Source organism: Pseudomonas sp. Ga0074129, from assembly GCA_001465025.1.
Lineage (GTDB): Bacteria > Pseudomonadota > Gammaproteobacteria > Pseudomonadales > Pseudomonadaceae > Aquipseudomonas.
Map to the genome: position 1 here is coordinate 1 of LNDO01000040.1, position 41,840 is coordinate 41,840.

At 59.4% G+C, this 41,840-nt stretch carries 39 protein-coding genes and 1 pseudogene; 16 read left to right on the forward strand and 24 right to left on the reverse strand.

Annotation, left to right across the window (positions count from 1 at the left end; genetic code table 11):
- Positions 1–15: 15 nt before the first annotated feature.
- Both AUK77_RS02370 and aceK read right to left on the reverse strand, forming a co-directional pair.
- The gene (locus AUK77_RS02370; RefSeq protein WP_296125713.1) at positions 16–1,092 is read right to left on the reverse strand and encodes a TonB-dependent receptor plug domain-containing protein; all 1,077 of its coding nucleotides are present in this window, start codon (positions 1,090–1,092) and stop codon (positions 16–18) included.
- Between the two features lie 5 nt (positions 1,093–1,097).
- Positions 1,098–2,828, reverse strand: a complete 1,731-nt coding sequence (gene aceK, locus AUK77_RS02375) for a bifunctional isocitrate dehydrogenase kinase/phosphatase (protein ID WP_296125715.1) — start codon at positions 2,826–2,828, stop codon at positions 1,098–1,100.
- Positions 2,829–3,029: 201 nt separating this feature from the next.
- Between aceK and AUK77_RS02380 the strand changes: the two genes are divergently transcribed.
- On the forward strand, positions 3,030–3,926 hold the full coding sequence (locus AUK77_RS02380; protein WP_296125716.1) for a DMT family transporter: 897 nt from the start codon (positions 3,030–3,032) through the stop codon (positions 3,924–3,926).
- Here the strand turns inward: AUK77_RS02380 and AUK77_RS02385 are convergent.
- From AUK77_RS02385 to AUK77_RS02395, 3 genes are all read right to left on the reverse strand, one after another.
- Positions 3,923–5,797 carry an MFS transporter gene (locus AUK77_RS02385; protein WP_296125718.1) on the reverse strand — a complete coding sequence of 625 codons (1,875 nt, stop codon included), beginning with the start codon at positions 5,795–5,797 and terminating at the stop codon, positions 3,923–3,925. The genes AUK77_RS02380 and AUK77_RS02385 overlap by 4 nt on opposite strands.
- Before the next feature lie 102 nt (positions 5,798–5,899).
- Positions 5,900–6,229 carry an AzlD domain-containing protein gene (locus tag AUK77_RS02390; protein ID WP_296125719.1) on the reverse strand — a complete coding sequence of 110 codons (330 nt, stop codon included), beginning with the start codon at positions 6,227–6,229 and terminating at the stop codon, positions 5,900–5,902.
- A complete protein-coding gene (locus AUK77_RS02395) occupies positions 6,229–6,942 on the reverse strand; it encodes an AzlC family ABC transporter permease (protein ID WP_296125721.1) in 714 nt (237 codons plus the stop codon). The genes AUK77_RS02390 and AUK77_RS02395 overlap by 1 nt, the downstream gene beginning before the upstream one ends.
- Before the next feature lie 149 nt (positions 6,943–7,091).
- On the opposite strand from AUK77_RS02395, the gene AUK77_RS02400 reads away from it, so the two are divergent.
- Together AUK77_RS02400 and AUK77_RS02405 are read left to right on the forward strand one after the other, a co-directional pair.
- On the forward strand, positions 7,092–8,348 hold the full coding sequence (locus AUK77_RS02400; protein ID WP_296125722.1) for an MgtC/SapB family protein: 1,257 nt from the start codon (positions 7,092–7,094) through the stop codon (positions 8,346–8,348).
- Between the two features lie 298 nt (positions 8,349–8,646).
- Positions 8,647–9,582, forward strand: coding sequence for an alpha/beta fold hydrolase (locus tag AUK77_RS02405; RefSeq protein ID WP_296125724.1), 936 nt, complete (start codon positions 8,647–8,649; stop codon positions 9,580–9,582).
- Positions 9,583–9,608: 26 nt separating this feature from the next.
- Here AUK77_RS02405 and rmuC read toward each other — a convergent pair whose 3' ends face one another.
- From rmuC to AUK77_RS02420, 3 genes are all read right to left on the reverse strand, one after another.
- Complete coding sequence (gene rmuC / locus AUK77_RS02410; RefSeq protein ID WP_296125774.1) at positions 9,609–10,970, reverse strand: DNA recombination protein RmuC; 1,362 nt, start codon at positions 10,968–10,970, stop codon at positions 9,609–9,611.
- A gap of 180 nt (positions 10,971–11,150) precedes the next feature.
- Complete coding sequence (locus tag AUK77_RS02415) at positions 11,151–11,555, reverse strand: sel1 repeat family protein (protein ID WP_296125726.1); 405 nt, start codon at positions 11,553–11,555, stop codon at positions 11,151–11,153.
- A 130-nt stretch (positions 11,556–11,685) separates the two neighbouring features.
- Complete coding sequence (locus AUK77_RS02420) at positions 11,686–12,159, reverse strand: MFS transporter (RefSeq protein WP_296125727.1); 474 nt, start codon at positions 12,157–12,159, stop codon at positions 11,686–11,688.
- Between the two features lie 266 nt (positions 12,160–12,425).
- Between AUK77_RS02420 and AUK77_RS02425 the strand changes: the two genes are divergently transcribed.
- Positions 12,426–14,471 (forward strand): S9 family peptidase, encoded by a 2,046-nt coding sequence (locus AUK77_RS02425; protein ID WP_296125728.1) that lies wholly within the window; start codon positions 12,426–12,428, stop codon positions 14,469–14,471.
- Positions 14,472–14,530: 59 nt separating this feature from the next.
- Here AUK77_RS02425 and AUK77_RS02430 read toward each other — a convergent pair whose 3' ends face one another.
- Complete coding sequence (locus AUK77_RS02430) at positions 14,531–14,815, reverse strand: hypothetical protein (protein ID WP_296125730.1); 285 nt, start codon at positions 14,813–14,815, stop codon at positions 14,531–14,533.
- A gap of 163 nt (positions 14,816–14,978) precedes the next feature.
- Here AUK77_RS02430 and AUK77_RS02435 point away from each other — a divergent pair, with 163 nt between their 5' ends.
- Complete coding sequence (locus AUK77_RS02435; RefSeq protein WP_296125732.1) at positions 14,979–15,347, forward strand: YajD family HNH nuclease; 369 nt, start codon at positions 14,979–14,981, stop codon at positions 15,345–15,347.
- A 76-nt stretch (positions 15,348–15,423) separates the two neighbouring features.
- On the opposite strand, the gene AUK77_RS02440 is transcribed toward AUK77_RS02435, so the two are convergent.
- Positions 15,424–16,434: an AraC family transcriptional regulator gene (locus tag AUK77_RS02440; protein WP_296125734.1), complete on the reverse strand. Its 1,011-nt coding sequence runs from the start codon at positions 16,432–16,434 to the stop codon at positions 15,424–15,426.
- A 148-nt stretch (positions 16,435–16,582) separates the two neighbouring features.
- Between AUK77_RS02440 and AUK77_RS02445 the strand changes: the two genes are divergently transcribed.
- The 3 genes from AUK77_RS02445 to AUK77_RS02455 all read left to right on the forward strand — a co-directional run bounded on the left by AUK77_RS02445 (position 16,583) and on the right by AUK77_RS02455 (position 19,352).
- The gene (locus AUK77_RS02445; protein WP_296125736.1) at positions 16,583–17,617 is read left to right on the forward strand and encodes a 2Fe-2S iron-sulfur cluster binding domain-containing protein; all 1,035 of its coding nucleotides are present in this window, start codon (positions 16,583–16,585) and stop codon (positions 17,615–17,617) included.
- A gap of 31 nt (positions 17,618–17,648) precedes the next feature.
- Positions 17,649–18,812 carry an alkane 1-monooxygenase gene (locus AUK77_RS02450; RefSeq protein WP_296125737.1) on the forward strand — a complete coding sequence of 388 codons (1,164 nt, stop codon included), beginning with the start codon at positions 17,649–17,651 and terminating at the stop codon, positions 18,810–18,812.
- Positions 18,813–18,881: 69 nt separating this feature from the next.
- Positions 18,882–19,352 carry an RNA methyltransferase gene (locus tag AUK77_RS02455; RefSeq protein ID WP_296125739.1) on the forward strand — a complete coding sequence of 157 codons (471 nt, stop codon included), beginning with the start codon at positions 18,882–18,884 and terminating at the stop codon, positions 19,350–19,352.
- A gap of 15 nt (positions 19,353–19,367) precedes the next feature.
- On the opposite strand, the gene AUK77_RS02460 is transcribed toward AUK77_RS02455, so the two are convergent.
- The 8 genes from AUK77_RS02460 to rnd all read right to left on the reverse strand — a co-directional run bounded on the left by AUK77_RS02460 (position 19,368) and on the right by rnd (position 26,818).
- Complete coding sequence (locus tag AUK77_RS02460) at positions 19,368–20,459, reverse strand: extracellular solute-binding protein (RefSeq protein ID WP_296125741.1); 1,092 nt, start codon at positions 20,457–20,459, stop codon at positions 19,368–19,370.
- Between the two features lie 9 nt (positions 20,460–20,468).
- A complete protein-coding gene (aguA, locus tag AUK77_RS02465) occupies positions 20,469–21,581 on the reverse strand; it encodes an agmatine deiminase (RefSeq protein ID WP_296125743.1) in 1,113 nt (370 codons plus the stop codon).
- 100 nt (positions 21,582–21,681) lie between these two features.
- Positions 21,682–22,566 carry a LysR substrate-binding domain-containing protein gene (locus AUK77_RS02470; RefSeq protein WP_296125744.1) on the reverse strand — a complete coding sequence of 295 codons (885 nt, stop codon included), beginning with the start codon at positions 22,564–22,566 and terminating at the stop codon, positions 21,682–21,684.
- A gap of 49 nt (positions 22,567–22,615) precedes the next feature.
- Positions 22,616–23,842, reverse strand: coding sequence for a hypothetical protein (locus AUK77_RS02475; protein ID WP_296125746.1), 1,227 nt, complete (start codon positions 23,840–23,842; stop codon positions 22,616–22,618).
- A 49-nt stretch (positions 23,843–23,891) separates the two neighbouring features.
- Positions 23,892–24,341: a YcgN family cysteine cluster protein gene (locus AUK77_RS02480; RefSeq protein ID WP_296125748.1), complete on the reverse strand. Its 450-nt coding sequence runs from the start codon at positions 24,339–24,341 to the stop codon at positions 23,892–23,894.
- 91 nt (positions 24,342–24,432) lie between these two features.
- Entirely contained in the window at positions 24,433–25,365 is a 933-nt protein-coding gene (locus tag AUK77_RS02485) for a D-2-hydroxyacid dehydrogenase (RefSeq protein ID WP_296125775.1), read from the reverse strand.
- Positions 25,366–25,394: 29 nt separating this feature from the next.
- The gene (locus tag AUK77_RS02490; protein WP_296125749.1) at positions 25,395–25,688 is read right to left on the reverse strand and encodes a YcgL domain-containing protein; all 294 of its coding nucleotides are present in this window, start codon (positions 25,686–25,688) and stop codon (positions 25,395–25,397) included.
- A complete protein-coding gene (gene rnd, locus AUK77_RS02495) occupies positions 25,685–26,818 on the reverse strand; it encodes a ribonuclease D (protein ID WP_296125750.1) in 1,134 nt (377 codons plus the stop codon). The genes AUK77_RS02490 and rnd overlap by 4 nt, the downstream gene beginning before the upstream one ends.
- Before the next feature lie 157 nt (positions 26,819–26,975).
- Here rnd and AUK77_RS02500 point away from each other — a divergent pair, with 157 nt between their 5' ends.
- Entirely contained in the window at positions 26,976–28,037 is a 1,062-nt protein-coding gene (locus AUK77_RS02500; protein ID WP_296125752.1) for an SMP-30/gluconolactonase/LRE family protein, read from the forward strand.
- A gap of 181 nt (positions 28,038–28,218) precedes the next feature.
- Positions 28,219–29,046: an HDOD domain-containing protein gene (locus AUK77_RS02505; protein ID WP_296125754.1), complete on the forward strand. Its 828-nt coding sequence runs from the start codon at positions 28,219–28,221 to the stop codon at positions 29,044–29,046.
- 40 nt (positions 29,047–29,086) lie between these two features.
- Here AUK77_RS02505 and AUK77_RS02510 read toward each other — a convergent pair whose 3' ends face one another.
- A complete protein-coding gene (locus AUK77_RS02510) occupies positions 29,087–29,764 on the reverse strand; it encodes an MnmC family methyltransferase (RefSeq protein WP_296125756.1) in 678 nt (225 codons plus the stop codon).
- Between the two features lie 162 nt (positions 29,765–29,926).
- On the opposite strand from AUK77_RS02510, the gene AUK77_RS02515 reads away from it, so the two are divergent.
- From AUK77_RS02515 to ppk2, 3 genes are all read left to right on the forward strand, one after another.
- The gene (locus AUK77_RS02515; RefSeq protein WP_296125757.1) at positions 29,927–30,781 is read left to right on the forward strand and encodes a sulfurtransferase; all 855 of its coding nucleotides are present in this window, start codon (positions 29,927–29,929) and stop codon (positions 30,779–30,781) included.
- Between the two features lie 195 nt (positions 30,782–30,976).
- Positions 30,977–31,456 carry a hypothetical protein gene (locus tag AUK77_RS02520; RefSeq protein WP_296125758.1) on the forward strand — a complete coding sequence of 160 codons (480 nt, stop codon included), beginning with the start codon at positions 30,977–30,979 and terminating at the stop codon, positions 31,454–31,456.
- Between the two features lie 178 nt (positions 31,457–31,634).
- Positions 31,635–32,825, forward strand: a complete 1,191-nt coding sequence (gene ppk2 / locus AUK77_RS02525) for a polyphosphate kinase 2 (RefSeq protein ID WP_296125759.1) — start codon at positions 31,635–31,637, stop codon at positions 32,823–32,825.
- A gap of 206 nt (positions 32,826–33,031) precedes the next feature.
- Here the strand turns inward: ppk2 and AUK77_RS02530 are convergent, their stop codons facing one another.
- The 4 genes from AUK77_RS02530 to AUK77_RS02545 form a co-directional block, all read right to left on the reverse strand.
- Positions 33,032–34,219, reverse strand: a complete 1,188-nt coding sequence (locus tag AUK77_RS02530) for a GGDEF domain-containing protein (RefSeq protein WP_296125761.1) — start codon at positions 34,217–34,219, stop codon at positions 33,032–33,034.
- A gap of 98 nt (positions 34,220–34,317) precedes the next feature.
- Positions 34,318–35,691: an ATP-binding protein gene (locus AUK77_RS02535; protein WP_296125763.1), complete on the reverse strand. Its 1,374-nt coding sequence runs from the start codon at positions 35,689–35,691 to the stop codon at positions 34,318–34,320.
- The gene (locus AUK77_RS02540; RefSeq protein WP_296125765.1) at positions 35,688–36,365 is read right to left on the reverse strand and encodes a response regulator; all 678 of its coding nucleotides are present in this window, start codon (positions 36,363–36,365) and stop codon (positions 35,688–35,690) included. The genes AUK77_RS02535 and AUK77_RS02540 overlap by 4 nt, the downstream gene beginning before the upstream one ends.
- 90 nt (positions 36,366–36,455) lie before the next feature.
- Positions 36,456–37,010 (reverse strand): hypothetical protein, encoded by a 555-nt coding sequence (locus AUK77_RS02545; protein ID WP_296125767.1) that lies wholly within the window; start codon positions 37,008–37,010, stop codon positions 36,456–36,458.
- A 494-nt stretch (positions 37,011–37,504) separates the two neighbouring features.
- On the opposite strand from AUK77_RS02545, the gene AUK77_RS02550 reads away from it, so the two are divergent.
- Both AUK77_RS02550 and AUK77_RS02555 read left to right on the forward strand, forming a co-directional pair.
- On the forward strand, positions 37,505–38,230 hold the full coding sequence (locus tag AUK77_RS02550; RefSeq protein ID WP_296125768.1) for a 4'-phosphopantetheinyl transferase superfamily protein: 726 nt from the start codon (positions 37,505–37,507) through the stop codon (positions 38,228–38,230).
- A 180-nt stretch (positions 38,231–38,410) separates the two neighbouring features.
- Complete coding sequence (locus AUK77_RS02555) at positions 38,411–39,700, forward strand: M18 family aminopeptidase (RefSeq protein WP_296125770.1); 1,290 nt, start codon at positions 38,411–38,413, stop codon at positions 39,698–39,700.
- A 173-nt stretch (positions 39,701–39,873) separates the two neighbouring features.
- Here AUK77_RS02555 and AUK77_RS02560 read toward each other — a convergent pair whose 3' ends face one another.
- Positions 39,874–40,590 carry a UTRA domain-containing protein gene (locus tag AUK77_RS02560; RefSeq protein ID WP_296125772.1) on the reverse strand — a complete coding sequence of 239 codons (717 nt, stop codon included), beginning with the start codon at positions 40,588–40,590 and terminating at the stop codon, positions 39,874–39,876.
- 337 nt (positions 40,591–40,927) lie between these two features.
- On the opposite strand from AUK77_RS02560, the pseudogene AUK77_RS02565 reads away from it, so the two are divergent.
- Positions 40,928–41,743 (forward strand): annotated as a pseudogene (locus tag AUK77_RS02565) (ABC transporter substrate-binding protein); the annotation flags it as partial.
- Positions 41,744–41,840 lie beyond the last annotated feature (97 nt).

The following is a 41,840-nucleotide window of genomic DNA, read 5'->3' on the forward strand; positions in this document are numbered from 1 at the left end:
AGTGCCCGATTGAAGTCATGACAGAGGTGGTAGGAATGCATCATGCTGCGCCTGCTTCAATTCAATAACCGTGTTGCACTCAGCCCCTGCAACCGCCCTGTATTGCGCGCCCACCCCACTGAAATAGCGGCTGAATGTGGTTTGCCCACTGCGCTCAAAGCCCAGCCGATTACCAAACTCACGATGCCCCGCATAACTGCGCAGTTGGTACTCATCAGCACCCGCCGCGTAACCATCCCAGACCAAGCCCAGACGCTGCTGACGAATATATTCATCCGCATCAAACCGTAGATTATTCGCTGCCACCTGCCGACGATCCGCCTTGACCTGAGCGGCCGTAAGCCCGCCCGGATCTTCAGCACGGTTGTCGATGGCATTGAAATTAAGACGCAACTGGCCGCTGTCGCTGATCCACTGCGCCTTGCCGGTCAGGCTATTGGTGTGGGCCTGGCTTTGTGGCCGATAGCCCTCCAGCGTGGTACTGGTAAACGCCAGCAGGCCGCCCACATTCGCCTCGCTGCCGCCTACTTCGGCGCGCGCGCGTTGATAGCCCAAACCGGCTGCACTAACGTCCAACTGCATGGAGGGCGTAGCGGGCGGCTGGCGGGTTTCGATGGCCAACACGCCGCCAGCAGCATTGCCGTACAGCACCGAGGCCGGGCCGCGTAACACTTCAATGCGTTCGACCAGGCCCAGGTCCAGCCCATCAAGTTCGGTTTGCCCATCCGGCATGGTCAGCGGCACACCGTCTACCAGTACGCGGATGCCGCGCACACCAAAATTGCCACGTGCGCCAAAACCGCGAATGGCTGGGCGCAGGCCTTGCGCCAGATTGTACCGATTGAGGCTAAACACCCCTGGCACGCGGGCCAGCCAAGTGTCGAGTGCGAGCGCCTGTTCACCGGGCGTCGAGGCGGCATCCAGCACACTGACGGCGGCTGGGCTGCTTAACCAGCGCGCGTCAGTGCGCGGGCTGGTAATCAGCAATGGCGCCAATTCGAGCGCCGACTCTGGGTCTGCTTGTGCCTGAGCTACCGGGGTTTGCGCCAGCGCTACAACCCCGACGGCCAGCAGGCTGATCGCCTGGCGCATCGACTCTAGTACTCCCTATCGGCCTGATCTTTGCGCCGATAGGGGAATACATCGATCACCTTGCCGGCGCGAATCGCCTCTTGCAGGCTCTTCCAGTAGTCCGCGTCATAGATGTCGCCGTGCAACTCCTTGAACAGCCGGCGCTGCTTCATGTCAGCAAACAAAAACGGCGGAAACTCCTCGGGGAAAACATCCATGGGTGCCACGGAATACCAAGGCTCGGAGGACATTTCATCTTCCGGGTAGCGCGGTGGCGGAATCCGCCGAAAGTTGGCCTCGGTGAGGAAGCAGATCTCGTCGTAGTCGTAAAACACCACACGGCCATGGCGGGTGACGCCAAAGTTCTTCAGCAGCATATCGCCAGGGAAGATATTCGCCGCCGCCAGCTGTTTGATCGCCAGCCCATAGTCATCCAGGGCTTCTCGCACCTGGGCTTCGCTGGCACTTTCTACATACAGATTGAGCGGAATCATGCGCCGCTCGGTCCAGCAATGGCGCACCAGCACCGTGTCGCCTTTGACTTCGACGGTCGATGGCGCAACGTCTAACAGCTCCGCCAGGCATTCAGGATCAAATTTACTCAGCGGAAAGCGGAAGTCGGAAAACTCCTGGGTATCGGCCATCCGCCCTACCCGGTCGACGGTTTTGACCAGGCGGTATTTCTCGATCACCGTGCCGCGGTCGACGTTCTTGGACGGAGAGAAGCGGTCTTTGATGATCTTGAACACCGTGTTGAAGCCCGGCAGGGTGAACACACTCATCACCATGCCGCGCACACCGGGAGCCATCACGAACTTGTCATCGGTGGTGGCCAGGTGGTTGATCAACGAGCGGTAAAACTCCGACTTACCATGCTTATAAAAGCCAATGGAGGTGTACAGCTCGGCAATGTGCTTGCCGGGCAGAATGCGCTTGAGGAAGCCTACAAATTCCGCCGGGTAACCGACACGCACCATAAAATAGGAGCGTGTGAAGGAGAAGATAATCGACACCTCAGCCTCATCAGTGATCAGCGCATCAATCTGAATACCCTGCCCTTCGCGGTGCAGAACGGGGATCACCAGCGGCCATTGCTCGTCGCAGGTAAAGATGCGCCCAACCAGATACGCCCCCTTGTTGCGATACAAGCGTGAGGCGAACAGCTCAATGCGCAGGGCGGGGTCTTTGCACACCCAATCAGGCAGGTTGTCGCGTAATTGCTTGAGCAACCGCGACAGGTCGCGCTCCAGGTCTTCGTAGCCCACTTCAAAGCTGAAATCGGTGAAAATCTGCCGCAGCGCTTGTTCCACATCCCCTTTGGGTTCATACACACGGGTTTGCGGTGCGCGCTCATTAACCCGCAGCGCGGGGCGCGTGGTGTGGATAAACATGCAACCGTCGTTGATCTGGTCATGGCTGAACAAGCCGCAGAAGATCGAGTTGAACCAGGTTTCCGCCAGTTCATCGTCGTAGCGCAGATCGATCAGGGCGATATACGCCGACTTCACCAGCGGCCAACTCTCCACATCCAACAGCACCTGTGCGGCATAGGCAGCACGTAAACGCTCACTGACGGTGCTGACAAACGCTTCATAGAGGGCAATACGCTCAGCGGAAGCCTGCTGAATTTCCTGCCACTGGGCTTGTTCAAAACGCACTCGCGCGCCATTGGTGATCTGTCGGAACTGCTCGCGATAATCGTCGAAGCCTTGGAGGATAAGCGTGGCAATCGCGCTGGCCGGCCATTGCTGTGGCATAAGAAACCCCTGCGGATGAGATGCGGACATTTCCCCGAGCTTATCCAGTGACCGAGCCAAGTTAAAGCCGGCAATACCCGGATACGCGCTTATCTACGACGAAATATTGCCAAGTCACGACGCTGAAAGCGCATTTCGAATTGCCTTGGCGCAACAGCCCGGCAACACTGCTCGGCCTTTTTCTGCGTTGCGGAGTTTGTTGTGCGCCCTGCCGACCTGGCCCGACTGCTAGTGCTTGCCGCCATCTGGGGCGCAAGCTTTTTATTTATGCGCATTGTCGCGCCCGTGCTCGGCAGCATGCCTACGGCATTTTTTCGCGCCAGCATCGGGCTGCTCGGTTTACTGGCGATTGTCTGGCTGATGCGCGTGCGTTGGCAGTTCAACGGCAAACTCAAGCACTGCCTGATGCTGGGGGTGATCAATGCTGGCATTCCATCGGCCATGTACTGCCTCGCGGCGCTGGTACTGCCCGCCGGCTACTCGGCCATCTTCAACGCCACTACACCGATGATGGGTGTACTGATCGGCATGCTTTTTTTTGCCGAAGCCCTGACCCTGAGCAAAGCTGCCGGGGTGGCCATTGGATTGTTTGGCGTGGCCGTTCTGACCCGCACCGGCCCTGTCGCGTTCGACCTTGATCTACTGTTGGGCGCGGCAGCCTGCCTGGTTGCAACCGCCTGTTATGGCGTGGCGGGCTTTCTCACCCGGCGCTGGATCGGCCAGCAAGGCGGCTTGGATAACCGCCTCACCGCGCTGGCCAGCCTGGCCGGTGCCAGCCTGTTTCTGCTGCCGTTGTTCGGCGGTTCGCTGTGGCTGCAACCGCCGGCCAGTTGGGGTGGGCTTGAGGTGTGGCTGTCATTAGCGGGGCTGGGTTTGCTCTGCACGGCGCTGGCGTACGTGCTGTATTTCCGTTTACTCAGTGACATCGGCCCGATTAAGGCCAGCACCACTACCTTTTTGATCCCGCCTTTCGGCGTGCTCTGGGGTGCACTGTTGCTCGACGAGCCGCTATCGTGGGCCTACCTCTACGGCGGTGTACTGATCGCCCTGGCCTTGTGGCTGGTGGTGCGCACCAGCCCTGCGGCTAAAAACGCTTAACGCCGGTCACCGCGCAGCGTCGCCACCTGCGCCTGTAACAGGTCACATTTAACGGCTTCTGCAGCCACCGGCTCGCCAGCGACCAAGGTGATGCGCGACCACAGGCGTTTGAAGAAACCCTTGTGTGGGTCACGACTGAAAAAGCTGCCCCACAAACCCTGCAAGGCCATGGGAATCACCGGCACGGGGTTTTCCTGAATGATCCGCTCGACGCCGTTCTTGAACTCATTGACCTCACCATCGCTGGTCAACTTGCCTTCCGGGAAAATGCACACCACTTCGCCGTTGCGCAGGTACTCGGCGATTTTCTTGAACGCGGCGTCGTAAATCAGCAGGTCTTCATGGCGGCCAGCAATCGGCACGGTGCCCGCGGTGCGGAAGATAAAGTTGAGCACCGGCAGGTTGTAGATTTTGTAGTACATGACAAAGCGCACAGGCCGGCGCACCGCCCCGCCGATCAGCAGCGCATCGACGAATGACACGTGGTTGCACACCAGCACCGCCGCGCCTTCGTCCGGGATGGCATCCAGCCCCTTGTGTTCAACGCGGTACATGGAATGGCTGAGCAGCCAGATCATAAAGCGCATGGTGAATTCAGGGACGATCTTGAAGATGTAGCTGTTGACCGCGATGTTCATCAGCGAAATGGTCAAAAACAGCTGTGGGATCGAAAGCTCAGCGACGCTGAGGAACAGAATCGAAACAACCGCCGATATCACCATAAACAGCGCATTGAGGATGTTGTTGGCAGCGATCACCCGCGCCCGCTCATGCTCAACCGTGCGCGACTGGATCAAGGCATACAGCGGCACAATGTAAAAACCGCCGAACAAGCCAATGCCCAGGATCGACCCCAAAATCCACCAGGCCTGCTGATAACTCAGCACGGTGAGCCAATCGTGTGCTTCGGCTGCTTCTGGAAAGCCACCGGAAAACCACCACAGGGCAATACCAAACACTGTCAAACCGATGGAGCCAAAGGGCACCAGGCCGATTTCCACCTTACGCCCGCTCATGCGTTCACAGAGCATCGAGCCCAAGGCAATACCGACCGAAAACACCGTGAGAATCAGCGTGACCACGCTTTCATCACCGTATAGCCACTCTTTGGCGTAGGCCGGGATCTGCGTCAGGTACACCGCGCCGAGAAACCAAAACCACGAATTGCCTACCAGCGAGCGCGACACCGCCGGGCGCTGGCCCAGGCCGAGCTTCATGATCAACCAAGACTGACGCAGGATGTTCCAGTCCAGCTTGAGTTGCGGCATGGCCGCCGAGGCCGCCGGAATGGCGCGACTGGCCAGATAACCCAACACCGAAACAATCACCACGCTGGCAGCGACAATCTCGGCATAGCCGCTACTGGCCATGATGATGCCCGCGCCGATGGTGCCCGCGAGGATGGCGAGAAAGGTGCCCATTTCCACCAGGGCATTGCCGCCGACCAACTCCTGCTCACTGAGGTGCTGCGGCAGGATGGAATATTTCACCGGGCCAAACAGGGCCGATTGCGTGCCCATGGCAAACAGCACCGCCAGCATCAGCGGCAGGTTGCCGAGCAACACACCCAGCGCGCCCAGCAGCATGATGACGATCTCAGCCAACTTGACGGCGCGAATCAGCGAGTCCTTGGGGAACTTCTCACCAAGCTGTCCGCCCAGGGCCGAAAACAGGAAGAACGGCAGGATAAACAGCAATGCACATAGGTTAACCAGCAAGTCCTTGTCGGCACTGGCGCTGATCTTGAATAAGATCACCAGAATCAGCGATTGCTTGAAAATGTTGTCATTGAACGCCCCCAATAACTGGGTCACGAAAAATGGCAAAAAACGCTTTTTACCCAGCAATGCGAATTGAGATTGTTCGCTCATCGTCCGTGTTCCTGCCTGCGGTGGTGAAGAGAGTAATGACTCATTTGACTGCATTGAGCGTGGGCAAAGCCACAGCCGCGCGTATTTTTTGCGGCCTGATCGCTACACCGGCAGCTGGCCGAGCAGCGCGCGCAGCGCAAAAAACACCAGCAAACCGCCGCCAATCGTGGCCAGTAAGTGCCGTGTCACCGCAGCGATGGCAATCGTCACCACACCCGCCAGCAGGTAGGCATTCTCACTATTGAAGGCCCACTGCTGGCCGTCCGGGATCAACATGCCGGGTAGCACAATCGCGCTCAACACCGCCGTCGGCACGTAATGCAGCCCCTGGCGCACCAAGGGTGGAAAGCGCAACTCAGGAAAGGCGAACAGGCTGTAACGAATCGCAAAGGTGATCAGCGCCATGCCCAGAATCAGTAACCAGACCTCCATTACACAGCCTCCCCTATGCTCACAGGCGTTTGCAGGCGCTCCAACCACACACCAATGGCAATACCGCTGAGCGCAGCCGCCATCAGCCCCAATTTGTAGGGCCAGGCATGACACAGCAGCGCCACGGCACTGGCCACCAGCGCGGCGGCGATCTGCGGTTGGTTACGCAGCGCCGGCACCACGATGCCAATAAAGGTCGCCAACATGGCGAAATCCAATCCCCAACCCGCCAGGTTCGGCACCGACTGGCCAAACAACGCGCCCACCAGCGAGCTGCTAACCCAAGACAGATAAAGCGCCAAGGCCACCCCCGCGTGATACCACTGGCCATAATCAGCCATGCCGCGCGCTAGGTAGCGGCGCTGCACCACGGCAAAGGTTTCATCAGTCAGGCCAAAGGCCAACGGCAACCGCCAGCGCTGCGGCAAGCCGCCGACATAAGGCTGCAACGCCGCGCTGTAGAGCACATGACGCAGATTAACGACAAATGTCGTGAGCAAAATGACCAGCGCACCGCTGCCTAACGTCAGCAGGCTAATGGCAATAAACTGCGCCGAACCGGCATACACCAGCAGCGACATACCCAGCGCCTGCCACAGCGTCAGCCCGGCCAAGCTGGCCAGCGCCCCGTAGATCAGGCCGAACGGCACAATGCCGACAATCATCGCGAGGCTGTCGCGACACCCATAACCAAACTGCTGCAAACGGCTCATGTGCCCTCCTTGAATGGCATAGCCTGCCGCATCACGCGCACAGCGTCTTGGATAATCTTGCGCAATCACCCAGCAGCCAGCTGATTTACCTCAACACCGCCTGCGCGGCGCTGACTATACTGCGGGCATTCGTCACTCAGGATCAGACCATGCCAGAAGCCCTCGATACCCTGCTGAATTTTGCCAGCGCACTGGCGGCGGGCCTGCTGATTGGTGCCGAGCGCGGTTGGCAAGGACGCAATACTGAAGATTCGCAGTTGGTGGCCGGCATACGCACCTTTGCCCTGAGCAGCCTGCTGGGCGCATTTGCCATGCTCTTGGGTAACCACTTTGGTGTCGCGGCTTGGGCTGCCGTATTCGCCGGCTTCGCCATTTTGGTCGTGGCCTCCTACTTTGGCGAACTGAAACGCCTGGGCGACATAGGCCTGACCAGTGAAGTGGCGCTGCTGATCACCTTTATCCTCGGCAGCCTGTCCATGGCGGGTTACGCCGGGCTGGCGGCGGCCGGTGCAGTGGCGGTGGCCTTGCTGCTGAGCCTGAAACAATCCCTGCATGGCGCCTTGCAGCAACTGAGCGAGGCCGAGTTATCCGGCGCGTTGAAGCTGTTGTTTATCTCGCTGGTGCTGCTGCCCGCACTGCCCAACCAAGGTTACGGCCCTTGGCAGACATTCAACCCCTACGCCATCTGGTGGATGGTGGTGCTGATCGCCAGCATCGGTTTTGCCGCCTATGTGGCCATTCGCTTGGTGGGCATGCGCCAGGGGCTGTTGATTACCGCATTGCTCGGCGGTGTGGTGTCATCCACCGCGATGACCATCACCCTGGCGCGCCTGGCCCAAGGGCGCAATCTGAATGCCATTCTGGCCTGTGGTCTGCTCGCCACTTCGGCGCTGATGTTTCCCCGCGTACTGTTGGAAGTAGGTCTTATCAACGCCAGCCTTCTGCCAGCACTGCTGTGGCCATTGGCAACCGCCACGCTGGTGTATGCAGTGGGCGCACTGCTGTACTTTCGCCGCGCCGGGATGGAGACCGAGGAACAGGCCGAGCCACCGCTGAAAAACCCATTTGAGATCGGTCCGGCACTGCGTTTTGCCGCACTGTTGGCGCTGATTCTGCTGCTGGTTGAAGGCGCACAACGCTGGCTCGGTGATGTGGGCGTGTACCTGGTCGCGCTGGTGTCCGGCCTGGCCGATGTGGATGCCATCACCCTGTCGCTGGCGCGCAGCGCACACAGCGACTTGCACGCTCAGGTGGCGGTCAACGGCATCTTTCTCGCGGCGCTGAGCAACAGCCTGGTCAAAGGCTTTCTGGTGGCGCTGATCGGCGGTCGCCAGCTGGCATTGCTGACGCTGCCGGTGATGGCCTGCGGCTTGTTGGCAGGCGCGGCGGTATTGCTGTTGCAATAAAACAGGCTGCTTACGCATCGGAACGCCCCAACCAAGGGCTGGACTTGCCTGGCTGGCACACAGCGCAACAGCGCTAAAAACCCCTCAGACACTCGATTTAGAGCGGTTCTTGGCTGAATCAGCAGCAGCCTGCACGGGACGCCGGACATAACGTTTGAGGCTAGGCACAGGCACGCCGTAGCCCCAACAATGGGGCATCCCCCCCAAGGTTATTGCCGGCCATGACACTTAAAACAAGATGCCTGCTGATCCGTATCATCCAGCGTCAACTCATTGCGCAACACGCGCAGGTGAACCCATGAACGCGCCCGCCGTGCTGCCGCCTGGCGCTCTGCAAGCAGAACATGTCACGGTAAAAGGCGATGGTGTGTACCTGGCTGCCTACCGCTGGGGCAACCCGCAAGGCCCCACTGTTTTGCTGGTACACGGCTACCCGGACAGCCACGAAGTCTGGTTACCGCTGGTGGCTGAATTAGCCGCTGACTATCAGATCATTGCCTACGATGTACGCGGTTTCGGCGCATCGGACATTCCCACGCAGCGCTCGGACTACCACCTCAGCAAGCTGGCCAATGACCTTGAGGCGGTGATCAACACCCTAAGCCCCGGCCATCCCGTACATTTGCTGGCGCACGACTGGGGGTCGATTCAGGCCTGGGAAGCGGTCACCGAACCGCGCATTCAACCCCTGCTGGCTTCCTACACCAGCATTTCCGGGCCATGCCTGGACCACGTCGGCTATTGGATGCGTGACAAACTCAACGAGAAAAGTCCCAAGGCCTTACTACAGGTGTTCGGCCAATTGCTCAGCTCGTGGTATATCGCCCTCTTCCACTTACCCTGGCTGCCCGAACTCACCTGGCGACTGGGCTTGGATCGTGCCTGGCCGGGGCTTTTGCGCAAGCTGGAGGGGCTGGATCACGTCAGCATCAACCCCACTCAGCTCAGTGACGGTGTGCACGGGGTCAAACTCTATCGGGCCAATTTTATCCGCAGCCTGTTTCGCCCTCGCCAGCGCCATACCGAAGTGCCCGTGCAGTTGATCGTGGCCAGCGCTGACCGTTTTGTGCGCCCGCAGTTGTTCGAACATCTGCAGCGCTGGGCCGCGAATCTTAAACGCCGTGAAGTGCTGGCCAGTCATTGGCAACTGCTGGCCGAACCGCAACAACTGGCCGCTTGGTTGCGCGAATTCACAGCAGCGGTGGATTCTGGAAACACCGACGGGCGTAACTAGCGTGCTGCCACAACCCGCGTGCAGCGCTATGGTGCGAGTTGCTCATCCAGCTCGCGCATGCCCGCGGCCTGCTCAAGCAAATCGGCAGGCAGACTCTTGCTGGCACGCGCGCCCAGCAACTTGAGGTTTTCCACCCGGCTGATCAGGTTGCCACGGCCATCACTGAGCTTGTTGCGCGCCCCGGCATAGGCTTTATCAAGCTGCTGCAGGCGCGCGCCCACCTCGTCCAAATCCTGAATAAAGGCGACAAACTTGTCGTACAGCGCCCCGGCCCGCTCGGCAATTTCACGGGCATTCTGGCTCTGCCGCTCCTGACGCCACAGGCTGTCGATCACGCGCAGCGTGGCCAGCAAGGTGGTGGGGCTGACGATGACAATGTGCTGATCAAAGGCCTCCTGGAATAACCCCGGATCTGCCTGCAAGGCCGCCGAAAATGCCGCTTCGATGGGTACAAACAGCAGCACAAAATCCAGGCTATGCAAGCCTTCAAGGCGCTGATAGTCCTTGTGCGAAAGCCCCTTAAGGTGACTGCGCAGCGACAGTACATGCTGTTTCAACGCCTGTTGCCGGCTGGGTTCATCATCAGCAGCAATAAACTGTTGATAGGCCGTCAGGCTGACTTTGGCGTCTACCACCACCTGCTTATCACCAGGCAGTTGAATCAGCACATCGGGCTGGAAGCGCTCGCCATCGGCGCTTTTCAGGCTGACTTGCGTCTGGTATTCGCGGCCCTTCTCCAGGCCCGCATGCTCCAGCACCCGCTCCAGCACCAACTCACCCCAATTGCCTTGGGTTTTCTGACCTTTGAGGGCGCGTGTCAGGTTGGTCGCTTCGTCCCCCAGACGCTGATTGAGTTGCTGCAAACGCTCCAGCTCCTTGCCCAGGGAAAAGCGCTCGCGTGCCTCTTGCTGATAACTCTCTTCGACACGTTTTTCGAAGGATTGAATGCGCTCCTTGAGCGGGTCGAGCAACTGACCAAGTTGCTGCTGGCTGGTTTCGCTGAAACGCTGCTCGCGCTCATCGAAAATCTTGCCCGCCAACTCGGCAAACTGGGCGCGCAACTCTTCACGCGAGCCCTGCAGGTCGCTCAAGCGCTGTTGATGGCTGTCTTGTTGTTCTTTGAGTTCGGCACTGAGGGCGGCGCGCTGGGCATCCAGGCGGCGGATTTCTGCTTCCTGCTGCTCACGTTGTGCCTGCCAGGCCTGGGCGGCTTGGCGGGCAATCTGCCGCTCTTGTTGCAGCAAATCGGCTTCACGGCGCAAGGCGGCAAGCTCGGCTTGTTGATCGGCCTTGATCTCGCTGAGCGCGCCGATTTCTTCACGACTGTCGTCCAGTTGCGCGGCAAGACCGGTCTGCGCCAACTGCGCATTACTCAGGCGCTCTTGCATGAGACTGAAGGTTAACTGCTGGTTGGCCAGACGGCGTTGCAGCGTCCACGCCAGATAAACCAGCGGCAAGGCCGCCATGGCGAAACCCAGCAGCGCAGGGGTCAGCGCGGTGGACAGATCAAATGGCATACGCAGCTCCGCAAAAAGTACTGGCAGTATAACCAGTACCTTCCGTCAGCGTCAGAGCTGTTTAAGCAGTTGCTTGGCTTCTGCCGAGCCTTGCCCAGCGGCCAGTTCAAGCCAGTGGCGCGCTTGCAGCGGCTCAAGGGTGCGCGGCTGGTTGTAGAGCTGGCCAAGGGTCAATTGAGCATCCAGATGCCCCGCACGCGCCGCCTGACGCAAGAGCTCAACGCCCATGCGGCGATCACGCGGGTTGCCACAATCACGGCAGAGCATCTGCCCCAGACGGGTTTGCGCATGCACCTCGCCTTGCAAGGCCGGCTGCTTGAGCAAACGTCCGGCAAAGCGCTTCACGCTGGGGGCATGGCCGAGGTGTGAATTATCCAGCAGCCAGAGCGCTAAACGCGTTGGCAGGCGGGGCGTGGCGTGTGTTGCAGCGGACAGTCGAGTGATTGCGCGAGGCATAAGAAGCAGCGGTGGCCGGAAAGGCGCGCAACTCTACTCCTTTTTCCGCCAAGGTAAAGCCTTGCATTTTGTATTGATTTAGGCGGGGTAAAACCAACGCCCTGGCTCTAAAACAGGCCAGGGCGCAGCACTACAAACGCGGCTCAACCTTCAGGCGGCGGTCACCGTGCGCATCAAAGCGGGTGTCTCCAGCATCGAACTGGTCGCGGGCGGTGAGTTCGCGCAGGGTGGGTTCGTTGCCGCTGGTCGGCGCTGCGTCTTTTCGCGCCAGACGCCAACGCTCTAGCGGCCAACGAATCGCGACAAACAGCAGGTACAGGGCAAACGCAATTAACCCGTACATGCTCAGGTCAGCTACGGCACGCCACGCGTTATTACCCACATCCAGTAGCAGGTCCATGGCGGTAATGGCCACCGCCGGGGCAAAGAGCTCTTGGCCGGGGTCAACGATGGTGGGCGTGAACAACAGCACCAGCACCAGCACGCGCAGGGGCTCACGCAGGTAACGCCACATCCAACTGGTGAGCTTCAACCACACCAACAGACAGCCAACCGCTGCAATCAGGTAGGCACTCCAGGCGAGTTGGTAGTCATTTTCGTTCATAAAACGCACGTTCTCAGACATTAACGCCCATCGGGGGCGGACAGCACGGGGCTGCGCAGATTTCAGCAGCCGACCAGCGAAACGGCGCTTATCATAGCGGCTTTTGCCTGCTTTGAACCCGATCAAACGCGCGCGCACGAGAGGCATATACGGCAAAAACGGGCGCGGCTGCGGCGTTTACCGCTGGTAAACGCACCGACACGTAGCCGGTTTTGCACAGGCCCTTCGACGCCCCACTGTCGGCCTACATCCACAGGAGTTGCTGCATGCACCACGCCCCCATCGCCCGCCTCGACGCAAGCGCCGACCCCTACCGCTGGCTGGAAAACCGCGACAGCACTGAAGTGCTCGACCATCTCAAGGCTGAAAATGCCTACCTAGAGGCGCAGCTGAGTGAGCAATTGCCCCTGCGTGAAAGATTGTTTCAAGAGATCAAAGGACGCATCCGCGAAACCGACTTGAGCCTGCCATCGACGTGGGGGCCGTATCTGTATTACCAGCGCACCACGGCGGGTGACGAATACCCACGGCATTACCGCTGCCGCAAACCTGCCGATGGCTCGCTGAGCGTGGATGAAGGCAGCGAACAGTTACTGCTCGATCCCAACGCGTTGGCCGAAGGCGGTTTTATCTCGCTCGGGGCGTTCAGCATCAGCCCCGATCATCAGCGCCTGGCCTACAGCCTGGACACCAGCGGCGAAGAAACCTACCGCCTGTTCGTCAAGGAACTGGCTGACGACAGCCTGATCGAGCTGCCCTTTGACGACTGCGACGGCAGCATGACCTGGGCCAACGACAGCCAGACGCTGTTCTTTGGTGAGCTGGATGACACGCACCGGCCGCACAAGCTCTATCGCCATCATCTCGGCGACGACTCGGCTGAACTGGTGTTCCACGAAGCGGATGGGCGCTTTTTCCTCAGCTGCTACCGCAGCAGTTCCGAACGCCAACTGATTCTGTTGTTGGGTAGCAAAACCACCAGCGAAGCCTGGATCCTTGATGCCGCCACGCCGCAGGGCGCATTCAGTTGTGTGGCCCCGCGTGAAGAGGGTCATGAATACGACCTCGATCACGGCCTGCTGGACGGCCAGTGGCGCTGGCTGATCCGCAGCAACCAACACGGCATCAACTTCGCCCTGTTCAGCGCCAGCGAATCCGCGCCCAGCCGCACGCACTGGCAACTGCTGCGCGAGCATGATCCGCAGGTGATGCTGGAAGGTATGGGCCTTAATCACCAAGCGCTGATACTCAGCCTGCGTGAAAACGGTCTGCCGATTATTGAGGTGCAGCCCCAAGGCCAGGCAGCCTACCGCGTGCAACTGCCGGATGCCGCCTACAGCCTGTATGTGCAGGACAGCCTAGAATTCGACAGCGATGTGATTCGTTTGCGTTATGAAGCACTCAATCGCCCCGCCCAAGTGCGTCAACTGACGTTGGCCACAGGCGCGCAAGCGGTGCTCAAGCAAACCCCGGTGCTGGGCGACTTTGATGCCGACCACTATGTCAGCCAACGTCTATGGGCCACGGCTCCGGATGGCACCCAGGTGCCGATCAGCCTGGTGGCCAAGCGAGAGGTTCTCGGCAAGAGCGCCCCGCTCTACCTCTATGGCTATGGTGCGTATGGCGAAAGCCTCGACCCCTGGTTCTCCCATGCTCGCCTCAGCCTGCTTGATCGCGGCTTTGTCTTCGCCATCGCCCATGTGCGCGGTGGCGGCGAGTTGGGTGAAGCCTGGTATCGCGCGGGCAAACTTGAGCATAAGCACAACTCGTTCAGCGACTTTATTGCCTGCGCCGAACACCTGATCGACAGCGGTTACACCCAGCCCAGCCAATTGGTGATCAGTGGCGGCAGTGCCGGTGGCTTGTTGATGGGCGCGGTGCTAAACAAGCGCCCGGAACTGTTCGCCGCCGCCATCGCCGAAGTGCCCTTTGTTGATGTGCTCAACACCATGCAAAACCCCGATCTGCCGCTAACCGTTACCGAGTACGACGAATGGGGCGACCCGAACCAACCGGACGTCTTCGAGCGAATCAAGGGCTACGCCCCCTATGAAAACGTTCAGGCCCAGGCCTACCCGGCGATTCTCGCGGTGGCCGGCTACAACGACAGCCGCGTGCAGTATTGGGAAGCCGCGAAATGGGTGGCCAAGCTGCGCGCCCATAAAACTGACAACAACCTGCTGTTGCTTAAAACCGAATTGGAGGCCGGGCATGGCGGCATGAGCGGCCGCTACCAGGCGCTCAAAGATGCCGCGCTGGAGTACGCCTTTATCCTGAAGATTCTGGGTATGGACGCCGAGCAGAACGGGTAAGGGCTGCGGAAAGTCCACGTTTAGAGCATGCCTACGCGTCGGCACGTCGCAGAATGGCATCAATACTGCGGCGCAGGCACCGGTGCTATGGGCCGCTGCCGCTGCTCACGCAGCAATGGCAGCTCTTCATCGCGGCGCGGCGGATTGACCGCTGGCGCTGCTGGTACGGTTAACAGGGGTGGGTTGCCGTCTCTCGGCGCCGGCAGATGAGTCGGCGCAACCGGCGCATAGGGCTGCGGCGTCGCACGCCCAGGGGCGTCGGGTGCAGGAGCAGTCGACGGCTGAGCCAAGGCCGCTGGCAGGCTGACGATCGCCACAACGGCAAGCACAAGGTTGATTCGCATTGCCTAACTCCTGATTAGTCTGAGGGCTATAAGTGCGCGGCGATGAAGCCATCCGTAAGCACTCAGATTTTGAACAGCCAAGAGTCGCAAAGTGCCGCGTTGACGATTCTAAGTGATCGCCGGTCAGGCTAGACTGCTGCAAAGCCAACCTGTGAGACACCCGATGAGCACCAATACCCCCCCTTCCGCCACCAGCAAACTTGATCGCATCCTCGCCGACAACCAGCGTTCGCGTGAAGAAGGCTATCGCGACAAGGCGCTCAAAATGTACCCCCACGTGTGTGGCCGCTGCGCTCGGGAATTCTCTGGCAAGCGCCTGAGTGAGTTGACTGTGCATCACCGCGATCACAACCACGACAACAACCCGCAAGACGGCTCAAACTGGGAGCTGCTCTGCCTGTTCTGCCATGACAATGAACACTCGCGCTACACCGACCAGCAGTACTTCAGCGAAGGCTCGCTGAGCTCACCCAAAACCAACCAGGCGACCCACAACCCCTTCGCCGACTTGGCTGCCCTGTTGAAAAAATAAAGCCACGTCAGCATTGGCTGGCGCGTCCTGTTTTGTCAGCCACGCGAACGCCCAGCCTCGAACCAGTCCAGCGGCGTTAGGGATTGTTTTGCAGGGCACGAAACTGCGACGGCGGCACGGCCTCCCAGCGTTTGAAGGCACGGCGGAAATTAGCCATGTCGGTATAACCCAGCGTGTAGGCAATCTCCTCGATGCTGAGCTGTCCGGTTTTCAGGTGTTCAACAGCGAGGGTGTGCCGGACCTGCTCAAGGATGTCCTTGAAGCTCGTGCCTTCATCCTGCAGACGCCGGTGAAGCGTTCGTGGGGTCATGTGAAAGAGACGGGCCGTGACGTTTAGGCTGGGAAAACCGTTTTGCTTCTCCAGCATCACCCGGCGTACCCGCGCACTCATGCTGACATTGCGTTCGAGCTTTTCCAATTCACGCTGACAGATCTGTTCGGCGTCGCGAAATGAGACCGGATCCGCCATCTTCAACGGCAAATCAAGAATCCCTGACGGCAGGGAAAACCCGGCCCAGGGCGCGGCGTAAATCACCTCGCAACGAAACATCTCTTCTGCCAGCGCCGCGTATGAAGGCCGAGCAAAAGGCAAGCAAACACGCGTCAGCGAATAGGCCCCCAAAGTGATCGCCTCAAACATGTTTTTGATGGCCAGAATCACTGCTTCCAACACCACGCGCTGTAAATCGCCTTGGGCATAAAGCGAGGTGAACAGGATATTTTCGAACTCGCCATCGCCCCTCAGGCTGATCGTCACCAGGTTCGTGCGCACACCCAAATAGCGCTCCAGCAACTGCAACGCTTGACGCAGCGAACTGCTCTGCAACAGGGCATAGCCGAGAATGCCGTGGCTATTAACCTGCAACCGCTCACCAACCAACAGGCCAAGCGCCGCTTCCTGGGTCGTTGCCAGCGCATCCTCCAGCAAGTGGCCGAAGGTGGTTGCGTCCACTTTCAGATCCGCCTCACTCAACTGAGCGTCGCTCAACTGACTGCGCTCTAACCAAGCCGACACATCCACATCCATAGCCGCGAGCTGCCCGCTGATCTGCCGAATGTATTGGGACGGGAGAATGAGATCCTGCATGGAAGAGGCCTTATTCGAAGGAAGTTCGCTGCGCCAAATTGTCAATAAATGACCCATAAAGTGTCAACGGCGAACCTACGGAGAACCGCACGCCACGCCTAACATTGCCCTCACTGAGCTTAACCTTGCCCATGCATCCGGAGGAGCAATGCTTTCATTCTTTAGCAAGCCAAAACCCACCAGCGCACGGATCAATGACCGGCCAATCACTGTCAACCCCAAAGAAACCTTGCTGCAAGCGGCGCTGCGCCAAGGCATCGACTTCCCGCACAGCTGCAGGGTCGGTGGTTGTGCCGCATGCAAGTGCAAGCTGATTTCAGGCAGCGTCAAGGAGCTGACCGAGACGGCCTACCTGCTCTCCGATGAAGAGCTTGATCAAGGTTACATCCTCGCCTGTCAGAGCGTGCCCAAAGGCGCTGTTCAGATAGAGGTTGACCTTTCAGCACAGCAGGCAAAACGCACTGTTGCTGGGCGTGTCATCGTCCAAGAACGCCTCACCCACGACATCATGCGCGTGGTCGTGCAGCTTGATGAAGACCTGCCATACAAACCTGGCCAGTATGCACAGATTAGCCTCAGCACCGCCCCTGACGTGCGTCGCAGCTACTCCTTTGCCAGCGCCCCGCAAGCCGATGCACAGGTTAGTTTTTATGTGCGCCAAGTACCCAAAGGCGAATTCTCATCCACTGTCCATAAACAGAACCTGCTGGGCCAAGGTATTCAATTGCAGGGGCCGCTGGGCGACTTTTACCTGCGCCCGGCCGAGGCTCCATTGATGCTGATTGCCGGCGGCAGTGGGCTGGCGCCAATCATCGCCATGCTGCAAGACGCTCTCGCCAAGGGCTGCACGCGCTCCACCACGCTGCTGTTCGGCGCGCGCGAAGAACGTGACCTCTATGCCTTGGCCGAAATCAGCGCGATTGCTGCCCAGTGGCGCGGCCCATTCCGTTTTACCCCGGTGCTCTCAGGCTTGTCAGCAGAGTCCGATTGGCGAGGTGCACGGGGCGTGGTCAGCAGCCAGATTACCGCGCAACTCGAAGCAGGCAGTCACGCCTACCTGTGCGGCCCGCCCGCGATGATCGACAGCGCTGTGCTGCAGCTCCTCCAGCACAACGTTGCCCGTGAACACATTTATACCGACCGCTTTACCACCCAGCATGACGCCCTGGCGGCCTCAGCCTGAAACGCATCCACCCCGAATAAGAGAGACGCACATGAACGCTCTGCACTACCTCAAATACTTTTTGTTCCACGGAGTTGGCCTGCTATCAGCCGCGGCCATTCTCGCCGGCGGCGCATGGATGACGGCAGGTTTGATCGGCATATTGATGTTTTACCTGGTGGGCGACGCCCTCTGCGGTGATGACACCAGTACCCCAGACTTCAAACACCCTGCCATTCTCACCGTGCAGTTGTGGCTGGCCTTGCCGCTGCTTTCATTCATTGTTTTCTGTGCGCTGTGGAGTTTCAGCAGCGGCGATTTTCTCGGCTTTGGGGCAGCGCTGACTCAGCTCAGCGGTTATGACGTGATCGCGGCACGCGAAGCAACCTCGGCCTGGCATTACGTGTCCTGTGCACTGCTGACCGGCCTGATGATTGGCATGGTCGGCACCATTCCGGCGCACGAACTGACGCATCGCACATGGGACCCGATTTCCATGCTGGTCGGCCGCTGGTTACTGGCATTCAGCTTCGACACTATTTTTTCCATTGAACACGTCTACGGTCACCACCGTTATGTCTCAACGCGCGAAGACCCCGCCACCGCACCACGCGGCCGCAATGTCTACTTCCATGTGCTGGCATCAACCATCAAAGGCAATATCAGCGCCTGGAATATTGAGAAGAAACGCCTGAAGCGCAAAGGTCACAGCCTGTTCGGTTGGCATAACGCAGTTATTCGCGGCCACCTGATGAGTGTATTGCTGGTCGCCTTTGCCTTCTTTGTCGGCGGCTGGGAAACGGCGTTGTTCTTCACCCTGATCGCACTGGCAGGCAAGTCCTTACTGGAGATCGTGAACTACATGGAGCACTACGGCATGGTTCGCGACCCGGCCACGCCGGTGCAACCGCGCCACTCGTGGAATACCAACAAACGCATCAGCTCTTGGAGCATGTTTAACCTGACCCGTCATTCACACCACCATGCCCAGGGTGAAGTTCCCTACCAAGACCTCAAGCCCTTCCCGGATGCACCGATGATGATCAATGGTTACCTGACCACCCTCATCGTGGCGCTGATTCCACCGCTCTGGCACAAGCTGATGACACCGAAAGTGCTGGAGTGGGATCGTCACTACGCCACCCCTCAGGAACGTCAAATGGCCTCCGAAGCCAATGCCCGCAGCGGTATCAAAGGATTCATGGCAAACCGATAGAAGCCCCGCAGCGCGCGAGTAGACGGCCAAGCCGGTATACTCGCGCGCTTTGTTCAAGAGCATTCACCCGTGGCCAACAAACGATACGCCTGCATCGGCCTGTTCAACCCCAAATCTCCGGAAAACGTCGGCGCGGTGATGCGCGCAGCAGGCTGCTACAGCGCCGCCTCGGTGTTTTACAGCGGCAAGCGTTATGCCCGCGCCCGCGACTTTATTACCGACACCCAGCGCATCTACATGGACATTCCGCTGATCGGCGTGGAAGACCTGAAACAGATCATCCCCCTGGGATGCACCCCGGTCGCAGTAGAGCTGGTCGAGGGCGCGCGGCCCCTGCCGCAATACACCCACCCCGACCGCGCCATCTACATCTTCGGCCCCGAAGACGGCTCGCTAAGCCAGGAAGTGCTCGACTGGTGTGAGGACGTGATCTACATCCCCACCCAGGGCTGCATGAACCTCGCCGCCACCGTTAACGTCGTGCTCTACGACCGCATGGCCAAAGGCTTGCACACCAAGTCCGGCCTGGGTCTCAAGTAAGCCATAACCCAGCCGCTACAACCCCGATTTGAGCCGACTGAATGCCCGCGTCAGGGCGCGGTTAAAGGTTTGGCTGTTGTCATTTTTGGTGCACAGCTGCGCACGCACATCGGCGGCCGGGTAGGTGCCAGGGTCGGCGAGGATCGCTGGATCGACCGTGGCATTGGCCGCTGGCACCGCGTTGGCGTAGTAGATGGTGTTGGTGATCGCACCGATCACCTCAGGCGTCATCAGATGATCCATCAATGCCAGGCCTGCCTCGGGATGCGGCGCGTCCTTAGGGATCACCATGGCATCAAACCAGATCAGCGTGCCTTCGCGCGGGATGCTGTAGTGCAGGCTAAACGGCTTGCCCGCCTGCACAGCCTGACCGGCCGCCATCGACACGTTGCCGTTCCACGACATGGCCAGGCAGGTATCGCCGTTGGCCAGATCGGAGATATTGCGGTCGTTGTCGAAGTAGCGGATTGACGGGCGTACCTTGGCCAGATGGGCTTCGGCTCGCTTCAGGTCATCCAGGCTTTGCTTGTTGATATCCAGGCCTAGGTAACGGAAGGTGGCCGCGAACACCTCATTGGGGTCATTGAGAAAACTCACGCCGCAGTCGGCAAACTTCGCCACTACCACCGGATCAAGCAGCATGGCCCAGCTGTCGGTGGGCGCATCGGCCATGCGCTTGGCGATGGCCTGCTGCTGATACCCGATGCCCGTGGTGCCCCAGACGTACAAGCCTGCGTAGCGGTTGTCGGGGTCGAACGCGGCCATGTGCCCGGTAAACTCGCTGTCCAACCCGGCGAAGTGCGGCAGCGCAGTCTTATCCAGCGGCTGCAGTGCGCCACTCTTAATCGCCCGCTGCAGATGCTGACCCGCTGTCAGTACCAGGTCATAGCCGCTGCGCCCGGTGAGCAGCTTGGTTTCCACCGTTTCCAGCGAGTCAAAGTGATCGACCACCACCTTGATGCCGGTCTTCTGTTCAAAACTACTGAGGGTGTCCGGGGCCAGGTATTCGCCCCAGATAAATAGATTGACCTGCTTCGGCGCTTCGGCCGCCAGCGCTTGAACACTGGCGGCCAGCCCTAGGGCTAACAAGCTGACATGTCGTTTCATCAGAGCCTCCTAAGCGCGCGTGGGCGCGGCGTATTGCGGCATGGTGATGCAGGCGACATTGCCGCCGCCAAGGAGAATCTCCCGCGAATTGTCGATGCCGATAATCCGCTGTTTGGGGAACAGTTCGGCCAGCGTGGCTTGGGCAATACGGTCGCAGGGGTCGTTGAACAGCGGCACGACGATGGCCGAGTTGCCGGCGTAATAGTTGATGTAAGAAGCGCAGATCTGCGTGCCGGCCTGACGGGTGTGGGTCGATTCATCTTGATCCAGGCCTTCAGCCTCTTCAGCCGTCCACTCCAGCACGCGCGGCTGCGGCAGTTTGTGCACCTCCAGTGCACGGCCTTGGGCGTCGCGGGTGCTGCGCAGGATGTCGTAGGCCTCTTGATAGATTTCCCACTGCGGATCATTACGGTCATCGGTCCACTGCATCACCACCACGCCGGGGCGGACGAAGCAGGCCAAGTCATCGATATGGCCGTCGGTTTCATCAAACTTGCAACCGCGTGGCAGCCAGATCACCTGCTCGGCGCCAAGGTAGTCGCTGAGCCGGCGAGTCATCTCCTCCTTGCCCAGGTGGGCGTTGCGGTTGCGGTTGAGCAAGCACTGCTCGGTGGTCAGCAGGGTACGCTGACCGTCGGTTTGGATACCGCCCATTTCGGCAATAAAGGGCGCGCGGTAGCGGTCATAACCTTCGATCTCGAGGATCTTCTGCGCGATCTGATCGTCCTTGTCCCACGGGTAGTAAAGGCCGCCGTCGAGACCACCGTAAGCGTTGAACTCGAAGTCCACACCGCGCACTTCGCCGCTGTCGTCATTGACCAAAAAGGCCGGGCCGCTGTCGCGGAACCAGGTGTCGTTGCAGGTCATTTCCACCACGCGCACATGGGCCGGCAGTTGGCGACGGGCGTTGGCGTACTGGCTGGCCGAGGCGCACACGGTGACCGGCTCGCTGCTGGCAATGGCCGTGACGATATCGACCCAAACCTTCTGCGCCGGCTTGGCACCGTTACGCCACACGTCAGTGCGCTCGGGCCAGCCCAGCCAGCAACCGGCCTTGGGTTCAAATTCGCCGGGCAGACGGAAGCCGTCAGTTTTTGGGAGAGAAGTCAGTGAACGTGCCATCGGATACACCCTGTATCTGTGAGGAAGATGACCACACAGTACGCGGCGCTCCGGCACGGATTCCAACGACGAAAATTGCGGGATAGCTGAATTTAATTCATCACTCAGCCAAGTGATCACTCAGCCAATCTAAGAAATCAGCCACTGCGGGTTTTTCCAGGCGGATGCGTTCACAGACCAACGCATATTGCCCAAGCGCTGCCACGCTGGCATTGAAGGGGCGCATCAAGCGGCCACTGGCCAGGTCTTCAGCCGCCGTGAGGTTGTCGCCCATGGCCACGCCCTGCCCTTGCGCGGCGGCTTCCAGCGCTAGACCGGCATGCCCTAGGTACAAATGTCGCGCCGGCTGGATGTCGCCGGCATGGGTGGTCAGCCAGGCGGTCCAGGTTTTACCGTCCTGATCGTCATGCAGCAGGCCATGCCGGGCCAGATCACGCGGGTGTTTAAGGCCGCCCTGGTTAAACAGGCTGGGGCTGCACACGGGGAAGAACTGCAAGGTCGGCAACGGCCGCACAAAGTAAGCGCTGGCATCCTCGGGCCCGGTGCCATAAGTGATGGCCAGGTCGATATCCGGACTCGGCAGGCTGGCGTCCAGCGGCTGCTCGTGCAGATGCAAGGTGATGTATGGATAGCGGTCGCTGAAGTCGGCCAGACGACTGACCAGCCACTTTTGCGCCAGCTCAGGCGTGACCGCGATGCGCAGCACCGCCTGGGAACCGGGATCACGCAGCTCGTCACACGCCTCGCCGATCAACTCAAACGCCTGCTGCAAACGCTGCAGCAAACGCCGTGCGGCGGACGTTGGTACAACCTGTCGGCCCTCGCGTGTAAACAACACGGTGCCGAGCTGCTCTTCCAATTGACGAATCTGGTGACTGACGGCGCTGTCGGTCACACACAGCTCAGCGGCCGCGCGGCCAAAATGAGCATGCCGCGCAGCGCACTCAAAGGTGCGCAAGGCGGTGAGAGACGGTAGGCGGCGCATGCGGTGCTCCAGATTGGCCAGTGCGCCGCATGCTTACCCAAGGTGGGGCTTAGCGCAACAGCTTGTTATCCAGCACGTCAGAGGCTCCGCCCATGACGTTTTCGCTGATCTCGATAAAGTCTTGGGTGGTGGCTTTGTCCAGACGCATCAGGCCGCGGGTCACGTCATCCAGCGAGCGCGGTTGTGTGGTGCTTTTGGTGGCCTGACGAATTTCCCGGTCAAGCTCCTGCAGCAGCAACACCGCTCGGGCCGTTACCGGGCCGGTGGAGCGGTCAGTGCGCAGGCTGTCGACGGGTTTGCTCCAGCGAATCAGGTCTTCACGGATTTTCTGGTAGCGCTCCTCACTCAGGCCACCAGCGCGGCGCATCAGCTCGATGGCGTAGTACTCGGCCAAGCCTTCAGTAATCCAATCGCTGCGATCACGGGCACGAATGCGGCTGAACACATGCACCAGTTCATGCACCAGCGAGCTGGTGCCGTTTTCGCTGACCAGCGGGCGATCGGTGTGCATGTAGTAGGAGTTGGTGGCAGAAAGGCCGCCGCGCCACATCGGGTCGCCCGCCCCGACAATCAGCAGCTTGGCCGGGTCACGCGGGAACACCTCCTGAGCATGCGGCCAGATAAAGGTCAGCAGGGTCATGACATCCATGCGCCGCATGCCCTCCCCCACAGGCGCGGCGATAGCCACATCGGTTTCACCCAATTTGGCACGGCGCGTGCCGATCTTACCCGCCACCATCCAGCCGGTTGGACGGTCGAACTTGCGCTGTGGGTTGTCAATGCGGAATTTGTTTTTGCCGATGCGCGGCCAGCCGGTTTCGACGGCCTTCCAACCTTTGGGCAAAGTGAAATGCAGGCGCGAGACCAGCACCGTAAAATCTTCCTGCTTGAGCTTGGCCGAGGGCACCAGATCGTCGCCGCGCAGCAGCGCCCAATCGTCGGTGATGCGGGCATCAAAGCGACCCGGGATGCGTTCATGGTTGATCCGTACGCGGTAGGTCAGGGTCGCTTCACCCTTGGCTGGAGTCCAGATACCCCGCTCGGGGCTGCTCTGCGTCCACTCGCCGTCGGCACTGAAATCGCTGTAAGCGCCCAATGTGCCCAAGTCGAAATCCAGGCTCTTGACGCGTGTGCCATCCTCCAGCACCAGCCGCACTTCGGCTTGTTCGGTTTCGGGCAAGAAGCGCACGTGGTAATCCAAATCGACCTTCTTTGCCCACAGCGGCGTGCTGAGGCTGAGTAAGGCAACAGACACAAGTAAGCGGCGCATCAACATAACAAAGCTCCCTGGAGCTAAAGGCTCGGTCGGACAAGGATTTAAGCGGTCAGCCAGCACGGAAGATCATATGGTCTTCCCACTCGTCCTCGGCCACGCTGTTTTCGCTGAGCATACGCCCAGCCTGGGAAATGCGTTGCTTATGCACCTGTTCAGGGTCACCACAAACCAGGTGGTGCCACAGCAGCAGGTCTTTACCTTCACTGACCAGGCGATAAGCACAGGTCGGCGGTAGCCATTGAAACTGGTCCGCCTGGGCCGGGGTGAGTTGAATACAGTCGGGCACGAACGCGCGGCGGTTGCTGTAGTCCGTGCAGCGACAGGTTTTAAGGTCCAGCAGTTTGCAGGCGATGCGCGTGTAATACACGCTGCCATCGTCTTCATCCTCAAGCTTTTGCAGGCAGCACAGGCCGCAGCCGTCGCACAGCGATTCCCACTCGTTCTGATCAAGCTGATCGAGGGTTTTACGTTTCCAGAAAGGTTCGACTTTAGCGGCCATGATGAGGGTACGGTGAGGGGCGAAAAGGCCGGCAGTCTAGCCGCTCAGCCCACGGCGGCCAAGGCCGGCACGCTCAACGGCCCGCTGCAGGTCAGTAGCCGCGCTGAAAATCCACCTGCCCGCGCAGCGGTTCGGCCGCCTTCCAGCGCGCCAGGTTGTGCACAAACACCTGCACCAGCAAACGGGGATCAGTCGGTGCCGCCGTATGCCCCGTCAACAGTAAACGCGGTGCCGTCCAAAACGGGTGCCCGGCCGGCAGCGGCTCTTCACGGCAGACATCAATCACCGCACCCGCCAGTTGCCCCTGTTGCAGCGCACTGACCAGCGCCTCGTCAACCACCGCTACCCCGCGCCCGGCATTGATAAAGACGGCATTGGGCTTACACGCCGCAAACAGCGCCGCATCGTAAATATCGCGGGTGGCCGGCGTGTCGGGCAGCAGGTTGATCAGGTAATCCGCCTCACTCGCCAGCGCAGGCAGCGCCGCCAGGCCGCTCACTTGAGCAAACGGCGACAGCCTGCGCGACTGCGTGGCAATGCCCAACAGACGAATACCGAAGGGCGCCAGAAACTGCGCCACGCTGAGGCCAATATCACCAGTACCCACGATCAGCAAGGTGCGCCCCGCCAAGCTCTGTGGCGCACGACGCTCCCAGCGCTGCTCATGCTGAGCATGCAGGTGCGTGGACAATTGACGCTCATGGGCGAGCAAATGACCCAGCACATACTCGGCCATCACCTGACCGAAAATGCCCACGGCACGGGTGAGTACGTAGTCGGTTGGCAAATCGTTGGCCAGCAGCGGCGTGATACCCGCCCAGGTCGATTGCAACCACTGCGGCGGCCTGCCCTCACGCAGCAAGGGCGCGAGCAGATCAGGCTGCCCCAGCCAGAGCGGGCAGCTCGCCGCGTGATGAGCCAACTCGAGCGGCTGCGCACTGCCGTACACCTCAAGTTCAGGTGCCAACTCATGCAGCAACGCGGCGTAGCGCGCATGTTCGGCTTCGGCAATCAACACGCGCAAGGGGGGATTTGCAGCGGCGGACATGATGGTTACATCGGGTCGTTGCGGCGCAGCAACTCATCGGGCAAATGCTCGATGTATTCATCTTCCGGTGGCGGCATTTGCAGGTGATAGCCCTGCTCGTCGAGATTGGCCAGCACCTTGTGGATGTCCTCGCGGGCCAGAACGCGCTCGGGCGTTAGCACCATCTCAAACGCCAGAGCGGGTGGCCCGAAAGCCTGCAGCAGGTTTTCCGGCACACGCTTGAGCCCGTCGCTGCGCAGCACATACAGGTACATCTCGTTCTTGCGTGGGCTTTTGTAGATAGAGCAAATACGTTTCACGCCGATTCTCCGTTTGCAGCCAGGCAATCAAGCAACGCCTGGCCCATCAATTCACGCCGCCAGCCGCGCAGCGACCCCGGCAACTGGTAAGGCCCATGCGGGTAGCCGGTTTTCAGCAAGGCTTCGAGGGTTTTCTTGCGCAGCATCAGCTCGGGGGCGGTGTTCAGCCGCTCACCTTCACGTTGGCCAATGGCGCGCAGCTTTTTCAGCAGCGTCGCAGCCTCCAGCGGCAGTGGTTCAGGCAATGCTTCGGGCCACTCGGCGGCAGGCGTGGCGGCGGCCTGTTTGATCAATTGCAGAATAAACTCACCGTCCTGACGCACGGTTTTTGGATGCATGTCCTCAATGCGCGCCAGGGCCACCAAGTTATCCGGCTGAGTGCGCGCCAGGGGCCATAACGAATGCTCGCGAATAATCCGGTTGCGTGGCTGATTGCGCACACGCGCCTGCTCTTCACGCCAGGCGCACAATGCTTGCAGTACGGCCAATTGCTGACGGGAGAGCTTCCAGGCCAGCTTGGCTTCGCGATAGGCCTGCTGTGGGTCGGTCTCGCGGCGCAAGTTGTTCACCAGTTCGGCACCGTCTTCCAGCACCCAGGCATATTTCTCGGCAGAGAGCTGCGCCTTGAGTTGTGCATACACCTCGGCAAGGTGCAGCACGTCTTCGGCGGCATAGCTGACCTGTGTGGCCGACAGCGGCCGCTGCAGCCAGTCAGAGCGTGTTTCACCCTTGGGCAGTTCGATATTCAGTACCGCCTGCACCAAGCGCGAATAGCCCATGGAGAAGCCCAGATTGAGGTAACCCGCAGCCAGTTGCGTATCGAACAGCGGCGTAGGCAGGCTGCCGGTCAAGCGCAGGAATACTTCCAGGTCCTCGCTGCAGGCATGCAGCACCTTGATCACGGCCGTGTCTTGCAGCAACTCGGCAAAAGGCGTCCAGTCGCTGATCAGCAGCGGATCAATCAGGTAGGCACGCTCACCCTCGCTGACTTGCAGCAGCCCCGCGATCGGGTAGAAGGTGTCGACCCGCATAAACTCGGTGTCCACCGCTACAAACGGCAGGCGGCGCCATGTTGCGCAATGCTGCGCCAGGCTGGCGTTGTCGCCAATCCACTGAATATCAATCGCCACATGGCTCTCCCTTCAAGAATGCCGCGCAGTATATATGCCCAGGCACTGTGCCGGGCATTTGCCAGCCATTTACCCCCGGGGCATCACAGATGCGAATGAACCCTGTAATCTGGCCAGCCCGTGCATCTGCCCACTTTCATCTCAGGGAATAAAAACCATGAAGAAACTGCTTGGTCTGCTTGCGGCCTTGATTGCGGCGGCAGCGATCTACCTCGCCGTCACCCCCAGCCCGATTGACCCGCTGGCCTGGGAAGCGCCTGTAATCCCACCGATGACCGGCATTCTGGAACCCAACGACACGCTGATGAAAGCCGAACTGCTGGGGCGCGGCCAGGTGCACGGCCCGGAAGACACCGCCGTGGATGCCCAAGGCCTGGTGTACGCCGGCCTGCATGACGGGCGCATTGTGCGGATCAACGCCGATGGCAGCGTGGAGACCTTCGTCGACACCCAGGGCCGCCCACTGGGCATGGACTTCGACGCTGCCGGCAACCTGATCGTCGCCGACGCCTACAAGGGCTTGCTCAGCATCGACACGCAAGGGCAGATCAAGGTTCTGACCACCGAAGCCGAAGGTGTGCCGTTCAAGTTCACCGACGATCTGGACATCGCCCGCGACGGCACCATCTACTTCAGTGATGCCTCTTCACGCTTCGAACAACCCGACTACCTGCTCGACCTGCTTGAAGCCCGCCCCCACGGCCGCCTGCTGAGCTACAACCCGGCGTCGGGTGAAACCAAGGTGCTGCTCAAAGACCTGTACTTCGCCAACGGCGTGGCGCTGTCGGCCAACGAAGACTTTGTGCTGGTCAACGAAACCTACCGCTACCGCATCACCCGTTACTGGCTGAGCGGCGACAAGGCTGGCACGAACGACATCTTTATCGACAACCTGCCGGGTCTGCCGGACAACCTGCAGGGCGATCGCAACGGCACCTTCTGGGTGGCCCTACCAACCCCGCGCAAAGCCGACGCCGACATGCTGCACCGCTCGCCGTGGGCAAAAGCGCAGTTGGCAAAGCTGCCGCGCGCTTTCTGGCCCAAAGCCGTTCCTTACGGCTTTGCCATCGCGCTTAACGAGCAAGGCGAAATAACCCAAAGCCTGCATGACACCAGCGGCACGCACCTGCGCATGATCACCTCGGTCAAGCCGGTGGGCGACTACCTGTATTTCGGCAGCCTGGATAACGACCGCATCGGCAAGCTGAAAATCCGCTAAACCCGCCCAATAAAGCCCCACGGCCGCCGCTGGCACGTGGGGCCACTCATGAAAAACGCGCCTAAATCAATGCCTGGCCGCGTTTTTGCTGATTCAGATCAGCTTGTCGCTTGAGGCAAGCCTTGCCGCTGCAAAATCACTGCTATCTTGATAATTCCAACCGTCGATTCAGGCTTTTGTCATGGAAATAAGCGCCCTGTTTTCTCAAGTACACAGCTTGCCCTGTATTCCCAAAGTCGCTCAGGATCTCATCCAACAGTTTGATAACCCGCACACCAGCATCGATAACATTGCCCGCAATATTTCCCTCGACCCCGTGATCGCCGCCAAAGTGCTACGTCTGGCCAACTCCGCTCGTTTTCGCGGCTCACGCGAATCAGCCAGCGTGGAAGACGCCGCCATGCGCCTGGGCTTCAACACCCTGCGCACCCTGGTGCTGGCATCGGCTGTGACGGGCGCGTTTCAGGCACCGCCTGGCTTTGATCTCAAAGGGTTCTGGGGGCATAGCTTTCAGGTTGCCAGTATCAGCCGGCTGCTGGCCAAAACGCGTGGCGTGGCCGTCGAAATCGCCTTTACCTGCGGCATGATGCACAACATTGGCGAGTTACTGATCCAAACGGGCGTACCTCAACTGGCTGAACGCCTCAATCAAAACGGTAAGGACATGGGCGCGGCCCAGCGTGTGGCACTGGAAACGCTGCAACTGGGCTTTGGCTTCCCTGAAGTAGGTGCCGAACTGGCGCGCCTGTGGCAGTTGCCTGAGCTGATCCAGCACGCCATTGCCTACCAAAGCCGCCCAACCCAGGCACCGGCTGATATGCCGTTACCGCGGGTGCTGGCCCAGGCCGTGTCGATTGCCGAAGCGTTGCGCGAATACCCGGGTGATATGAACAAGGCGCTGGAGACCCTGCAAGGTCCGCTGTTTGACGGGCTGGATGTTGCCAGCCTGCTTGATGAGTTGCCGGCCGTGTTGGAGGCTGACAAAGGCTTTGCTGAACTGCTCGGCTAAGTAAAACAGCCTTGAGTGCGCAATGCACTCAAGGCTCCCGCTACTTGGTGGCAATCCAGATGGTGTGCCGGGTGCCCTTGTTACCGTGGGCATACACCTGAACTTCCTCAACCTTGAAGCCTGCTTTGCGTACTTTATCGCTGAACAGCCGGTCCGCACTGGCTGACCAAACCGCCAGCACGCCTTTATTGCGCAGCGCCTGATGGCAACGTTGCAGACCCTGAGCAGAGTACAGCCATGAGTTACGCTTCTGCGTCAGCCCCTCAGGGCCGTTATCCACATCCAGCATGATCGCGTCATAACGCTGATCAGCGTTTTTCAGGCAATTGGCCACATCGTCCTGAATCACCCGTGTACGGGGGTCGAGAATTGGATAACCCGCTTTAGCGCCCAAAGGCCCACGGTTCCACTCCACCACCCCAGGCACCAGTTCAGCCACTTCTACTTCAGCGGTTTTACCGAGGTTTTGCAGGGCCGCCGCCAGGGTAAAGCCCATGCCTAGCCCACCAATCAACACGCGTGAATCGGGCCGGCCTGCGACTTTCTTGCAGGGGATGGCCGCCAGAGCGTCTTCTGAGCCATGCATGCGCGTGTTCATCAACTGACCGCCATCGCCGCCAGCAATCTTGATGACAAAGTCCTCACCGTACTCAAACAAGCACAGCGCACCGGAGCCATCGGGAATCGGGGCGGTGTCGAGCAAAACGAAACGCTTCATGGGCGATGGCAACCTGCGGCAGGGCAAAATGGGCAGGCAGCATGCACACAATCGGACAAAGATGCAGCGCCATCCGCGAGAAAATCTTCGCGTAATGCTTTCTCGACCCCGCAGACGACGGTTTATGATGCCGACTGCCCTTTTGCCCACAGGATGACCGGCATGCCACTCGCTCAACTGATCAGCGCCGCGCAACTGCAACAACGCCTGGCCGAACCCAACTTGCTGCTTCTCGACTGCCGCTTTGCCCTGGAAGACACAGGCTATGGCGAGCGCAGCTTTGCTGAAGGGCATATCCCGGGCGCACAGTTTGCTGATCTGGAGCGCGATCTCTCGGGGCCCATCATTAAAGGCGTTACAGGCCGTCACCCGCTGCCAGAACCGGCGCAGTTACTCAATCGCTTGCGCGCCTGGGGGCTCAACCGCGACACGGAAGTGGTGCTCTACGACGACGGCCACAACGCATTTGCCAGTCGAGCCTGGTGGCTGCTGGCGTGGCTGGGCAAGCAAGATGGGGTTTACCTGCTGGATGGCGGCCTGAAGGCCTGGCGCGAGGCCGGCGGAGCCTTGACTCAAGACATCCAACCTGGCGAAGCGGGCCACTTTAGCGGCACGGCCGACAGCAGCTTGGTGATCAGCGGCGCACAACTGCATAAGCGTCTTAAGGATGCCCACATGACCCTGCTCGACGCCCGCGGATTACCGCGCTTCAGAGGTGAAGTGGAGCCCATCGACCCAATTGCCGGGCATATCCCCGGTGCACAATGCGCCGCCTTCACCGACAACCTGGACAGCGACGGCCACTTCCTCAAGCCAGCGTTACTGCGTCAACGCTTTGCCGCCCAACTGGGCGAACGCGCAGCCACTGAACTGGTGGCCTACTGCGGCTCCGGCGTCACGGCCTGCCATAACCTGTTCGCCCTATGCCTGGCGGGCTATCCACTCGGCGCACTGTATGCCGGTTCTTGGAGCGAGTGGATTACCGACGCTAAACGCCCAATTGCCACCGGTGACTAACTCGGCTTTCACACGCTTAAGCACTATTCGCAATATGGGCAATAACCGAAAGCTGAAAACAGTTTAAAAACAGCCCTTTACAGCATAAAGGTCGCACTAGACTTCAACACAAGCGGCTAAGCCCGCTTGCGGTGGGGCCTTTACACCAAACAGTCATTACCAGCGCCCCATCGGTCATCTGCCGCCGAGGGCTTTATGGGAATCGCTGCCTGCGAGCTAACTCAGTACGTTATTCGCCCCACCCTGCTCTACTTGGACCGTTACTCCAGTGCAGCAGAAGCGCTGCTACTGGGCGCGGCGGCTAGTCAATCGGGCCTGGGTGCGGCCCTTGATGACAAATACGGCCATGGCCTTTACCGCATCACCGCCCACAGCCATCAACAGCTCTGGGACAACCACCTGGCTCTTGACCCAGATCTCGCCAGCCAAGTGCGCGGCCTGGCCAGCCAACACGCCTTCCTCACCGCGCCGCACCTCGAATTAACCGTCAACCTTCGCTACGCCACGGCCATCGCCTGGATGCTGATTGAAACCGAGCACCTCGAACTGCCCGCCGCCGACGACCTGCTCGGCATGGCGCACCTGTGGCGACGTGTATTCAAGCCCCACGGTCGCACCCAGGACTTTATCGTCGCGTGGCAGCGCTGCGTGGCAAAACACCGTCAGGTCGCCTGACAGCCTCGCCACTAAGCCAACACTGCGCGATCCAACACCGCGTTTAGAGCAACCGATTGAACAAAATCGTAAGCGGCTATGACCTAGGTCTATGTTTGCTACCGGTCACAGCGCGACTATCTCAAAGATAAGTACCGCGTGCCTTGCGGTGAGTGATTAGCCATTCAGAGAGATGCCCATGAGCGAAACGCCTACTGACACCGTAACCACTACCACCACGCCTGAAACAATAAAGCCTGCGGCGCGCCGTTCACGTCGCGCGCCTGCTCGCAAGCAGCCTGAGACCGTCGATGACGGCATTCTCGCAGGCGCGCAGTTGCAAGCGAAAATGGTCGATGAGTCGATCAAGGCCTCCCGCGCATCAACGTCCGTGGCGGTTGAGGACATCCTTGCGCACATCAACCCCACCGATGCCCCCGCCATGCGCGACACGCTGGAAACCTTTATCAACGGTCTTTCCGGTGATGATTCAGACGCGCTGCGCAAGGCCTTGCTTGATGATGCAATCGCACCCAGCCAATCCGTCGAGAAAACTGACCCAGATGACGAATTGGCTCCCGATTGGCGCCAAGGGAACTATCCGTATAAAAACCTGCTGTCACGCAAGCGCTATGAACAGGAGAAGTACCACCTGCAAGTTGAACTGCTCAAGCTGCAAGCTTGGGTGAAGGAAACCGGCCAGAAGCTGGTCATTCTCTTTGAGGGCCGCGACGCCGCCGGCAAGGGTGGCTCGATCAAGCGTGTTATGGAGCACCTCAACCCTCGTGGCGCACGCATCGTGGCACTGGAAAAGCCCACTGAAGCCGAACGTGGACAATGGTATTTCCAGCGTTATGTGCAGCATCTGCCTACGGCCGGCGAGATCGTTATGTTTGACCGCTCCTGGTACAACCGCGCCGGGGTCGAGCGCGTCATGGGCTTCTGTTCGGAGAAGGAATACCTGGAGTTTATGCGCCAGGCACCGGAGTTTGAACGCATGCTGGTGCATAACAACGTACACCTGATTAAGTTCTGGTTCTCGGTCAGCCGCAAGGAACAACGTCGCCGCTTCAAGGAGCGTGAAAAACACCCGCTCAAGCAGTGGAAACTCAGCCCAATCGACTTGGCCTCGCTGGACAAGTGGGATGACTACACCAAGGCCAAAGAGGCGATGTTCTTCTACACCGACACCGCCGATGCGCCGTGGACCGTGATCAAATCCAACTGCAAAAAACGCGCGCGTCTAAACGCCATGCGTTATGTGCTGCACAAGCTGCCCTACACCGGCAAGGATTTGCAGCAACTCGACAGCCTGGACCCACTGATCGTCGGGCGTGCCAATGTGGTGTACGAACATGGTGAGAAAGCCATGAACGTGGCCCTTCTCTGACGGACATTAGTCAGCGGGTGCAGCGCCAATTGAACTGCACGCGCATCAGATGGGGCGCTAACAAACGCCCACCGCAGGCAGTTGGACAATGAAGCTAGGACAATAGCGCCCGGTCAAAACCTTTTTACGGCTGTTAACAATCATTTGGGACTTGCGCTGTTAACGCCGTAATGCAGACCCAGGTCGTTGTTCAACAGCCTGCGTGGCTAGCCGACCTCCACCCGGTTGCGGCCATTGGCCTTGGCCCGATACAGGGCTTGGTCGGTGCGCTGATAGAGGCTACTAGGGGTGTCATCTGGCAGGCTAAAACTGGCGCCCATGCTCGCAGTCATCACCTTAAGCGGGCTTTGCTGATGCTCAATGGCAAGCTCACTCTGGATCGCCTGACGAATGCTTTCACAGGTATTGGCCAGGTAAGCGCGGTCCGGATTGCGCAGCACCAAGGCAAACTCTTCGCCCCCCAAGCGGGCAGCAAAATCCAGTTCACGGCGCGGATGGCTGGCCAGCACGCCGGCAATGCGCTGCAAAGCAAGGTCACCAGCCGGATGGCCGTAGCAGTCGTTGTAGGCTTTGAAGTAATCGAGATCAAGCATGATCAGGGCAATGCATGTTCGCTCGCGTTGCGCTTCCTGTAAGGCTCTTGCCAACAGCAAATCAAAACTGCGGCGGTTATAAAGCTGCGTGAGTCCGTCGGTATCGGCCATATTGCGCAAGGCACGTTTAGTCAGGAATAACACTCGCATGGAGTGTTCCTGACAATAACCCGCCGTGGCTGCGGCGACAGTCGCCACCAGCAGGTAGGTGGCAGACACATGAAACTGCATGCGCGGGGCAGAAGGCGTGGCCAGGTAAAAGGCCAGAACTGAACAGGCCAAGGTGCCGATACCCAAATAGAGGCTGTAGCGATAGCTGTAACCCAGCGGCACGAAGATCGCCATCTGAATCAGAATCATGCCCTCCATGCCATAGGGCAGTTGCATTTGCTCAAGCACTTGGTGATACAGCAGCGTCACCATCAACATGGCAAGACTCAAACTGCACAGTGCAATGGGTATCCAACGATATCCCGTGGCCACATCGTTGGATTTAAGAACCCGGTAAGCGCCGAACAAAACGATCAACAACGCGCACAAGCGAGCCAGCATGGCTGGTAGGGTTGCCGGGTTATCGCCCGTGCTATACAGCAGCATCAGATCGAAGGCAAAAAAGGCAAAAATACTGGCAATCAGTAGGCTGACGGCGACACGGCGCGCCTGCTGATAACTGCGGTAAGAGAACTCGCGGTACTCCGCCTCAAGTTCAGGCACAAAGTGACGCAGAGCGAAGCTGTTGCGTAGTGGCTGGTGATCATCCATCAGCTCAATAACAGTGGACGATTGGGGCTTTAAAAGCATAGGCAACCTCACAGCTTGGCCTGAGCACGTGCCTGTCTCGATGACTCAAAACGGCCGCACTGTGATTGACAATAGCTGACCGACACACAAAGCCTGCATCAATCCTTCAAACGTATCCGGAAACAGGCCCCGCCCAGAGCAGAATCTTCGAGCAGCAACTCACCGCCATAGCTCTCAATAATGTCTTTGACCACTGCCGTGCCGATACCCTGCCCCGGATGCTGAGCGTCCAGGCGCTCGCCACGGCGCAAGATGCGCTCTCGCTGATCAGCAGGAACACCAGGGCCATCGTCCTCAACCCGGATTTCTAGCACACGTCCCTGCCGTGTGACGCTCACCCGGATACGCCCCAGACACAGGCGATAACTGTTCTCCAGCAGGTTGCCAAGCAACTCCAGCAACGCGCCGCGCTCCATGGGCAGGTGTTGTTCAGCGGCAAAGTCGCGTTGCACGCTGACCTGCTTGTCGCGGTAAACCTTGTCCAGTGCAGCGCACAGCGTGTCGAGCAGCGGCCCCAGACGAACGCTATGGCGCACCAAGCCGCTTTTACGCAGGCTGGCGCGCTGCAATTGATAGCCGATTTGCTGGCTCATCCGTTCAATTTGTTGCTGCAGCACCAGCGCCTGCTCGCGGTTATGCGGTTCGGTGGCAATCACTTCGGCCACGCTTTGCAACACGGCCAAAGGGGTTTTAAGGCTGTGCGCCAAGTCATCCAGCGAATGCCGGTAACGTTCGCGTTGCTGGCGTTCACTCTCCAACAGGCGATTGAGCGAGCCCGTCAGACGCAGCAACTCACGCGGGTGGTGCTCGCTGAGGCTGGCACGGGTGCCCGCCTCCACGGCGTCCAGTTCGACACTGACGCCACGCAGGCTACGAAAGCCCAGAGTCAAACCGAACCAGAGCAGCCCCAACAGCACCAGCAACGTCACGCCCAACCACAGGTAAAGTTGCTCGATAAACCCGGTGTACATGGCCTCATAGTCACTGGCGGGCTGCATGGTGACTACGCTGAATTCCACCTCCTGACCCTGCAGTTGCGTGCGTTCGAGGTCATAGATGAAAAATGCGTTGCCGGCATCATCACGCCCTTGCTCAAAGACATGCCCCTGACCGTTGAACTGCGGGCGATACTCAACACTTTCATCCAGCGATGAACGCGATTGCCAAACCAGATTGCCCTCACGGTCGTAGATAAAACCCAGCAGCTTGGCCTCAAGGGTGTTGAGTTTTTCGTCGGGGAGTTTTTCGGGCATCGATAAGCGCCCATCATCCAGACGCGCCACCGAAATGAGTGCATTGGCTTCTGACGCCAGGCGCTTTTCAACGGACTGCTCAAGCGCAATTAAAAATGCGCCACGCACGGCCGCCAGCAACGCCAACATAAACAACACCGCCAATACGGCGGTGAAGAACATCAGGCGCACGCGCAATGACGTGCTGCACCGCGCTCTTAACAGTGCGGGGCGGCTCATCGGCAGCGCTCAGTAAACAGATAACCCTGACCGCGCACGGTCTCAATGGGTTTGTAATCCAGTTGTGCCTCCAGCTTGCGCCGCAGGCGGCCAACCAACACTTCAATCACGTTGGGATCGCGGTCTTCATCGTCTGGATAGAGTTGTTCGCTCAAGCGTTCCTTGGCCACAACCTGCTGCTGATGGCGCATCAGGTACTCCAAAATGCGGTACTCAAATGCCGTCAACGGCAACGGTTGACCGTCAACCGACGCATGCTTGCGATTCAAATCCAGCACCAACGCCCCCGCACTGATACTCGCTTGGGTAAAGCCGCAGGCGCGACGCAATAAAGCATTCAAGCGCGCCTCCAGCTCCTCGAACTGAAAGGGTTTGACCACATAATCATCCGCACCGGCCGCCAAGCCTTCGACCTTGTCTTGCCAGTTGCCACGCGCGGTGAGAATCAGAATGGGGAAGCGTTTATCCAGGCTGCGCAACTGACGAATCAGATCCAGGCCACTCATACCCGGCAGCCCCAGGTCAACCACGGCTAGGTCATGGTTGTATTCGGCGGCGCGGTACAAGGCCTCTTCCGCCGAAGCCACCGCATCCACCACATGGCCCTGCTCACTCAGCCGGCTTGAGAGGTGATGGCGCAGCAGCGCTTCATCTTCCACGACCAGCAATTTCATCAGCGCGCTCCTGTCATGCAAAAGCCGAGCGCAAGCCCGGCCTGGTAATTTTTGAACATGCGCCGGGATGGATACCCCGCGCCGCGCCGGTTACGGTTGGTATTCCAGTGAGGAATGGTGGGCAACGATGCGCAACTGACCAGCATCATCTTTGACGAACACCCAGGTCTTGTCCACGGAAGTCACTTTGCCGTCCTTTCCGGTGAAATGAACCTTGCCCATGGTGGTCGCGCTGTCACCCGCAATAAATACAGCTGCGTTATCGATCTTGCACTGGGTCCAGCCTTTGAGGGCAAAACCGCTGTCTTGCGGGTAAGCCGAGTCGCCGCCAACAAAGTAAGCCAAGGCGCCGTCACGGGTGGTGCGGAAAGTTTGCGGATTGACTGTCAGCGTAGGTTTGAACAGCACTGCGCCCATTTGATAACCGTATGCGGCATCAAGCACCTGCCCGGCCAGCACTTTGGCGGCGGCCTGCCCTTCCTTCTCATGGGTGCTGCTGATGTTGACCAGCGCACTGCACCAGCCTTGTTGGGCACTCAGTACTTCTTGCTCAGCGATACCCTGATTTACGACAACACTGCTAGCCAAGGCTTGGTTGGCCGCCAGGGTGAAGGCACACAGACCGATGTAGTGGATCGCTTTCATGTTGGCACTCTCATGTATGGGTTGATGTGGAACCCATATTGCCTAGCCCAAGCTGAACGGCCACTGAACCATTACTGAACCAATGCTGAACCAATCACCGGTTTACCCTCGCGACTGGACAACAACCATGAGCAAACGCCAACTGAATAGATGAGCGAGCCATTTAAAGACATCGCGCGAGCCAGCGCCTCCCGCAACGCAGCCGAGCGCTAACTCGCGGAAAATAGGCTCAAAATCTCAGGTTTCGGTTAAGTGAAAAATACCGAGCAAAAAAAACGGGAGCCCAAACGGGCTCCCGTACTCATTCTCTGAGAAATACAAATGCAGACCTCACGCATGCATTTGCTACAACCTCACCTGCGCCTCCTTGAGACGCGGCACCAGTGTCACAAAAAAGCACCCGCCACTTCGTTTAGCTTTGTTGCTGCTTTGCAATGTTTTGTTAACGGGCGGGCTGCTGGCCGTTATCAAGCACACGCGGCAGAATGGCGCTTATGAATAGCGACTTCCTTGCGCCGTGCTGCACCCCACTGGTGCTGCACTGGCCACTGCCTCACCCTCAGCCTAGCTTGCGACTGGTCAGCACACGGTTTGACCCGGCACTGCTGCATGCCGAAGATTTTCACCGCTGCGCGCTAGAGCCCGTGCGCGGCGTGGCCAAACGCCAAGCCGAATACCTTGCCGGACGCCTCTGCGCACGCCAAGCTCTGGCGCAGCTTAGCGGCATACAGGCCACGCCAACCCGCGGCGCAGATGGCGCACCGCACTGGCCCGACGGCACACTGGGTTCCATCACCCACAGCCATGGCTGGGCGGCAGCGGTAGTGGGTGAAACCTCACAATGGCTAGGGCTGGGGTTGGATGTAGAACAGATCATGCCGACCGAGCGTGCCGAACGCCTGGCGGGGGAAATTCTTACGCCCGCCGAGCGCGTGCGCCTCGATGCACTGCCGCCCGAACAGCATGCCGAGCGCATCAGCCTGACCTTCTCGCTCAAAGAAAGCCTGTTCAAGGCGCTCTACCCGCTCGTGTTGCGCCGTTTCTACTTTCAGGACGCCGAACTGCTCAGCGTCGATGCTGACAACAAAGCCCGCATGCGCCTGCTGATTGACCTGCACGCAGACTGGCCCGCCGGCAGCGAGCTGGAAGGTCAATTCGCCAAATTTGACGGTTATCTGCTGAGTCTGATCAGCATCGCCGCCGCGACCGCTCGCCGTTAAAGCGCCTCCCGCATTATAAAGCTGCCGCCTGATCTGGCCGCCTAAGGTAAAACCGTGGGAGGGGCTTCAGCCGCAACAAACACCTGCCGCCCATGCGATTGGACTAACAAGCAGCGTTGCGGCGCAACAGCGCCTTTAGCAAATCCGCTAAACTTGGCCGATTGCCGTCTGGAGTGCTCTATGCGCGAAGATTTGAATCAAGGCCTGATCGATTTCCTCAAGGCCTCGCCCACCCCGTTCCACGCCACCGCCAGCCTGGCCCTGCGCCTTGAAGCGGCCGGTTTTCAACAGCTTGATGAGCGTGCCAGTTGGCACACCGAAGCCGGTGGGCGCTATTACGTGACGCGCAACGATTCTTCGATCATTGCCTTCAAACTCGGCAAACGCTCGCCACTCGAGGGCGGCATCCGCCTGGTGGGCGCGCACACCGACAGCCCGTGCCTACGCGTTAAGCCGCAACCCGAACTGCAACGCCAGGGGTTCTTCCAGCTCGGCGTTGAGGTGTACGGCGGTGCATTGCTCGCACCTTGGTTCGATCGTGATTTGTCGCTGGCCGGCCGCGTCACCTATCGCCGCGACGGCAAGGTAGAAAGCCAACTGGTTGATTTCCAGTACCCGATTGCGGTGATCCCCAACTTGGCTATCCACCTCAACCGTGAAGCCAACCAAGGCTGGGCCATTAACCAGCAGATCGAGCTGCCACCGATCCTCGCACAGGTATCGGGTGATGAACCGGCCGATTTTCGCGCCCTGCTCACCGATCAACTGGCTCGCGAGCATGACTTCAGTGCAGACGCCGTGCTGGATTTTGAACTGAGCTTTTACGACACACAAAGCGCAGCGGTGATTGGCCTCAATGGCGACTTTATTGCCGGCGCACGCTTGGACAACCTGCTGTCGTGCTACGCCGGGCTGCAAGCGCTGCTGGCGGCACCCGATGAGGAAAGCTGCGTGCTGGTGTGTACCGACCACGAGGAAGTCGGCTCCTGCTCAGCCTGCGGTGCCGATGGCCCAATGCTCGAACAGGTGCTGCGCCGTGTGCTTCCGGATGACGATGCCTTTGTGCGGATTATTCAGCGCTCGCTGCTGGTGTCGGCGGATAACGCCCACGGCATGCATCCCAACTACCCCGACAAGCATGATCAAAACCACGGGCCCAAACTCAACGCTGGCCCGGTGATCAAGATCAACAGTAACCAGCGCTACGCCACCACCAGCGAAACAGCGGGCTTCTTCCGCCATCTGTGCTTGGAAAACGAAGTGCCGGTGCAAAGCTTCGTCACCCGCAGTGACATGGGTTGTGGCTCGACCATTGGCCCGATCACCGCCAGCCAGTTGGGCGTGCGCACCGTCGACATCGGCCTGCCAACCTTCGCCATGCACTCAATCCGCGAACTGGCCGGCAGCCATGACTTGGCGCATCTGGTGAAAGTGCTGACGGCGTTTTACGCCAGTGCCGAACTGCCGTGATCCGTGGCAGCGCTACAAAAGCGTGATGCGTAGCCCGGATGCAATCCGGGAAGTTCTTACGCAGTCTAAACCACTCCCGGATTTTATCCGGGCTACGGGCTGAAGCCTTTTATCTTCAAGCTCGCGACATCGCAGGGTGGATGAAAAGCACCATCCACCTTACCTAATGACCGTCACTCCGGTACTTCGACGCTCACATGCAGGGCGTCGTGGCGCCAAAACTCCAGGTCACAATCAATCAGCCGGCCATGCTGGTCGCGGTTGATGCGCACAATGCGCAGCGCCGGGCTGCCCACCGCTACTTTCAATGCTGACGCCGCTTCGCTATGCAACGCCGTGGGTACCATGTCGAACCGCACGCGGCCGTAATGAATGCCGTATTCGCTGCCGTACAGTTCGGTCAGCGAACGCGTCAGGTCAAAATCCAGAATGCCGGCGAAGTAATTCGGGTTGAGGTAGTGCTCGACATACAGCACCAGCCGCCCATCGATACGCCGCGCACGGCGAATCTGGTACACGCTGGATAACGCCGGCAACGCCAGCAGTTGGCAAATCTCGGCACTGGCCGGGATCAGTTTGGCGCTCAAAACCTCAGTGGCCGGGACACGGCCCTGCTCGCCGACCATGGCATGAAAGTGGCTGCGCACCAGCGGGTTGTAGGCTACGCGCGGCGGTGAAACAAACCAGCCGCGGCGCTCTTCACGGTAGATCAACCCTTGTGCTTCCAGCTGGCTGAGGGCCTCACGCAGGGTTATGCGCGTGGTATCAAACACCTCGCTGAGCTTGCGCTCGGCCGGCAGCTGACTCCCCGACGGCAGCAGGCCGTGTTCGATCTGCTCTTCCAATGCCCGGCATATCGCAGTCACTGCCCGTGGCGCTTCATCGCGCATCAAGACCTCCCACTTTGGACTAGTCCAGCCCTATTTCAGGGCAAATTCTTGTGTATGCCACTCTAAAAAATCATGTTTCAAGTTTAAGCAGTCTTGATGACTGCGCCATGACAACTTTCTTACTGAAGCAGCAATATCTGATAAACCATGGCTTGTACGTGCTTTACATGGGCTGTTATCCATGGTCTACGCTAGTCGAGCGCCAATGTGTGCAGGCGGGATCAGCGCAATAAATACACCGCATACATAAAACTGTCATTTAACAGGCCTAAATTGGCCTGGGTCTTGCTGATCTAGACCAGACAATCACCGCACCTAACTCGCAAGGGAGTTTCCAATGAAACAACTGCTGCTGGCTTCACTGATAGGTTCTGCCATCGCCATGGCCACTTCCGCCACGGCTGCCGAGACCGATTTGCAAGCCTTGGAAAAAGCTGCGCGCGCTGAAGGCGCGGTGTACAGCGTGGGCATGCCCGATAGCTGGGCCAACTGGAAAGACACTTGGGCCGACCTGAACAAACTCTACGGCCTCAAGCACCAAGACACCGACATGAGCTCGGCGCAGGAAATCGCCAAGTTCGCCGCTGAAAAAGAAAATGCCACCGCCGACATCGGTGACGTGGGCGCGGCGTTTGGCCCCATCGCCGTGCAGCAAGGTGTTACCCAGCCCTACAAACCCAGCACTTGGGCACAAATCCCGGATTGGGCTAAAGATGCCGACGGCCACTGGATGCTTGCCTACACCGGCTCCATTGCCTTTATCGTCAACAAGCAACTGGTTAAGGACATTCCGCGCTCCTGGGCTGACCTGAAAACCGGCACTTACAAAGTGTCTGCCGGTGACGTCAGCACCGCTGCACAAGCGGTAAACGGCGTGCTGGCGGCCGCCATCGCCATGGGCGGCGACGAGACCAATGTGAAACCAGCCCTTGAGTTTTATGGCGAGCTGGCCAAACAAGGCCGTCTGTCGCTGGCCAACCCAACCATCCAAACCCTGGAAAAAGGCGAAGTGGAAGTGGGCGTGGTGTGGGACTTCAACGGCCTTTCCTACCGCGACCAGATCGACCCGGAGCGCTTCGAAGTGCTGATCCCGTCTGACGGTTCGGTGATTTCCGGCTACAGCACCATCATCAACAAATGGGCGAAAAACCCTAAGGAAACTCTGAAGAAGACTTCCAGATTTTGGCAAAATACCCGGATTCCACCCGCTGAGTTTCCCCATGAAGCAGATGACCTTCGCTGACGCCGAG

What these genes read in the sequence shown, in the direction of transcription:
- AUK77_RS02370 (WP_296125713.1), bottom strand. Translation starts at nt 1,092, where the DNA reads ATGCGCCAGGCGATCAGCCTGCTGGCCGTCGGGGTTGTAGCGCTGGCG.
- aceK (WP_296125715.1), bottom strand. Translation starts at nt 2,828, where the DNA reads ATGCCACAGCAATGGCCGGCCAGCGCGATTGCCACGCTTATCCTCCAA.
- AUK77_RS02385 (WP_296125718.1), bottom strand. Translation starts at nt 5,797, where the DNA reads ATGAGCGAACAATCTCAATTCGCATTGCTGGGTAAAAAGCGTTTTTTG.
- AUK77_RS02390 (WP_296125719.1), bottom strand. Translation starts at nt 6,229, where the DNA reads ATGGAGGTCTGGTTACTGATTCTGGGCATGGCGCTGATCACCTTTGCG.
- AUK77_RS02395 (WP_296125721.1), bottom strand. Translation starts at nt 6,942, where the DNA reads ATGAGCCGTTTGCAGCAGTTTGGTTATGGGTGTCGCGACAGCCTCGCG.
- AUK77_RS02400 (WP_296125722.1), top strand. Translation starts at nt 7,092, where the DNA reads ATGCCAGAAGCCCTCGATACCCTGCTGAATTTTGCCAGCGCACTGGCG.
- AUK77_RS02405 (WP_296125724.1), top strand. Translation starts at nt 8,647, where the DNA reads ATGAACGCGCCCGCCGTGCTGCCGCCTGGCGCTCTGCAAGCAGAACAT.
- rmuC (WP_296125774.1), bottom strand. Translation starts at nt 10,970, where the DNA reads ATGCAAGAGCGCCTGAGTAATGCGCAGTTGGCGCAGACCGGTCTTGCC.
- AUK77_RS02415 (WP_296125726.1), bottom strand. Translation starts at nt 11,555, where the DNA reads ATGCCTCGCGCAATCACTCGACTGTCCGCTGCAACACACGCCACGCCC.
- AUK77_RS02420 (WP_296125727.1), bottom strand. Translation starts at nt 12,159, where the DNA reads ATGAACGAAAATGACTACCAACTCGCCTGGAGTGCCTACCTGATTGCA.
- AUK77_RS02425 (WP_296125728.1), top strand. Translation starts at nt 12,426, where the DNA reads ATGCACCACGCCCCCATCGCCCGCCTCGACGCAAGCGCCGACCCCTAC.
- AUK77_RS02430 (WP_296125730.1), bottom strand. Translation starts at nt 14,815, where the DNA reads ATGCGAATCAACCTTGTGCTTGCCGTTGTGGCGATCGTCAGCCTGCCA.
- AUK77_RS02435 (WP_296125732.1), top strand. Translation starts at nt 14,979, where the DNA reads ATGAGCACCAATACCCCCCCTTCCGCCACCAGCAAACTTGATCGCATC.
- AUK77_RS02440 (WP_296125734.1), bottom strand. Translation starts at nt 16,434, where the DNA reads ATGCAGGATCTCATTCTCCCGTCCCAATACATTCGGCAGATCAGCGGG.
- AUK77_RS02445 (WP_296125736.1), top strand. Translation starts at nt 16,583, where the DNA reads ATGCTTTCATTCTTTAGCAAGCCAAAACCCACCAGCGCACGGATCAAT.
- AUK77_RS02450 (WP_296125737.1), top strand. Translation starts at nt 17,649, where the DNA reads ATGAACGCTCTGCACTACCTCAAATACTTTTTGTTCCACGGAGTTGGC.
- AUK77_RS02460 (WP_296125741.1), bottom strand. Translation starts at nt 20,459, where the DNA reads ATGAAACGACATGTCAGCTTGTTAGCCCTAGGGCTGGCCGCCAGTGTT.
- aguA (WP_296125743.1), bottom strand. Translation starts at nt 21,581, where the DNA reads ATGGCACGTTCACTGACTTCTCTCCCAAAAACTGACGGCTTCCGTCTG.
- AUK77_RS02470 (WP_296125744.1), bottom strand. Translation starts at nt 22,566, where the DNA reads ATGCGCCGCCTACCGTCTCTCACCGCCTTGCGCACCTTTGAGTGCGCT.
- AUK77_RS02475 (WP_296125746.1), bottom strand. Translation starts at nt 23,842, where the DNA reads ATGTTGATGCGCCGCTTACTTGTGTCTGTTGCCTTACTCAGCCTCAGC.
- AUK77_RS02480 (WP_296125748.1), bottom strand. Translation starts at nt 24,341, where the DNA reads ATGGCCGCTAAAGTCGAACCTTTCTGGAAACGTAAAACCCTCGATCAG.
- AUK77_RS02500 (WP_296125752.1), top strand. Translation starts at nt 26,976, where the DNA reads ATGAAGAAACTGCTTGGTCTGCTTGCGGCCTTGATTGCGGCGGCAGCG.
- AUK77_RS02505 (WP_296125754.1), top strand. Translation starts at nt 28,219, where the DNA reads ATGGAAATAAGCGCCCTGTTTTCTCAAGTACACAGCTTGCCCTGTATT.
- AUK77_RS02510 (WP_296125756.1), bottom strand. Translation starts at nt 29,764, where the DNA reads ATGAAGCGTTTCGTTTTGCTCGACACCGCCCCGATTCCCGATGGCTCC.
- AUK77_RS02515 (WP_296125757.1), top strand. Translation starts at nt 29,927, where the DNA reads ATGCCACTCGCTCAACTGATCAGCGCCGCGCAACTGCAACAACGCCTG.
- AUK77_RS02520 (WP_296125758.1), top strand. Translation starts at nt 30,977, where the DNA reads ATGGGAATCGCTGCCTGCGAGCTAACTCAGTACGTTATTCGCCCCACC.
- ppk2 (WP_296125759.1), top strand. Translation starts at nt 31,635, where the DNA reads ATGAGCGAAACGCCTACTGACACCGTAACCACTACCACCACGCCTGAA.
- AUK77_RS02530 (WP_296125761.1), bottom strand. Translation starts at nt 34,219, where the DNA reads ATGCTTTTAAAGCCCCAATCGTCCACTGTTATTGAGCTGATGGATGAT.
- AUK77_RS02535 (WP_296125763.1), bottom strand. Translation starts at nt 35,691, where the DNA reads ATGAGCCGCCCCGCACTGTTAAGAGCGCGGTGCAGCACGTCATTGCGC.
- AUK77_RS02540 (WP_296125765.1), bottom strand. Translation starts at nt 36,365, where the DNA reads ATGAAATTGCTGGTCGTGGAAGATGAAGCGCTGCTGCGCCATCACCTC.
- AUK77_RS02545 (WP_296125767.1), bottom strand. Translation starts at nt 37,010, where the DNA reads ATGAAAGCGATCCACTACATCGGTCTGTGTGCCTTCACCCTGGCGGCC.
- AUK77_RS02550 (WP_296125768.1), top strand. Translation starts at nt 37,505, where the DNA reads ATGAATAGCGACTTCCTTGCGCCGTGCTGCACCCCACTGGTGCTGCAC.
- AUK77_RS02555 (WP_296125770.1), top strand. Translation starts at nt 38,411, where the DNA reads ATGCGCGAAGATTTGAATCAAGGCCTGATCGATTTCCTCAAGGCCTCG.
- AUK77_RS02560 (WP_296125772.1), bottom strand. Translation starts at nt 40,590, where the DNA reads ATGCGCGATGAAGCGCCACGGGCAGTGACTGCGATATGCCGGGCATTG.